Source organism: Streptomyces sp. NPDC037271 (assembly GCF_055603605.1).
In genome coordinates this window covers 638,279-695,949 of sequence record NZ_JBVJVN010000001.1, presented here as the reverse complement: position 1 = coordinate 695,949, position 57,671 = coordinate 638,279, and the positions used below count along the sequence as shown (strand labels likewise).

43 protein-coding genes (1 of these 43 cut by a window edge) are annotated in these 57,671 nt (G+C 72.3%); 22 read left to right on the top strand and 21 right to left on the bottom strand.

The genetic code is table 11. The features are described 5' to 3' along the window. Positions 1-40, bottom strand: partial view of a peptide ABC transporter substrate-binding protein gene (locus ACZ7G3_RS03220; protein ID WP_470923007.1) — the 5' end (the start) only. The gene continues 1,586 nt to the left of window position 1, outside the view; only the first 40 of its 1,626 coding nucleotides appear in the window; its start codon is at positions 38-40; the stop codon falls past the left edge of the window. A 525-nt stretch (positions 41-565) separates the two neighbouring features. On the opposite strand from ACZ7G3_RS03220, the gene ACZ7G3_RS03215 reads away from it, so the two are divergent. The 5 genes from ACZ7G3_RS03215 to ACZ7G3_RS03195 all read left to right on the top strand — a co-directional run bounded on the left by ACZ7G3_RS03215 (position 566) and on the right by ACZ7G3_RS03195 (position 6,702). Continuing rightward, entirely contained in the window at positions 566-1,594 is a 1,029-nt protein-coding gene (locus ACZ7G3_RS03215) for an ABC transporter permease (RefSeq protein ID WP_426523757.1), read from the top strand. A 77-nt stretch (positions 1,595-1,671) separates the two neighbouring features. Continuing rightward, positions 1,672-3,435 carry an ABC transporter substrate-binding protein gene (locus ACZ7G3_RS03210; protein WP_470923006.1) on the top strand — a complete coding sequence of 588 codons (1,764 nt, stop codon included), beginning with the start codon at positions 1,672-1,674 and terminating at the stop codon, positions 3,433-3,435. A 108-nt stretch (positions 3,436-3,543) separates the two neighbouring features. Then, the gene (locus ACZ7G3_RS03205; RefSeq protein WP_470923005.1) at positions 3,544-4,524 is read left to right on the top strand and encodes an ABC transporter permease; all 981 of its coding nucleotides are present in this window, start codon (positions 3,544-3,546) and stop codon (positions 4,522-4,524) included. A gap of 73 nt (positions 4,525-4,597) precedes the next feature. Beyond that, a complete protein-coding gene (locus tag ACZ7G3_RS03200) occupies positions 4,598-5,635 on the top strand; it encodes an ABC transporter ATP-binding protein (protein WP_470923004.1) in 1,038 nt (345 codons plus the stop codon). 26 nt (positions 5,636-5,661) lie between these two features. Beyond that, a complete protein-coding gene (locus tag ACZ7G3_RS03195) occupies positions 5,662-6,702 on the top strand; it encodes an ABC transporter ATP-binding protein (protein WP_470923003.1) in 1,041 nt (346 codons plus the stop codon). A 142-nt stretch (positions 6,703-6,844) separates the two neighbouring features. Here the strand turns inward: ACZ7G3_RS03195 and ACZ7G3_RS03190 are convergent, their stop codons facing one another. The 7 genes from ACZ7G3_RS03190 to ACZ7G3_RS03160 all read right to left on the bottom strand — a co-directional run bounded on the left by ACZ7G3_RS03190 (position 6,845) and on the right by ACZ7G3_RS03160 (position 18,558). Continuing rightward, the gene (locus ACZ7G3_RS03190; protein ID WP_470923002.1) at positions 6,845-7,966 is read right to left on the bottom strand and encodes an ABC transporter ATP-binding protein; all 1,122 of its coding nucleotides are present in this window, start codon (positions 7,964-7,966) and stop codon (positions 6,845-6,847) included. Positions 7,967-8,028: 62 nt separating this feature from the next. Beyond that, positions 8,029-9,090, bottom strand: coding sequence for an ABC transporter ATP-binding protein (locus ACZ7G3_RS03185; protein ID WP_426523751.1), 1,062 nt, complete (start codon positions 9,088-9,090; stop codon positions 8,029-8,031). Positions 9,091-9,104: 14 nt separating this feature from the next. After that, positions 9,105-10,082, bottom strand: a complete 978-nt coding sequence (locus tag ACZ7G3_RS03180) for an ABC transporter permease (protein WP_470923001.1) — start codon at positions 10,080-10,082, stop codon at positions 9,105-9,107. Positions 10,083-10,181: 99 nt separating this feature from the next. Then, positions 10,182-11,981: an ABC transporter substrate-binding protein gene (locus tag ACZ7G3_RS03175; RefSeq protein WP_470923000.1), complete on the bottom strand. Its 1,800-nt coding sequence runs from the start codon at positions 11,979-11,981 to the stop codon at positions 10,182-10,184. Positions 11,982-12,094: 113 nt separating this feature from the next. Continuing rightward, positions 12,095-13,138, bottom strand: a complete 1,044-nt coding sequence (locus tag ACZ7G3_RS03170; protein ID WP_426523748.1) for an ABC transporter permease — start codon at positions 13,136-13,138, stop codon at positions 12,095-12,097. 724 nt (positions 13,139-13,862) lie between these two features. Further along, complete coding sequence (gene typA, locus ACZ7G3_RS03165; RefSeq protein WP_426523747.1) at positions 13,863-15,779, bottom strand: translational GTPase TypA; 1,917 nt, start codon at positions 15,777-15,779, stop codon at positions 13,863-13,865. A 421-nt stretch (positions 15,780-16,200) separates the two neighbouring features. Beyond that, positions 16,201-18,558 (bottom strand): ABC transporter family substrate-binding protein, encoded by a 2,358-nt coding sequence (locus tag ACZ7G3_RS03160; protein ID WP_470922999.1) that lies wholly within the window; start codon positions 18,556-18,558, stop codon positions 16,201-16,203. A 326-nt stretch (positions 18,559-18,884) separates the two neighbouring features. On the opposite strand from ACZ7G3_RS03160, the gene ACZ7G3_RS03155 reads away from it, so the two are divergent. From ACZ7G3_RS03155 to ACZ7G3_RS03135, 5 genes are all read left to right on the top strand, one after another. Beyond that, a complete protein-coding gene (locus ACZ7G3_RS03155) occupies positions 18,885-19,175 on the top strand; it encodes a hypothetical protein (protein WP_470922998.1) in 291 nt (96 codons plus the stop codon). A gap of 49 nt (positions 19,176-19,224) precedes the next feature. After that, complete coding sequence (locus ACZ7G3_RS03150) at positions 19,225-20,061, top strand: hypothetical protein (protein WP_470922997.1); 837 nt, start codon at positions 19,225-19,227, stop codon at positions 20,059-20,061. Further along, positions 20,061-22,043, top strand: a complete 1,983-nt coding sequence (locus ACZ7G3_RS03145) for a fumarate reductase/succinate dehydrogenase flavoprotein subunit (protein WP_470922996.1) — start codon at positions 20,061-20,063, stop codon at positions 22,041-22,043. The genes ACZ7G3_RS03150 and ACZ7G3_RS03145 overlap by 1 nt, the downstream gene beginning before the upstream one ends. Continuing rightward, positions 22,040-22,810 (top strand): succinate dehydrogenase/fumarate reductase iron-sulfur subunit, encoded by a 771-nt coding sequence (locus ACZ7G3_RS03140; protein WP_470922995.1) that lies wholly within the window; start codon positions 22,040-22,042, stop codon positions 22,808-22,810. The genes ACZ7G3_RS03145 and ACZ7G3_RS03140 overlap by 4 nt, the downstream gene beginning before the upstream one ends. Positions 22,811-23,382: 572 nt before the next feature. Next, positions 23,383-23,508, top strand: a complete 126-nt coding sequence (locus ACZ7G3_RS03135; RefSeq protein ID WP_470922994.1) for a hypothetical protein — start codon at positions 23,383-23,385, stop codon at positions 23,506-23,508. A gap of 14 nt (positions 23,509-23,522) precedes the next feature. Here ACZ7G3_RS03135 and ACZ7G3_RS03130 read toward each other — a convergent pair whose 3' ends face one another. From ACZ7G3_RS03130 to ACZ7G3_RS03105, 6 genes are all read right to left on the bottom strand, one after another. Then, a complete protein-coding gene (locus ACZ7G3_RS03130) occupies positions 23,523-26,174 on the bottom strand; it encodes a SpoIIE family protein phosphatase (RefSeq protein WP_470922993.1) in 2,652 nt (883 codons plus the stop codon). A 272-nt stretch (positions 26,175-26,446) separates the two neighbouring features. Then, positions 26,447-26,926 carry an ATP-binding protein gene (locus ACZ7G3_RS03125; protein ID WP_470922992.1) on the bottom strand — a complete coding sequence of 160 codons (480 nt, stop codon included), beginning with the start codon at positions 26,924-26,926 and terminating at the stop codon, positions 26,447-26,449. Between the two features lie 80 nt (positions 26,927-27,006). Next, the gene (locus ACZ7G3_RS03120; protein WP_470922991.1) at positions 27,007-27,429 is read right to left on the bottom strand and encodes a (deoxy)nucleoside triphosphate pyrophosphohydrolase; all 423 of its coding nucleotides are present in this window, start codon (positions 27,427-27,429) and stop codon (positions 27,007-27,009) included. A gap of 46 nt (positions 27,430-27,475) precedes the next feature. Then, positions 27,476-27,667: an SPOR domain-containing protein gene (locus tag ACZ7G3_RS03115; RefSeq protein WP_426601397.1), complete on the bottom strand. Its 192-nt coding sequence runs from the start codon at positions 27,665-27,667 to the stop codon at positions 27,476-27,478. 373 nt (positions 27,668-28,040) lie between these two features. Then, positions 28,041-28,793, bottom strand: coding sequence for a GntR family transcriptional regulator (locus ACZ7G3_RS03110; RefSeq protein WP_426601398.1), 753 nt, complete (start codon positions 28,791-28,793; stop codon positions 28,041-28,043). Between the two features lie 146 nt (positions 28,794-28,939). Beyond that, positions 28,940-30,187, bottom strand: coding sequence for a DUF4190 domain-containing protein (locus tag ACZ7G3_RS03105; protein WP_470922990.1), 1,248 nt, complete (start codon positions 30,185-30,187; stop codon positions 28,940-28,942). Between the two features lie 463 nt (positions 30,188-30,650). Here ACZ7G3_RS03105 and ACZ7G3_RS03100 point away from each other — a divergent pair, with 463 nt between their 5' ends. Next, the gene (locus ACZ7G3_RS03100; RefSeq protein ID WP_470922989.1) at positions 30,651-31,715 is read left to right on the top strand and encodes an acyltransferase domain-containing protein; all 1,065 of its coding nucleotides are present in this window, start codon (positions 30,651-30,653) and stop codon (positions 31,713-31,715) included. 365 nt (positions 31,716-32,080) lie between these two features. Here the strand turns inward: ACZ7G3_RS03100 and ACZ7G3_RS03095 are convergent, their stop codons facing one another. From ACZ7G3_RS03095 to ACZ7G3_RS03070, 6 genes are all read right to left on the bottom strand, one after another. Next, a complete protein-coding gene (locus tag ACZ7G3_RS03095) occupies positions 32,081-32,380 on the bottom strand; it encodes an acyl-CoA carboxylase epsilon subunit (protein ID WP_470922988.1) in 300 nt (99 codons plus the stop codon). Beyond that, positions 32,377-34,044 (bottom strand): acyl-CoA carboxylase subunit beta, encoded by a 1,668-nt coding sequence (locus ACZ7G3_RS03090; protein ID WP_470922987.1) that lies wholly within the window; start codon positions 34,042-34,044, stop codon positions 32,377-32,379. The genes ACZ7G3_RS03095 and ACZ7G3_RS03090 overlap by 4 nt, the downstream gene beginning before the upstream one ends. Positions 34,045-34,364: 320 nt before the next feature. Beyond that, positions 34,365-35,147: an AfsR/SARP family transcriptional regulator gene (locus tag ACZ7G3_RS03085; RefSeq protein WP_470922986.1), complete on the bottom strand. Its 783-nt coding sequence runs from the start codon at positions 35,145-35,147 to the stop codon at positions 34,365-34,367. Positions 35,148-35,298: 151 nt separating this feature from the next. After that, the gene (locus ACZ7G3_RS03080) at positions 35,299-35,904 is read right to left on the bottom strand and encodes a response regulator transcription factor (RefSeq protein ID WP_426603940.1); all 606 of its coding nucleotides are present in this window, start codon (positions 35,902-35,904) and stop codon (positions 35,299-35,301) included. A 175-nt stretch (positions 35,905-36,079) separates the two neighbouring features. Then, positions 36,080-38,476: a TOMM precursor leader peptide-binding protein gene (locus ACZ7G3_RS03075; protein ID WP_470922985.1), complete on the bottom strand. Its 2,397-nt coding sequence runs from the start codon at positions 38,474-38,476 to the stop codon at positions 36,080-36,082. A 42-nt stretch (positions 38,477-38,518) separates the two neighbouring features. Continuing rightward, positions 38,519-38,848 carry a hypothetical protein gene (locus ACZ7G3_RS03070; protein ID WP_470922984.1) on the bottom strand — a complete coding sequence of 110 codons (330 nt, stop codon included), beginning with the start codon at positions 38,846-38,848 and terminating at the stop codon, positions 38,519-38,521. Between the two features lie 610 nt (positions 38,849-39,458). Here ACZ7G3_RS03070 and ACZ7G3_RS03065 point away from each other — a divergent pair. Then, positions 39,459-40,712, top strand: coding sequence for a sensor histidine kinase (locus ACZ7G3_RS03065; RefSeq protein ID WP_470922983.1), 1,254 nt, complete (start codon positions 39,459-39,461; stop codon positions 40,710-40,712). Positions 40,713-40,723: 11 nt separating this feature from the next. Here the strand turns inward: ACZ7G3_RS03065 and ACZ7G3_RS03060 are convergent, their stop codons facing one another. Continuing rightward, on the bottom strand, positions 40,724-41,161 hold the full coding sequence (locus ACZ7G3_RS03060) for a DUF6059 family protein (protein ID WP_470922982.1): 438 nt from the start codon (positions 41,159-41,161) through the stop codon (positions 40,724-40,726). A 301-nt stretch (positions 41,162-41,462) separates the two neighbouring features. Here ACZ7G3_RS03060 and ACZ7G3_RS03055 point away from each other — a divergent pair, with 301 nt between their 5' ends. From ACZ7G3_RS03055 to ACZ7G3_RS03010, 10 genes are all read left to right on the top strand, one after another. Continuing rightward, on the top strand, positions 41,463-42,092 hold the full coding sequence (locus ACZ7G3_RS03055; RefSeq protein WP_470922981.1) for an alpha/beta fold hydrolase: 630 nt from the start codon (positions 41,463-41,465) through the stop codon (positions 42,090-42,092). 290 nt (positions 42,093-42,382) lie between these two features. Continuing rightward, a complete protein-coding gene (locus ACZ7G3_RS03050; RefSeq protein WP_470922980.1) occupies positions 42,383-44,158 on the top strand; it encodes an acyl-CoA dehydrogenase family protein in 1,776 nt (591 codons plus the stop codon). Then, on the top strand, positions 44,155-45,066 hold the full coding sequence (locus ACZ7G3_RS03045) for a 4'-phosphopantetheinyl transferase family protein (RefSeq protein WP_470922979.1): 912 nt from the start codon (positions 44,155-44,157) through the stop codon (positions 45,064-45,066). Before ACZ7G3_RS03050 ends, ACZ7G3_RS03045 begins: the two co-directional genes overlap by 4 nt. A 690-nt stretch (positions 45,067-45,756) precedes the next feature. Continuing rightward, the gene (locus ACZ7G3_RS03040; protein ID WP_398135827.1) at positions 45,757-46,017 is read left to right on the top strand and encodes an acyl carrier protein; all 261 of its coding nucleotides are present in this window, start codon (positions 45,757-45,759) and stop codon (positions 46,015-46,017) included. After that, complete coding sequence (locus tag ACZ7G3_RS03035; RefSeq protein ID WP_398135828.1) at positions 46,014-47,069, top strand: 3-oxoacyl-[acyl-carrier-protein] synthase III C-terminal domain-containing protein; 1,056 nt, start codon at positions 46,014-46,016, stop codon at positions 47,067-47,069. Before ACZ7G3_RS03040 ends, ACZ7G3_RS03035 begins: the two co-directional genes overlap by 4 nt. Beyond that, positions 47,066-48,961, top strand: a complete 1,896-nt coding sequence (locus tag ACZ7G3_RS03030; protein WP_470922978.1) for an HAD-IIIC family phosphatase — start codon at positions 47,066-47,068, stop codon at positions 48,959-48,961. The genes ACZ7G3_RS03035 and ACZ7G3_RS03030 overlap by 4 nt, the downstream gene beginning before the upstream one ends. Continuing rightward, positions 48,951-49,223: an acyl carrier protein gene (locus tag ACZ7G3_RS03025; RefSeq protein ID WP_426556532.1), complete on the top strand. Its 273-nt coding sequence runs from the start codon at positions 48,951-48,953 to the stop codon at positions 49,221-49,223. The genes ACZ7G3_RS03030 and ACZ7G3_RS03025 overlap by 11 nt, the downstream gene beginning before the upstream one ends. Next, entirely contained in the window at positions 49,220-49,984 is a 765-nt protein-coding gene (locus ACZ7G3_RS03020) for a 2-oxo acid dehydrogenase subunit E2 (protein WP_470922977.1), read from the top strand. The genes ACZ7G3_RS03025 and ACZ7G3_RS03020 overlap by 4 nt, the downstream gene beginning before the upstream one ends. After that, positions 49,981-51,306, top strand: a complete 1,326-nt coding sequence (locus ACZ7G3_RS03015) for an FAD-dependent monooxygenase (RefSeq protein WP_470922976.1) — start codon at positions 49,981-49,983, stop codon at positions 51,304-51,306. Before ACZ7G3_RS03020 ends, ACZ7G3_RS03015 begins: the two co-directional genes overlap by 4 nt. Continuing rightward, entirely contained in the window at positions 51,299-57,529 is a 6,231-nt protein-coding gene (locus ACZ7G3_RS03010) for an SDR family NAD(P)-dependent oxidoreductase (RefSeq protein ID WP_470922975.1), read from the top strand. The genes ACZ7G3_RS03015 and ACZ7G3_RS03010 overlap by 8 nt, the downstream gene beginning before the upstream one ends. Positions 57,530-57,671: the final 142 nt, after the last annotated feature.

The following is a 57,671-nucleotide window of genomic DNA, read 5'->3' as shown; positions in this document are numbered from 1 at the left end:
CCGCGCATGCCGCCCACCTGGCGTGCCTGGCTCCGCGCATGGGGTGCCTCCTCGTGCCCTGCCGCGTCCGGCTCGTTCGCTGACTCGTCCACTGACTCGTCCACTGATCCATTACGGGTCAGCATCGGGGCAAAAGGCACACATCGCACACGCAGGCCTCCCTTTGGAGGAACCCAACATCCCGCCGTCCGCTCCTGACGGGGCGTCGGGGCGGAGGCTGCGACCCCCCGCTAAAGGATCTTGAACATCGGCGCAACGGATCTCCACGATCCGATGCCGAACCGTTCGAATCCGAACCCTGGGTGTACACATTTCGACGACCTGGAGTCCGCATAACGAACGCCTTGCCTGATTGGTCCGATTGGCCCGACCCAGGGCACAGATCGATCACAGCACGCTACACGCGTAACTACGGTTCACCCAAGGAAAGGCAAAGAAGGTAAAGAGAAAGCCAAGCCGCTCCGGTTTTTATTGACCTTGAACGAATTGCGTTGAAAAAGTCCGGCGTAGCCCGTAGGGGGACGCCCTGCGGAGTCATCAGACCCTCCCTTGGGCCAGGAGCACCATGACCCCCCCAACTCCAGCAGCGGCTGCCCCGCTCGAGGTGACCGACGACAGCGTCGCCAAGTCGCCCACGCCCACCACCCCTCAGGGCAGCGAGAGCCGCTCCCCGGGCCGCCTGGCCTGGAAGCGCTTCAAGCGCGACCGCGCGGGCGTCATATCCGCGTGCATCGTGATCTTCTTCTTCGTGATCGCGCTCGCCGCGCCGCTCATAGCCAAGCTGTACGGCAAGGACCCGTACACCACGTACGCCAGCCAGCGCCCCGAACTGCTCGACGCCTTCTCGTACCCGGCCGGCCCCAACGGCGGTATGAGCTCGGAGTTCTGGTTCGGCATCGAGCCGCAGCTCGGCCGGGACGTCTTCACCTTCCTGCTCTACGGCATCCGGACGTCGCTGGGCATCGCGGTGGCCACCACGCTGGTCACCGCCCTGCTCGGCATCGTGATCGGCACCACGGCGGGCTACCTCGGCGGCAAGACGGACTACCTCGTCGGCCGGGTGATCGACATCCTGCTGTCGTTCCCGTCCACGCTGTTCTTCATCGCCTTCATGCCGGTCATCTACGGCCTCTTCGTCGCCCCCGACGAGAACATCCCGACCTGGCTGCGAGCCGTCTCCCTGATCATCGTGCTGTCCGGCTTCGGCTGGGCCTCCCTCGCCCGGCTGCTGCGCGGTCAGGTGCTCGGCCTGCGCGAGCGGGAGTTCGTGGAGGCCGCGAAGGTCACGGGCGCCTCGCCGATGCGGATCGTCTTCAAGGAGCTGCTGCCCAACCTGTGGACGCCGATCATCATCCAGTCCACGCTGATGCTCCCGGCCTTCGTGACCGCCGAGGCGGGTCTGGCCTTCCTCGGTGTCGGCATGATCGACCCGACTCCGGACTGGGGCGTCATGATCCAGCGAGGCGCCCAGTTCTACACCGAGGACATCACCTTCATGCTCTTCCCGGGCCTCTCGATGGTGATCTTCGTCCTCGCCTTCAACCTGCTCGGCGACTCGGTGCGCGACGCGCTCGACCCGAAGTCCAAGCGCTGACCCGTCCCTCCCTCCGGTCCGTACACAGGAGTCCGGCCGGCCTTCTCCGTCCCGTATGACCACTCTTGGGGTGCATCATGGCTTTCTCCCGCAGAAACTTCCTCATAGCGACCGGTGTCGTCGCGGCCTCGTCGTCGGTCCTGACCGCCTGTGGCGGCGGTGACGACAAGGGCGGCTCGGCCAAGAACAACGGCCCCAAGGTCAGCGGCAGCAAGACCGTGGACATCCCGGTCGGTACGAAGGCCGACTCGACCGGCCCCGCCCCCGAGGTCAAGGGCGCGGTGAAGGGCGGGATCGCCTACTCGCTCGACCAGCAGGACATGGACCACCTGGACCCGGCGCAGATCTACTCCAGCACCGAGGCCGCCATCACCGTGCCGATCCTGCGCGGTCTGACCGGTTACAAGCTCGACGACAAGGGCGGCGCCATCCTGGTCGGCGACGCCGCCACCGACGCCGGCACCATGAAGGACGGCGGCAAGACCTGGTCCTTCACCCTGAAGGACGGCCTGAAGTGGGAGGACGGGTCGGAGGTCACCGCGGACGACGTCCGCCACACCTTCGAGCGCACCTTCGCGTCGTTCATCACCGAGGGCCCGATCTACGTCCAGGACTGGCTGCAGGGCGCCGACAAGTACGAGGGTCCGTACGAGGGCAAGCACCTCGACTCGATCGAGGTCGACGGCAAGACCATCACCTTCCGCCTCAAGGAGGCGCGCGGTGACTTCAACTTCACCGTCGCGATGCGTGGTTACGCCCTGGTGCCGAAGAAGCACGACACCAAGGAGAAGTACGACAAGCGTCCGTTCTCCTGCGGCCCGTACAAGATCGAGAGCCGCAGCATCGGCAAGTCGATGACGTACGTGCGCAACGAGCACTGGGACCCGAAGACGGACGCGATGCGCAACGCGTACCCGGACAAGTTCCAGTTCCAGTTCGGCTTCCAGCCGCTGGCCGCCACCGACCGCTTCATCGCGGACCAGGGCAACGACAAGCAGGCCATGGTGATCTTCAACGAGGTCGCCGCCGAGCGGGTCGCCCAGGTGCTGACCAACGCCGAGCTGAAGAAGCGCGTCCTCACCGCGGTCGACGTGGCCACCTACTACTGGCCCATCAACACCACCCGCATCACGGACGTCAAGGTCCGCCAGGCCATCAACCACGCCTGGCCCCTGCAGCAGCTGCAGACGATCCGCGGCGGCGCCTCGGTGACCGAGATGGCCACCACGATCCTCAGCCCGGTCACCCCCGGTTACGAGCAGTTCGACACCTACGGCAAGACCAAGAAGCCCGGCGGCGACCCGGAGAAGGCCAAGGCGCTGCTGAAGGAGGCCGGCAAGGTCGGCCAGAAGCTGGTCATCGCCTACCAGCAGGGGGACAACGCCGTAAAGCAGGCCGTCGCGATCAAGAACGCGCTGGAGGCGGCCGGCTTCCAGGTCGTCAACAAGCAGGTCGACAAGTCGACCTTCTACACCCAGATCGGCAAGATCGACAACGGCTACGACCTGTTCGCCGCCGGCTGGAGCCCGGACTGGCCGGGCGGCTACTCGATGTTCTACCCCTGCTGGCACGGCAAGAACATCGGCGACGGCCGCAACAACTACGCCCAGCTGAACGACGCCGGCCTCAACAAGGCGATCGACGCGGCCTCCGCGATCACGAACCCGGAGGAGGCCAAGAAGGCCTGGGGCGCCATCGACCGCCAGGTCATGGAGCTGGCCGGCGCCGTGCCCGACTACCACCCCGTCCGCAACTGGATGTACGGGTCCAAGATCGGCAACGTCGTCTACGACGCCGGCAACAACTGCGTCGCGCTCTGCAAGCTGTACGTCAAGAAGTAAGCGCGCACCATCCCCCGGGGGCGGCCACCACCCACACGGCCGCCCCCTCGGGCCGGTCCACCCCCCTCCACCCCCGGCGACGGCGCCCCGTCCGGAAAGTCACGCCCCATGCTCCGCTTCCTAGTCCGCCGAGTCTCCGGCGCGATGGTCATCCTGCTGATCATCAGCGCCATCACCTTCTGGCTCTTCTATGCCGTTCCGCGTGACCCCGCCATGATGTCCTGCGGCAAGAACTGCACACCGGAGAACCTGGCGCAGATCCGGGAGAACCTGGGCATCGACGAGTCGATCCTCATGCAGTACTGGCACTGGCTCGCCGGCATCTTCGCCGGCCGGGACTACGGCGGTTACGGCTACTGCGACGCGCCGTGCCTCGGCTACTCCTTCGCCAACCGCGAGCCCGTCTTCGGCACGATCATGGACCGACTGCCGCTGACCCTGTCGCTCGCCTTCGGCGCGGCCGTCGTCTTCGTGATCATCGGTGTCGGCGCCGGCATGCTCGCCGCGCTGAAGCAGGGCAAGTTCCTGGACAAGTTCGCCAGCTCCGTGTCACTGCTCGGCTCCTCGCTGCAGATCTACTTCGTCGGCTACATCGCCATGTTCTTCCTGGTCTCGGAGCTCGGAGTCCTCAGCCAGCCGTCGTACACGCCGCTGACCGACGACCCGGCCGCCTGGGTGTCCGGCCTGCTGCTGCCCTGGCTCGTGCTGTCGATCATCTTCACCGCCAACTACACCCGTATGACGCGCTCCCAGATGGTGGAGCAGCTCAACGAGGACTACGTACGCACCGCGCGGGCCAAGGGCCTGTCCAAGCGCAACGTCTTCTTCCGGTTCGCCTGGCGCGGTGCGATGGGACCGATCGTCACCCTCTTCGGCATCGACCTCGGTGTGCTGATCGGCGGCGCCATCATCACCGAGACGACCTTCAGCCTCCAGGGCATCGGCCGGCTCGCGATCCAGTCCGTGAACCAGAGCGACCTGCCCATGCTGCTCGGCGTCACCGTGCTGGCGGCCGGTGCGATCGTGGTCTTCAACATCGTCGTCGACGCGGTCTACGCCCTCATCGACCCGCGGATCCGGCTCGCCTGACCTCCGCCCGCCGTAGTCGCCCCTCCCACCGCCCCACCCGGCTACCCCCCGCATCACCTCCTGGAGCGTCCCCGTGACGAGCACCGAACAGCAGCCCTTCCTCTCCGTCAGGGACCTGAAGGTCCACTTCTCCACCGAGGACGGCACCGTCAAGGCCGTCGACGGGCTCTCCTTCGACCTCGCCAAGGGCAAGACGCTCGGCATCGTGGGCGAATCGGGCTCCGGCAAGTCGGTCACCAACCTGACGATCCTGGGCCTGCACGACCGGGACCGCACCGCGATCGAGGGCGAGATCGTCCTCGACGGCAAGGACCTGCTCACCGCCACCGAGCGGGAGCTGGAGCGGCTGCGCGGCAACAAGATGGCAATGATCTTCCAGGACGCGCTGGCCTCGCTGTCGCCGTACCACACCATCGGCAAGCAGATCAGCGAGACGTACCGCAAGCACACCGGCGCCTCCAAGAAGGAGGCCCGGGAGCGGGCGATCGAGATGCTGCGCCGGGTGGGCATCCCGCAGCCGGAGACCCGGGTGGACGACTACCCGCACCAGTTCTCCGGCGGTATGCGCCAGCGCGCGATGATCGCCATGGCGCTGGTCTGCGACCCCGAGCTGCTCATCGCGGACGAGCCGACCACCGCGCTCGACGTGACGGTCCAGGCGCAGATCATGGACTTGCTCAAGGACCTCCAGCAGGAGTTCGGCACGGCCATCGTCTTCATCACCCACGACCTCGGTGTCATCGCGGACATCGCGGACGACGTGCTGGTGATGTACGGCGGCCGGTGCGTGGAGCGCGGGACCAAGGAGGAGGTGCTGCGCGACCCGCAGCACCCGTACACGCTGGGCCTGATGAGTTCCATGCCCAGCCTGGACGGACCGGTCGACGTGCCGCTGGCGCCGATCCCGGGCTCGCCGCCCTCGCTGCTCAACCCGCCCTCCGGCTGCCGGTTCCACCCGCGGTGCGCCTTCGTCGAGAAGGTCGGCGGGGGGCTGTGCTCCTCGGAGCAGCCCCCGCTGGACGTGGTCGAGGGCCGGGGCTCCGCCTGCCACCTTCCCCAGGAGCAGCGCACCGAGCTGTTCGCCGACTTCGCCGGATCCCGGCTCAACTGACGTACAAGAGACAGGACTTCACCATCATGAGCAACGCGGAAACGCTCCTGGACGTCAGCGGCCTGACCAAGCACTTCCCGATCAAGGGCGGCTTCCCGATCGCGCGTACGGTCGGGGCCGTGCGGGCGGTGGACGGCCTGGACTTCCAGGTGCGCGAGGGCGAGAGCCTGGGCCTGGTCGGCGAGTCCGGGTGCGGCAAGTCGACGACCGGCCGGCTGATCACCCGCCTGCTGGAGCCGACCGGCGGCAGGATCACGTACCGGGGCCAGGACATCACGCACGCCAAGCGGAAGGCGCTCGCGCCGATCCGGTCCGAGATCCAGATGATCTTCCAGGACCCGTACGCGTCCCTGAACCCCCGCCAGACGGTCGGCAAGATCATCGCCGGTCCGATGGAGATCAACGACATCAACCCGGCGGGCGGCCGGGAGAAGCGCGTCCGGGAACTCCTGGAGATCGTGGGTCTCAACCCCGAGCACTTCAACCGCTTCCCGCACGAGTTCTCCGGCGGCCAGCGCCAGCGCATCGGTGTGGCACGGGCGCTGGCCCTGGAGCCGAAGCTGATCGTGGCCGACGAGCCGGTCTCCGCGCTCGACGTCTCCATCCAGGCCCAGGTCGTGAACCTGCTCCAGAAGGTCCAGAAGGAACTGGGCATCGCCTTCGTCTTCATCGCCCACGACCTGGCCGTGGTGCGGCACTTCTCACAGCGCGTCGCGGTCATGTACCTCGGTAAGATCATGGAGATCGCCGACCGCGACGACCTGTACGACAACCCGCGTCACCCCTACACGCGCGCCCTGTTGTCCGCCGTGCCCGAGGCCACGGTGGAGGACACGCCCCGCGAGCGCATCCGGCTCGTCGGCGACGTGCCCTCGCCCATCAACCCGCCCTCGGGCTGCCCCTTCCGTACCCGGTGCTGGAAGGCGACGGACAAGTGCGCGTCCGAGGCACCGCCGCTGGTGCAGGTGGAGGGCGACAAGGCCGGACACCTGACCGCGTGCCACTACCCCGAGACGGATGACGTACCCTCGCCCCGTCTCACCAAGAGCCCCCGGGCGGCCGCCTGACAACACCCCTTTTCTGTCGGCACCGCCCGCGGAACGGACCTCCTCGGCCCATTGACCCGAGCCCGGAACGTCCGCTCCAGGGAAACCGAGGGCCCGCGCCTCCCCAGGCACGGGCCCTCGGTCTGTTCGCCGCGGGGCCGGGTCAGTCCTCGTCCGGCTCCTCCAGCGCGGCCAGCGCCGGGTCCAGGACGATGTCCTCCCCGCGGGCGGCGATCGTCGGCTCCTCCGGGAAGTGGCAGGCCGTGAGGTGGCCGTCGCGGTTGCCGTCGATCCGGACCAGCGGCGGGGCCTCGCTCGCGCACTTGTCCTGCGCCTTCCAGCACCGGGTGCGGAAGCGGCAGCCCGACGGCGGGTTGATCGGGGACGGTACGTCGCCGGCCAGGCGGATGCGTTCGCGCCGGTCGCTGTCGCCGTCCGTCAGGTTCACCTCGGGCACGGCGGACAGCAGGGCGTGGGTGTAGGGGTGCCGGGGCCGGGTGTAGATGGAGTCCCGGTCGCCGACCTCGATCACCTTGCCGAGGTACATGACCGCGACGCGCTGCGAGAAGTGCCGTACGACGGCCAGGTCGTGGGCGATGAACAGGAACGCGATGCCCAGTTCCCTCTGCACCTTCTGGAGCAGGTTCACCACCTGGGCCTGGATGGAGACGTCGAGCGCGGAGACCGGCTCGTCGGCCACGATCAGCTTGGGTTCCAGGGCCAGCGCCCGTGCCACACCGATGCGCTGGCGCTGGCCGCCGGAGAACTCGTGCGGGAAGCGGTTGAAGTGCTCGGGGTTGAGACCCACGATCTCCAGCAGCTCGCGGACGCGCTTCTCCCGGCCGCCCGCCGGGTTGATGCCGTTGATCTCCATCGGACCGGAGATGATCTTGCCGACCGTCTGCCGGGGGTTCAGCGAGGAGTACGGGTCCTGGAAGATCATCTGGATCTCGGACCGGATCGGCGCCAGCCCCTTGCGCCCCGCGTGGGAGATGTCCCGGCCCCGGTACGTGATCTTCCCGGCGGTCGGCTCCAGCAGGCGGGTGATCAGCCGGCCGGTCGTCGACTTGCCGCACCCGGACTCCCCCACCAGGCCGAAGCTCTCGCCGGAGTGCACGGTCAGGTCGATGCCGTCGACCGCCTGGACCTGGCCGACGGTCCGCCGGACGGGGAAGCCGCCCTTGACCGGGAAGTACTTGGTCAGGCCCTCCGCCACCAGCAGCGGCTCCCCCGACCCGCCGGCCGCGGCCTCGCGCGGGGCGGGGAGGACGAGGTCTTCTTTCATGATTCCTCTTTCATGCGGCAGGTCCTCCTAGTGGGCGTCCCGGCCCGTCGGCCGGTCCTCCCCTACCCCAGCCGGGGCTTGATCTCGTCGACGAAGATGGTCTGCTTCTGCTCCGCCGTCAGATGGCACGCCGAGGAACGGTCCGCGCCCAGCAGGGGCCGTTCGGTGACGCAGCGGTTGCCGCCGACCCGGTCCTGGAAGGTGCAGCGGGGGTGGAAACGGCAGCCGGACGGCGGGGTGAGCAGCGACGGCGGAGTGCCGGGGATCGGCGCGAGCGCGGCGCTGAGATCGGAGTCCAGGCGCGGCATCGAGTTCAGCAGGCCCCAGGTGTACGGGTGCCGGGGCGCCCTGAGCACCTGGTCGGTGCTGCCCCGCTCCACCGCGCTGCCCGCGTACATCACCATGATGTCGTCGGCCACGTCGGCGATGACACCGAGGTCGTGGGTGATGAAGACGATCGCCGAGCCGAACTCCTGCTGGAGGTCCTTGAGCAGGTCGAGGATCTGCGCCTGCACCGTCACGTCCAGCGCGGTCGTCGGCTCGTCGGCGATGAGCAGGTCGGGGTCGCAGACCAGCGCCATGGCGATCATCGCGCGCTGGCGCATACCGCCGGAGAACTGGTGCGGGTAGTCCTTGGCGCGCTGGGCCGGGTTGGGGATGCCGACCTTGCCCAGCATCTCCACCGCCCGGTTCCAGGCCTCCTGCTTGGAGGAGCCGGTGTGCTTGCGGTACGGCTCGGCGATCTGCCGGCCCACCGTGTAGTACGGGGACATCGCCGTCAGCGGGTCCTGGAAGATCATGGCGATCCGGTTGCCGCGCAGCTGTTCCAGTTCCCGCTCGGTGGCGGTGACGAGTTCCTTGCCGTCGAAGACGATCTCGCCGTCGACCGTGGTCGTCCGCGGGTTGTGCAGGCCCAGGATCGTCAGGTTGGTCACGGACTTGCCGGACCCGGACTCGCCCACGATGCCCAGGGTCCGGCCCCGCTCGACGTCGAAGGAGAGACCGTCGACCGCCTTGACGACACCGTCCTCCGTGGCGAACCGCACGCTCAGGTCGCGGACCGACAGGAAGCCCTCGGGCCCCGTGGGCGGTGGCGCGCCCTCGGTCTTGGTCAGTGTGGTCACTCGATGCCCTCTTCCTAGGAAAGCCGGACGCGCGGGTCGATCCAGGCGTACGCGATGTCGACGAGGATGTTCAGCATCAGGATCATGAAGGCGCCGACCAGCATGACGCCCATGGTCAGCGGCAGGTCCTTGTTGACCGCGCCGTCCACGGCGAGCCGGCCGATGCCCTGCAGGGAGAAGGTCAGCTCGGTGACGACGGCGCCGCCGAGCAGGCTGCTGAGGTCGATGCCGAGGATGGTGACGATGGGGATGAGCGAGCCGCGCCAGGCGTAGCGGAAGAAGACGTACTTCTGCGACATGCCCTTGGCCCGGGCGGTGCGCACATGGTCCTCCGCCAGCTGCTCGACCAGCGAGGAGCGCGACATACGGGTGTACTGGGCGGTGAAGATGGTGGCCATCACGACCATCGGAATGGACAGGCCGACGAGCCAGCCGACCGGATCCTCGGTGATGGGGACGTACTTGGGGTCCTCCATCACGCCCGTGCCGTAGACGAGGATCGCCAGGGCGATCGGGCCGAGGAAGTAGATCTGGAAGGAGCTGAGGACCATGGAGGCGCCGGTGGCCACCTTGTCGATGTGCGAGCCGCGCCGGAAGGCGGCGAGCATGCCCGTGCCCAGGCCGACGATCAGGAAGACGATCGCGGCGCCGACGGTCAGCGACAGGGTGAGCGGGAAGCGGTCCATGATGGTGTCCCAGACGAGATCACCCGAGTAGAAGGACTGCCCGAGGCACGGTGCGGAGCAGTGCCCGGTGGGGAAGTCGCGCCCCATGACGATGCCGGTCATGAACTCCCAGAACTGCTGGGCGACGGGCTGGTTGAGGCCGAGTACCTCACGGATCTCCTCGAGCCGCGCGGCCGAGCAGTCCTTGCCGCAGGCGAGGGAGGCGTAGTCGGACGGGCCGGCGACGAAGAGGAAGAACGTCGCGGCACCGATCAGGAACAGGGTGACGGCGGCACCGACCGTGCGCCGGATGATGAACTGAAGCATGGCGGGTGGGCTGCTCTCTGCGGAGGCGGTCGGGAAGATTCACGGAACCCTGGGGGTGCGCTCCGCCTGGTGCGCACCCCCGCAGTCAGCCGTAGAGAGTTACGACTTGAGGAACAGGCCGTTGATGTCGATGTAGCTGGCCTCGGTGCTGTAGCGCGCGCCGCCGATGTTCGAGCCGAAGAGCTGGAGCTGCTTCGTGTACCACAGCGGAGCGGCCGGGTTGATCTTCTCGAGGATGTAGCGGTGCGCTTCCTTCCAGGTCGCCGCGGCCTCGGTCGGCTCCTGGGAGAGCGCCTTCTTGATCAGCTTCTGGACCTCGGGGTCGTTGATGTGCGAGTAGTTCGGCGAACCGTCGGCGATCTGCTCACCGTCGTAGACCGGCGTGACGACCGTGCCGGGGGACGGCCAGTCCTGGCCCCAGCCCGTGATGTACATGTCGTACGGGTTCTTGAGCTTGCCGATCTGCTCGTAGAAGCTGGCCGAGTCGATCTCCTTGGAGACGACCTCGATGCCGATCTTGGTCAGCGCGTCCTCGACGGCCACCTTGTGCTTCTGGCCCGCCTCGTTGTTGCGGTAGGCGAAGACGAGCTTCTTCTCGGCGGCCGGGATGTCCTTGAGGAGTTCCTTGGCCTTCTCGATGTTGCCGGACGGCGTCTTCAGCCGGCCGTACGGGTCGTAGTCGGCCTCGTAGCCCGGCAGGGTCGGGGCGAACAGGTTGGGCGCGACGTCGCCGCCGTACGCGCCGCCCTCGCCGGCGATGAGCGACTTGGAGTTGATCCCGTAGGTGATGGCGTCGCGGACCGTCTTGTTCTTCACCCGGTCGAGGTTGAACGTCAGGGTCATGACGTAGGGCTGGTAACCCTTGACGGTGCGCTTGTTGACGGCCGGGTCGCTGACGACGTCCTGGATCTGCGTGGCCTCCACGGCCCGGGTGAGCTGGATGGCGTTCTTGGCCTCACCCTGGTCGGCGATCAGACGCTTGGTCTGGGTCGACTCGGTCACACCGAAGTCGAAGTTGAAGCCGTCCACGTACTGGTGGCGCACGGCGTCGGTCTTCGGGTCCCAGTTCTCGTTCTTGACGAGCTTGAGGGACTTGCCGACCTTGTACTCGGAGATCTTGTACGGGCCCGTGGAGACGGGGGCCTTGTCGTACTTCTCCTTGGTGTCGGTCTCCTCCGGCACCACCGAGTATCCCGGCATGGCCAGGGTCTGCGGCAGGTCGGGGCGCGCGGTGTCGAAGTGGAAGACGACCGTCTTGTCGTCCGGCGTCTCCAGCACGGAGTCCGGCAGGTGCTTGTCGCCGTAGCCGCCGTCGGGCAGGGCGTCGCGGTACTTGGCGCCGCTCAGCCAGGTCTGGAGGTAGGTCGGGCCGTCGAAGATGAACTTCGCGTACTGGCGCTCGACGGTGTGCCGTATGTCGGCGGACGTGATCGGGTTGCCGTTCTGGTCCTTGATGCCGTCCTTGAGCGTGAACGTCCAGGTCTTGCCGCCGTCCGAGGACGTGCCGGAGTCGGTGGCGAGGTCGCCGACGACGGAGACGTTGCCCTTGCCGTCCTCCTGGAAGTTGGTCAGACCGCGGAAGATCAGGTTGCTGACCTGGCCGGCGTCGGAGACGTAGATCTGGCCCGGGTCGAGGTGGGACAGGCCCGCCTCCTCGTAGACGTTGATGATGCCGCCGGGCCTGGCACCGGGGACCTCCTTGGCCGGGCCGGTCGAGCCCGCGGCGTCGGCGTAGGTGACCGCCTTGGACTGGACCTCGGCCTCCTTTTGGTCCTTCTTGGAGTCCTTGCCGGAGCTGCCGCCGCCCCCCTTGTTCTCCGAGCATCCGGTGAGGACCAGCGAGCCCGCCGCGAGCGCGACCATGACGGCGCGCGCAGTGCGAGAGTTGAACGACTTCATGAGGTGATGCACCTGCCTGTCGGGTTGTTGTCCACTGAGCACTGCTGTGCACTGCCTGACGCGGCCGGTGGGCCGGCGCGGGGGCGGCAGTCCCCCCACCGATGGACCCCCTCCTACCGTCCTGACTTGGGGTCGAGGGCGTCCCGCACGGAGTCTCCGAGGAGGTTGAAACACAGGACGAAGACGACCAGCGCGACGCCCGGGAAGAACATGAACGCCGGGTCCTGTTCGGCGACCTTGGCGCCGGTGGCGAACATCCGCCCCCAGTCGGGGGTCGGTTCGACGAAGCCGACACCGGCGAAGGAGAGGAACGCGATGCCGAGGATCGTGCTGGGGAGCAGGTACGTGAACTGGATCAGGATCGGCGAGACCACGTTCGGCAGGATCTCCTTGCGGATGATCCGCCAGGGCGAGGCGCCGGCGACCCTGGCGGCCTCGACGAACTCCCGCTCCCGCAGGGACAGCACGGTGGACCGCACCAGCCGGGCCATGCCCATCCAGCCGAGCAGCCACAGCACGATCAGGATGGCCAGCGCCCGGAAGTAGGTGGGCGTCTCGTCCCGCGGGTCCACGAAGAACGAGGTCACCACCGGCATGAAGGCGATGAAGAAGAGCTGCTGCGGGAAGGAGAGGAAGAAGTCGGTGAACCGGCCGAGGAAGTAGTCGGTCCGGCCGCCGAAGTAGCCGCCGACCAGGCCGATGAGGACACCGGTCAGCATCAGCAGCGTGGTGACGCCCAGCGCCATGTACAGCGAGGTGCGCATGCCGTACAGCAGCATGGTGAAGACGTCGCGGCCGAACTGCGGTTCCACGCCGAACCAGTGGTCCCCGGAGACGCCGCCGAAGTAGCCGAGCGGCAGCCCGAACTCGTCGAGGACGGGAGTGTCGGTCGCGTACTCGGGATCCTGCCCGTACAGGGTGTACGGGTTCTTCCCGTACAGCTTGGCGATCACCGGCGCCAGCGCGGCGATCAGGAAGTAGCAGACCACGATCCAGGCGCAGACGACTCCGGTCCGGTCGCGCTTGAAGCGCAGCCACATCAACTGCCCGGGGGAACGGCCCTCGAGACCGCTGGTCCCGCTCTTCCGGGCCGGCTCCGGTGCGCCGTCGACGACGGCCGGTGTTCCGCCGCCCTCAATGTCGATTGGACTTGTCACAGTTCGCCCATTTCACAGGTGTGGGTGTGCCGAACCGGCGACCGGCGCAGGGTGTGCGCGATCGCGGAACGGATCATGGAGAAGCGTCGGGAAAGCCCGGGGAACGCGGGAAACCCGCAGCCGGACGCGCGTAGCCGGATGCCCGGACGTCAGCGGCCCGGTCCGCTCCTCAGAGTCGATCGCCGTCCGACGGGGCGAAGTTGGGGGCGACGGACCGTGTGACCCACCTGGTGTGCGTGACACCGCGCATGGGGCTCCTCCTCATGACTCCACGTGTTCACCGACAGGAGGGGGCGCATATCTGCCTTCCGACACCCCTGACGGAAGGTCAGACACCCCCGTGGTGCTCGTGAGTCGGGCGCTGTCCCCACAGCGCGAGACCCATTGACCCGAGCGCTACGCGGCTAACTATCTGCCATGACCAGAAGGACCGACCACCGTCTTTAAATCTCAATTCAGTCACAGCTGAAAGGAAGATCTTCCAAAATCTGGACAAACTGTTCGGGACGAGAAGGCCGCGAAACGGACGTGTTACATGGCTATCGGGCGTCGATCTCCGTGTTTCGGACACCGGAGGGCCCTCGGAGGGCTCCCGGGGGCCCGCGGAAGGCTTCGGGCGGCTGTCCGGGTCCCGGAAAACCAGTTGAAAAAAGCCCGGGTGCCCCCATGATCGGGGGCACCCGGGCTCCGTTGTGCGCCGGACCGCGCGCAGGCGGCCGGTGGATCAGCCGTGCTTGGCGCGGCTCGCGGCGCGGGCGCGCTCGCGGGCGTCCAGGTTCACCTTGCGGATGCGAACGGCCTCCGGGGTCACCTCGACGCACTCGTCGTCGCGGCAGAACTCCAGCGACTGCTCCAGCGAGAGCTTGCGCGGCGGGACGATCGCCTCGAACGAGTCGGCCGACGACGACCGCATGTTGGTGAGCTTCTTCTCCTTGGTGATGTTCACGTCCATGTCGTCGGCGCGGGAGTTCTCACCGACGATCATGCCCTCGTACACCTCGGTGCCGGGCTCCGTGAAGAGCACGCCGCGCTCCTGGAGGTTCGTCATCGCGAACGCGGTGACGGCACCGGAGCGGTCGGCGACCAGCGAGCCGTTGTTACGGGTCGTGAGGGTGCCGAACCAGGGCTCGTGGCCCTCGTGGATGGAGTGGGCGATGCCGGTGCCGCGGGTCTGGGTCAGGAACTCCGTGCGGAAGCCGATCAGACCGCGGGACGGAACCACGAACTCCATGCGGACCCAGCCCGAGCCGTGGTTGGACATGTTGTCCATCCGGCCCTTGCGCACGCCCATGAGCTGCGTGACCGCGCCCATGTGCTCCTCGGGCACGTCGATCGTCATGCGCTCGACGGGCTCGTACGTCTTGCCCTCGACCTGCTTGGTGACGACCTGCGGCTTGCCGATGGTCAGCTCGAAGCCCTCGCGGCGCATCTGCTCGACCAGGATGGCCAGCGCCAGCTCACCGCGGCCCTGCACCTCCCAGGCGTCCGGACGCTCGGTGTCCAGGACGCGGAGCGAGACGTTGCCGATCAGCTCGCGGTCCAGGCGGTCCTTGACCTGGCGGGCGGTGACCTTGCGGTCCTTGACGACCGCCTTGTTGTCCGCGCCCTTGCCGGTGGCGCCGCGGCCGACCAGCGGAGAGGTGTTGGTGCCGATGGTCATGGAGATCGCGGGCTCGTCCACCGTGATCAGCGGCAGCGGTACCGGGTTCTCCTGGTCGGCCAGGGTCTCGCCGATCATGATGTCCGGGATACCGGCGACGGCGCAGATGTCACCGGGGCCGGCCTTCTCCGCGGGCTTGCGGGTGAGCGCCTCGGTCATCATCAGCTCGGAGATCCGCACGTTCTGCACGGACCCGTCGCGCTTCATCCAGGCGACCGTCTGCCCCTTCTTCAGCTCGCCCTGGTGGACGCGGAGCAGGGCGATACGGCCGAGGAAGTTGTCGGCGTCCAGGTTGGTCACGTGCGCCTGGAGCGGGGCGTCCTCGTCGTAGGTCGGGGCCGGGATGTAGTCCAGGATCGTCGAGAAGAACGGCTCCAGGCTGGTGGAGTCGGACGGGACCGTGCCGTCGTCGGGCTTGGTGAGGGAGGCGACGCCGTCCCGGCCGCACGCGTAGACGATCGGGAACTCGATCTGCTCCTCGTCGGCGTCCAGGTCGAGGAAGAGGTCGTACGTCTCGTTGACGACCTCGTCGATCCGGGCGTCCGGACGGTCCGTCTTGTTGATGCAGAGGATGATCGGCAGCCGCTGGCTGAGCGCCTTGCGCAGCACGAAGCGGGTCTGCGGCAGCGGGCCCTCGGAGGCGTCCACGAGCAGGACGACGCCGTCGACCATCGACAGACCGCGCTCGACCTCGCCACCGAAGTCGGCGTGGCCGGGGGTGTCGATGATGTTGATCGTGATCGGGTCCCCGCCGGCCTTCGGGTGGTACTTCACCGCGGTGTTCTTGGCGAGGATCGTGATGCCCTTCTCACGCTCCAGGTCGTTCGAGTCCATCATGCGGTCGTCGACGCCTTCGAGCTGGTGGGCGGCGAAGGCACCGGCCTGCTTCAGCATTCCGTCGACGATGGTGGTCTTGCCGTGGTCGACGTGGGCGACGATGGCGACGTTGCGGATGTCGTGACGCGTTGTAGACGCAGCCATATGAGGCGTACTCCCGGAGGGTGTGAGGTCGGCCCTCGCGTACGTCCTTGTCACGCGGGCCCGCCGGGCGGTACATGCCACGGCCTCACCCAATGGTACGGGGCCCCGGGGGCTGGGGCTTGCCAGGTGCTGTGCGCGCGGACCGGGGACACCGGGGCAGGACGGGTCCGGGCGGAGGTCAGGAGGGTGCGGGACGGCCGGTCAGGACGGTCCAGGTCAGCGCTCAGGACGGCCGGGACACCGGCCACGACGGCCCCGGACAGCCGCCCAGAACCACCGGGACACCGGCCACGACAGCCCCGGACAGCCGCCCAGAACCACCGGGACACCGGCCACGACAGCCCCGGACAGCCGCCCAGAACCACCGGGACACCGCTCAGGACGGCCCCGGACACCGCTCAGGACGGCGCCGGGACACCGGTCAGGGCGAGGGCGCCGTCGACGGGCGCGAGCCCCGGGCGCCCTTCTCCAGGAAGCCCATGTCCTCGTGCACCGGGGTCTCGAAACCGAAGGCGCCCGCGTTGGCGAGGTTCTTCCGGGCCGCCATGAGCTGGGGGCGCTGGTAGAGGGGGACGGAGCCGGCCGCCGCCCAGATCCGCGAGTCCGCCTTGCGCAGCAGGCCCCGGGCCTCCTTCCGGTCCAGCGTGGCCACGGCCTGGTCGAAGAGCTGGTCGACCTGGTCGGTGCCGACCCGGGTGTAGTTCTGCGCGACGTTCAGGGAGCCGTCGGCGGCCGGGACGGGCTTGGCGTAGATGGGGCGGGCGTCGGTGGCGGGGAAGGCGGTGGCGGGCCAGGAGTAGAGCGCGAGGTCGTACTCGCCGGAGGCGATGTGGTCCTTGAAGTAGCTCTTGTCCGGGACCTTGGTGATGTCGGTGCCGATACCGATCTCCTCCAGCATGTCCGAGATGCGGTCGGCCACGGTGCGCAGGGCCTCGGAGCCGGGGCCCGAGGGGAGCACGAAGTTCAGGGTGAGCGCCTTGCCGTCCTTCGCCAGCGGGGCCACCGCCGGGCCGGCCGGGGCGGCGGTGCCCTTGGGGGCGTAGGCGCCGGAGGCACCGCTCCGGGCGGTGTTCTTGCCGCTGCTGTGCTTCTCGCCGCGCTCCCGGCCCGTGCCGCCGTCCTTCTCGTCCTCCTCGTCGTCCGCGTTCTTGCCGTCCCCGCCGCCCTCCGCGCCGTTCTCCTTGTTGTCCTTGTCGTTGTCCTTGTCGTTCTCGTTGTCCTTGTCGTTCTCGTTGTCCTTGTCGTTCTCGTTGTCCTCGCCGACGATGTACGTCCCCTCGTCGCCGCCCTCGGACTGCTGCTCGTCCTCGCCGCCCTCGCCGTCCTCGGACTTCTGGGCCCCGGCCGCCTCCTCGCCGTCCTCGGGCTTCCTCACCGGCCCGCCGGGCACCCACCCGGCGTCCGCGAGGAGGGCCCGCGCCTCCTTGACGTCCTGGTCGCCGAGCGCGCCGCTGCCGTCCGCGTAGACGGCCTGACCGGGCAGCGCCAGGTGGCTGCCCACGGGCTCGGCGGGCAGGCCCAGGGGCTTCAGCACCGCCTCCGCCAGCTTCTCGCGGTCCAGGGCGCGGGCCACGGCACGGCGGACGCGTTCGTCGGCGAGGGGCCCGTCGGAGCCGTTCAGGGCGAGCTGGGTGTAGGCGGGCTCCAGCGACTTGCGGACCTCGTAGCCGCTGAGGGCCTTCCGCCGGCGTTCGAACTTCGCCAGGGCCTCGCGCCGCTTCTCCCGGGCGAGGATCTCCTCCTCGGCGGCCTCCTCGTCGGAGCCGTGGGCGACCGCCCAGGACCGCAGCGCCTGAGCGGCGGACCCGGCCCGCGGGGCCCGGAACGGCGAGCCGCCCGACCCGGCGGCCGAAGTGCCCTCCGGCCCCATGAGCGGGGTGCCGGTGCCGGCGTCGCGGGGCGCGGCGGCCAGGGCGACCTGCTCGGCCGTGTCCGGGTCGATCTCGGCCAGGTCGAGCTTGCCGGCGACCAGCTCGGCGATCCGCTTGTCACGCGGCACGGCGCGCAGGACGATCCGGTTCAGTTTGGGCGGGTCGCCCCACCAGCGCGGATTGCGGGTGAGGACGATCTCGTCGTCCTGCGTGTCGACCTCGGCCGGGACGAAGGGGCCGGCGGTGATCTCCAGCTTGCGCCGCGCACCGTCGTTGAAGGCGTCGGGGGTGCCCGTGACGCTCTTCGGGTACAGCGGCGTGAACAGGGACTGCCAGTCGGCGTAGGGCCGGCTGAAGGTGACCTGGACCTCCAGGTCCCCGGCACCGCGCTCGATCTTCTCGATGCGGTCGTAGCCGGCGTTGCGGGCGGTCCAGTAGGCGCTGTCCTTGCCCGACAGGGCGCGCCACTGGGCGGCGAAGTCGGCGGCGCCGATCTCCCGGCCGTCGCTCCAGACGGCCTGCTGGTTGAGCTTGTAGACGACGACCTGCTTGGGCTCGGTCTCGACGACCTCCGCCGACTCCAGGTAGTCCGGGTCGCGCACCGGGCGGCCGGTCCCGTCCATCCGGTACATCGAGGGCAGCACGGCCTGCGCGACGCGGGCCGTGGTGGCGTCGGCGTCGGACTGGAAGGTGTTCAGCGTGTCCGGTACGGAGTCCACGGCCCAGCGCAGGGTGCCGCCGTCGGAGATCCGGGCGCGGGCCGCGGAGGCGATGTCCTGCTCGGCGAGCGGCTTGCCCGACGGGTCCTCGGAGCTGCAGCCGGCCAGCGCGGGGACCGCGAGCACGCCCGCGGTGAGGAAGGCGACCGAGCGCATGACCGCGCGCGGTCCGACGCCGACGTGGGACATCTCTGCTACCTCCGGAAGGCCGCGGGCGTGATGGTCACTTTGGGCGGCTTATGCCTTATATGCGGTATTGGAGTTGATCATTTGTATCCGGACGGGGATGCGGCCCACTGAAGGGGAAACGGTTCGGCGACGCCGGGAGACACGGCGGCGACGGTCCGCAAGCCCACCCGTGCGGCCCAACGACCCTCGTGATGCGCCGACACGCCCCGGCCAATCGCCGCACATCCCTTCCCAGCGGCAGGTGTGACGCGCGACACTCTCAGGCGCATGAACGTCGCCACCCAAGGCCGGTCGCGTCCCGTGTCCGGCGGAAGTGAGGTCACGTCATGTCCGTGCACGACGACCTGGCATCGATCCAACGCAGTCTCGACGACCTGTCCCGGTCGGTGGCCCGGCTGGAGCAGCGACTGGGCGGCGGCGGCCTGGACGTCCGTCGGATCCGCACCGACGCCGACCATCTGCGCGAGAGCGTCGCGCTGCTGCGGGCGGCGGCGACCATACCCGACGCGCCCGCGCGTCCGGACCTCGTCACGATCCCCGACACGCCGTACGACGGCTCCCTGTGGACGGACTCGGACGACGAGGGACTCGGCGCCCGCGACCGCCGCGCCCCCTGAGGCCTCGGAACAGGCCCTCCACCCCGACCCGACCGACCGGAGTCGCCCAGTGGCCACTGGTACGGAACGACCAGCCACCGAACCCCACCCCCGAGGCGCCGGTGTCCACACCCCGACGCGCGCCGCCATCCGCGCCCCGCACCTGCGCACCGACCGCTGGTGGCTGGCGCCGGCCGCCACCGCCGCCGGCCTGCTGGCCTTCGTCGTCTACTCGACCTGGCGGGCCTTCGCCAACACGGACTACTACGCGGCGCCCTACGTCTCGCCCTTCTACTCCCCCTGTCTGGCGGAGAACTGCGAGCCGATGCGCGGCGGGCCGAACTGGGAGCTGTTCGGCAGCTGGTGGGGCATCTCCCCCGCGATCATCATCCTGATCTTCCCACTCGGCTTCCGCCTGACCTGCTACTACTACCGCAAGGCCTACTACCGGGCCTTCTGGGCGTCCCCGCCGGCCTGCGCGGTGGCCGAGCCGCACAAGAAGTACACCGGCGAGACCCGCTTCCCGCTCATCCTGCAGAACCTCCACCGGTACTTCTTCTACGCCGCGCTCCTGGTCGCGCTCATCCTCACCTACGACACCGTGCTCGCCTTCCGCGACGAGGACTACGGCTGGGGCCACATGGGGCTGGGCACCCTGGTCTTCCTCGCCAACATCGCGCTGATCTGGGCGTACACCCTCTCCTGCCACTCCTGTCGGCACATCGTCGGCGGCAAGCTCAAGCACTTCTCCCGGCACCCCGTGCGCTACCGGGCGTGGCAGCTGGTCGGCAGGCTCAACGCCCGGCACATGCAGCTCGCCTGGGCGTCGCTGGTGAGCGTGGCGCTCGCCGACTTCTACGTCTATCTCGTCGCTTCCGGTGCCTTCGACGATCCGAGGTTCTTCTGATGTCCGTGGTCGACCGGCAGGAATGGGACGTCGTCGTGGTGGGCGCGGGCGGCGCCGGGCTGCGCGCCGCGATCGAGGCCCGCGAGCGGGGCGCCCGTACGGCCGTGATCTGCAAGTCGCTGTTCGGCAAGGCGCACACCGTGATGGCCGAGGGCGGCATCGCGGCCGCCATGGGCAACGCCAACTCCGGCGACAACTGGCAGGTCCACTTCCGCGACACCATGCGCGGCGGGAAGTTCCTCAACCAGTGGCGGATGGCCGAACTGCACGCCCAGGAGGCCCCGCAGCGGGTGTGGGAGCTGGAAACGTGGGGCGCGCTGTTCGACCGTACGCAGGACGGCCGGATCTCCCAGCGCAACTTCGGCGGCCACGAGTACCCGCGCCTCGCGCACGTCGGCGACCGCACGGGCCTGGAGCTGATCCGCACCCTCCAGCAGAAGATCGTCTCGCTCCAGCAGGAGGACTTCGCGGAGACCGGCGACTACGAGTCCCGCCTCAGGGTCTTCCAGGAGTGCACGGTCACCCGGGTGCTCAAGGAGGGCGAGCGCAGCGAGGCGGGGGTCCCCCCGGCCGAAGGCCGGGGGAAGGTCTCCGGTGTCTTCGGCTACGAGCGGGAGACCGGCCGGTTCTTCGTCCTGGAGGCGCCCTCGGTGGTGATCGCCACCGGCGGCATCGGCAAGTCCTTCAAGGTGACGTCGAACTCGTGGGAGTACACCGGGGACGGCCACGCCCTGGCGCTGCTGGCCGGGGCGCCGCTGCTGAACATGGAGTTCGTGCAGTTCCACCCGACGGGCATGGTCTGGCCCCCGTCGGTGAAGGGCATCCTCGTCACCGAGTCGGTGCGCGGCGACGGCGGGGTGCTCAGGAACTCGGACGGCAAGCGGTTCATGTTCGACTACGTGCCCGACGTCTTCAAGGACAAGTACGCGGTGACGGAGGAGGAGGCCGACCGCTGGTACGACGACCCGGACCACAACCGGCGGCCGCCCGAACTCCTCCCCCGGGACGAGGTCGCGCGCGCGATCAACGCCGAGGTGAAGGAGGGCCGGGGCTCCCCGCACGGCGGTGTCTTCCTCGACGTCTCGACCCGGATGCCCGCCGAGGCGATCAAGCGCCGGCTGCCGTCCATGTACCACCAGTTCAAGGAGCTGGCCGACGTCGACATCACGGCCGAGCCGATGGAGGTCGGGCCCACCTGCCACTACGTGATGGGCGGCATCGCCGTCGACTCCGACACGGCCGCCGCGCGGCGGGTACCGGGGCTGTTCGCGGCCGGTGAGGTGGCCGGGGGCATGCACGGCTCCAACCGGCTCGGCGGCAACTCGCTGTCCGACCTGCTGGTGTTCGGCCGGCGGGCGGGCTGGCACGCCGCCGAGTACGCGGCGGAGCGGGGGTCCGGAGCGCGGCCCCGGGTGGACGACGCGCAGGTCGACGCCGCCGCCGCGGAGGCGCTGCGGCCGTTCTCCGCCGAGGCGGAGGACGGGCAGCCCGCCGACGGCCCGCCGGAGAACCCGTACACCCTCCACCAGGAGCTCCAGCAGACGATGAACGACCTGGTCGGCATCATCCGCCGCGAACCGGAGATGAAACAGGCCCTGGAGAAGCTCGCGGAGCTGCGGCTACGGGCCCGCCGGGCCGGCGTGGAGGGGCACCGGCAGTTCAACCCGGGCTGGCACCTCGCCCTGGACCTGCGCAACATGCTGCTGGTCAGCGAGTGCGTGGCGCGGTCGGCTCTGGAGCGCACCGAATCGCGCGGCGGACACACCCGCGAGGACCACGCGGCGATGGACCGCGCCTGGCGCGGCGTCAACCTGCTGTGCGCCCTGACCGATCCCACGGGGAGCCTCGCGGCCACCGACCCGGCGCGCGGCCGGATCGCGCTCACCCGCGAGCGGACCGAGCCCGTCCGTCCCGACCTGCTCGCCCTCTTCGAGAAGGACGAGCTGGCCAAGTACCTCGCGGAAGAGGAGCTTTCCGAATGAGCGGCTACGAGGCCTGCTTCAGGGTGTGGCGGGGCGACGTGGAGGGCGGTGGGCTGGAGGACTTCCGTGTCGAGGTGAACGACGGCGAGGTGGTCCTCGACATCATCCACCGCCTCCAGGCCACCCAGGCGCCCGATCTCGCCGTGCGCTGGAACTGCAAGGCGGGCAAGTGCGGTTCGTGCTCGGCGGAGATCAACGGGCGTCCGCGGCTGCTGTGCATGACCCGGATGTCCGTCTTCACCCGCGAGGAGACGATCACCGTCACGCCCCTGCGGGCCTTCCCGGTCATCCGCGACCTGGTGACGGACGTCGGCTTCAACTACACCAAGGCGCGCGAGATCCCGGCCTTCGTCCCGCCCTCCGACCTCGGCCCCGGCGAGTACCGGATGACGCAGGAGGACGTGGACCGCTCGCAGGAGTTCCGCAAGTGCATCGAGTGCTTCCTGTGCCAGGACACCTGCCATGTCGTCCGTGACCACGAGGAGAACAAGCAGGCCTTCGCGGGCCCGCGGTTCCTGATGCGCGTCGCCGAACTGGACATGCACCCGCTGGACGCGGCCGGCGACACCGGCCTGGACCGCGGTCGCACGGCCCAGGACGAGCACGGCCTCGGCTACTGCAACATCACCAAGTGCTGCACCGAGGTCTGCCCCGAAGGCATCAGGATCACCGACAACGCGCTGATCCCGTTGAAGGAACGGGCCGTGGACCGCAAGTACGACCCGCTGGTGTGGCTGGGGTCGAAGATCAGGCGCCGGTCGTCCTAGCGGACCCAGCCCTCCCGGTACTCCTTCCGGTTCGTCTCCGTCGCCCCGAAGTCGATGTACGGGGCGACACCGAAGAGCTCCCGGTCGGCGTCCGTCCGGGAGAGGCCGAGGCGGACGCCGCGGACGGCGGCGGTGACGGCGACGGCGACGGCGACGGCGACGGCGACGGACGGTCCTGCCCGCCCTGCGACCGCCTCTTCCGGCGGCCGGGACCTCCACGAAGACGTGGCCGGTCCGGTACAGGTGCAGGATGTTCCGGGCCTCGTTCCAGTCGGCGTTTCCCGTCCATCCGCCGTCCCGGTGGGGTGTCCCCGCCGTCGGCGGCCGGCGGGCCGGTGGTCGTCGTGTCCGTGGATGTCGGGTCCGTGTCCGGGTCCGTGTGCGGCTCCGTGTGGTCCACGGCGTTCCCCTCCCTGTCGACCGTCCCCGGTCGCGGTGGCTCGTTCGTGCTCGTAGGCTCCGAAGGTGATGCCATGCGTCAGCCGGGACCGGGCGTGGCCGGTGTTGCCGGTGTTGCCGGCGCGGACGACTCGAACCGGTGTTCCGGTTGCGGTCGGGAGCGCGGCGCCGTGATGTCCGCCGATCTGGTGCCGCCCCTGGTCACCGCGGGGGCGGCCCTGCTGCTGGCCGGATACGGCCGGATGCGCCGGGTCCGGCGGGCCCGGACCCGTACGACACCGGCCCGCCCCGGAAGGTGACGCCGGGGCGCCCGTCAGAACAGGCTGAGCAGGGCCTCCGCGGGGTCCGTCAGCTGGGTGTCGGCGCCCGGCAGGGGCAGTTCGAACCAGACCGTCTTGCCGCGCGGCGTACGGCGCGAGCCCCAGGCGGCGCTGAGCAGGCCCACCAGTTGCAGGCCGCGGCCGCCCTCGTCGGTGTCGCGGGCGCGGCGCCGGCGGGGCTGGACCAGACCGGAGTCCCAGACCTCGCAGACCAGGGTGCGGTCGAGCAGGAGGCGGAGTCTGATCTCGCCCTCGCCGTACCTCAGGGCGTTGGTGACCAGTTCGCTGACGAGGAGTTCCGTCGTGTCGACCAGCGGTTCCAGGTCCCAGTCGAGCAGCCGGGCGCGGGCCAGCTCGCGGGCCCGGCCGACGCTGCGCGGCTCGCGCGGCAGGGTCCAGTCGCCGACGGACTCGCTGGGCAGGCCCTGGACGCGGGCCATCAGCAGGGCGATGTCGTCCTCGGCGTGGTGGCTGTCGAGGGTGCTGAGGACCTGGTCGCAGACGTCCTCCAGGTCCCGGTCGGTGCCGGCGCGCGGCGCGGTCGTCGCGGAGGGGCGGCCGGGCGACGGGGCGGGCGGGTCGGTGAGCGCCCCCACGAAGGCGTGGAGGCCCTCGTCGAGGGGGTGGTCGCGGCTTTCGACCAGGCCGTCCGTGTAGAGGGCGAGCAGGGAGCCTTCGGGCAGCTCGACCTCCACCTCCTCGAAGGGCTCCCCGCCGACGCCGAGCGGCAGGCCCGGCGGCACGTCCAGCATCAGCGCGGGCTCGCCGGGCTCGACCAGTACGGGGGGCAGGTGGCCCGCGTTGGCGAAGGTGCAGCGCCTGGTCACCGCGTCGTAGACGGCGTAGACGCAGGTCGCCAGGTAGACCTCGGAGAGGTCCGCCTCGCGGGGGCGGCGGGCGGCCCGGGTCGCCTGCTGGACGCCTCCGGGGGCGCCGAGGCCGCGGGCGATCTCGTCCAGCTGGGAGAGCACCTCGGCCGGTTCGATGTCGAGCCCGGCCAGGGTGCGGACGGCCGTGCGGAGCTCGCCCATCGCGACGGCGGCGCGCAGGCCGCGGCCCATGACGTCGCCGACGACCAACGCGGTGCGGTGTCCGGGCAACTGGATGACGTCGAACCAGTCGCCGCCGACCTCGCTGGGCCGGCCGGTGGCCGCGTTGCCGGGCAGGTAGCGGCAGGCGATGTCGAGGCCGGATGCCTCGGGGTCGCCGGGCGGGAGCAGGGAGCGCTGCAGTATCAGCGCGCGCTCGTGCTCGCGCCGGTAGAGGCGGGCGTTGTCGATGCAGACGGCGGCCCGCGCGGCCAGTTCCACGGCGAGGTCGCGGTCGCGGTCCCCGAACGGTTCGCTGCCCTTGGTCCGGGCGAACTGCGCGAGTCCGACGACCGTGTCGTGGGCGACCATCGGCACGGCGAGCGTGGACTGCACGAGGCCGCCGTCCTCGGCGGGGACGGTGCGTGGGCGGGCGGTGCGCAGGGCGTCGGCGCAGGGCGAGTTGAACGGGTAGTGGTGGACGGCGCCGAGCTTGACCCGCTCGCCGGTGCCGTGGAACGGCACGTCGGAGACGGCGCTGGAGAAGGCGACGCGGCGCAGCTCCGCGCTGCCGTCGGCGAGGCCCGGCGGGGTCTCGTCGCCCACCAGCAGGCCCTGGTAGAGGTCGACGGTGGCCAGGTCGCAGAAGCCGGGGACGACGACGTCGAGGAGTTCGCGGGCGGTGGTCTCCAGGTCGAGGGAGTTGCCGATGCGGGCGCCCGCCTCGTTGAGGAGGGCGAGGTTGCGCCGGGCGGCGGCGGCCTCGCGGGCGGCCTCGCGGCGGGCGGTGATGTCGGTGCCGAGCCAGGCGACGCCGATGGGGCGGCCGGAACCGCTGTGCACGCGGTAGAGGTTGACGGACCAGTGGCGGCGTTCCTCGGTGCCCGGTGCGAAGCCGGTGACGTGCATGTCGGTGATGGATTCGCCGGTCTCCAGCACCCGGCGCAGGGTCGCGGAGACCCGGTCGCCCTCGGCGCGCGGCAGGTAGTCGTGGACGCCCTTGCCGCGGTGGTCGTCGGGCGTGCCGCCGAAGACGGAGGCGAACCGCTGGTTGGCGCGGCGCACCCGCAGCTCGGGGTCGATGAGCAGGAAACCGAACGGAGACTGGCCGAATATGGCCTGCGAGGCGGCGAGGTCGGTCTCGATGCTGCGCAGGACGCGGACGTCGACGACGATGCAGACGGCGGCCTTCTCCCCGTCCTCCGTGCGGGTCGGCATGACGTAGACCTCGGCGAGCCCGCGCTGTCCGCGCCGGTGGTGCCCGCCTTCGGCGCCGTCGTCCGGCACGCGGAAGGGGACCACGCCGGTCCATTCCCGTCCGTCGAGGATCTCGGCCATCTTGCGCTGGCCCCGCTCGCGCAGGTCCGGGTCGACGAAGGCCTCGATGGGGTCGGTGCCCACGGCGTGTTCGGCCCGGATGCCGAGCAGCTGCTCCGCGCGCAGGCTCCACTGGTCGACGAGCCCGTCGGGGCCGATGGAGAAGGACGCGACCTTGATGTAGTCGTAGATGGAGCCGGGCGGGCTGCTCTGCCACACCGCGTCACCGAACGGCGCGCCGTCGGACGCGCCGTCCGACGGGCCCTCGGGCCCCGAGGCCCTCGCTGGTATCTCGCTCACGCGAACCGTCCCCTCCAGCTCACCGCGTCCGGCACCGGTCACCGGGAGCGGCTGCCCGCAGTATCCAGCACTACGGCGCCGCACGACACGGTGTTCACGATCACAGCACGGTCCCGATGGTTTTCGGTCCGGACCGTGACAACACTTCCAGTCTTCTAACCAGCGGACACGGCATCGAATCACGTAGTTCGACAACTGCCACTGGCCTGAACCGGTTGACCGGCGGGACGGGGCCCGATGTCAGGACATTTCAGCACGGCGGGAACGCCGTGTCACCAGCCGCCCGGTCCTTCCGGTACCGCGAGTTCGAACCACACCGTCTTGCCCACCTCTCCGGGCCGGGTCCCCCACCGGCTCGCGGAGGAGGCCACCAGTTGCAGGCCCCGGCCGCCCTCGTCGCCGGGGCGGGCGACGCGCTCGCGCGGCGGGTCCGGGAGCGGATCGGAGACCTCCACCAGCAGGACGCCGTCCGGCCCGGCGGGGCGGCGCACCATGCGGACGCCGATGGGGCCGGTCGCGTGCCGGAGGGCGTTGGTGACCAACTCGCTGACCAGCAGGGCGGCGATGTCGCCGAGGCTGTCGAGGCCCCACCCGCGCAGCGTGCGGCGGACCAGGGAGCGGGCGGTCCGCACGGCGTCCGGCGCCGCGGGGAAGACCCATTCGGCACAGCCGCCTTCGCTGTCGATCACGCCGATCACTTCCCCGGCCGACACTCCCACCCATGTCCGATTTCGTGGGGTTAATGGGCCCATACCCGATATGGGGGGCCGGGTATCGCGAGGGAGGGCTCACTGTGGCACCAACGGCGTACAGGGCGCTCGCGCCGTCCGGCTCACGCGCCGCGCGCGTCCGTCGCCTCCAGTCCCAGGTGGGCGAGCGCCCGCTCGACGGCCGGCACGTCCTGGTCGAGCCAGGGCACGTCCCAGATCTCGTCGGGAGCGAGCCAGCGCAGGGCGTCGTGGTCCTCGAGGGGTTCGGGGGCGGCGGAGCCGGGGAGCAGACGTGCGGTCCACACGTGCAGGACGAACGGGGCCCTCAGCGGCCACTGCCCCGGGACGCGCCCACCGGGTTCGGCCGTCACGCCCAGCTCCTCGCGCAGTTCGCGCACGAGGGCCGCCTCGGGCGTCTCGCCCGCCTCCACCTTGCCGCCGGGCAGCTCCCACCGTCCGGCCAGTTCGGCCGGTGCGCTGCGGCGCGCGGCGAGCAGGCGCCCGCCGTCGACCAGTGCGGCACCCACCACGATCCGTTCCGTCATGCGCCGGAGCCTACGCGGGTGGCGCCGGCCGGCCCCGCCGGTGCGGTCAGTCCGCCGCGCCGGTTCCGTTCGCGCCGAGCTTCTCGATCCAGTAGAGCTGCTTGTGGCCGCGCCCGTCGAGGGTGTCCGCGATCCGCTGGGCCTCGGCCCGGGTCGCGTACCTGCCCACTCGGTAGCGATTGCCGTTGTCGTCCTGCCGGAAGACCAGCCAGGGAAGAGTGACCGTGCCGTCGTTCATCGCGCCCCTCCACTTCCCGTCCACGGCCCGCGCCGTGCCCCGCCCGCCAAGGAAACCCCAGTCCGCATATGCCGGAGCCTACGCCTAACCTTTACGCAGCGAACACGGCTTTGCACAAAGAGGTACGCAACCAGCCAGAACGGCAGGGGCGCACGATGCGGAACGCGCCGCCTCCGCAGGCCGGTGCTTCTGGTCGGAGGCATGCCGGGAGCATGGGGGCGACCTGCGGGAACGACCGGATTCCGATGCCCGCGCGCACGACGGCGCGGGGAGCGGGCACCAGTGCGAGCACGGGAAAGGGGCGCGAGAGGCGCACTGAGGGCGTGCGCCATCTCACACCACCGGGGAGGCATGAACTCCCGTAGCGGCGCCGCTACTTGACGGGCAGGTGGTACGCCGCCCGGTACCGGTCGGCGGGGACGACCACGTCGGCGGTCTCGACCGCCCGCCCCGAGGCGTAGAACGTGCGCTGGATGTCCAGGACCACGTGCCCCGGGACGCCGCCCAGGGCGAGCAGTTCCTCGGCGAGGCCGGGGCGGGCGCCGACCTCCTCGGTGACGTTGTCGACGACGACGTCGATGGCGGCCATCCGCTCCACGACACCCATGCCGCCGAGCGGCCCCTCCTCCGGCAGCATCACCGGTGTGCGGCCGGTGAGGTCCAGCGGCTCCCAGGAGGTGGAGAGCATCATGGCCTCGCCGCCCTCCCGGAAGACGTACCGCGTGCACATCACACGGTCCCCGGGCTTGATCCCGAGCCGCTCGGCGACGGCGCCGCTCGCCTCGGCCTGCTCACTGCGCGACTCCCACGTGCCGCGCACCTCGCCGTCGGCCTGCTCCTGCCGGAAGGGGGTGGCGCCGCCGGCCGGCCGGAAGCCGGAGCGGGCGATGCGCCGGGGCACGGGCCGTTCGCGGACGTACGTCCCGGAGCCGGAGCGGCCCTCGACCAGCCCCTCGGCCATCAGCACCTTGCGCGCCTCCAGGGCGACGGTGTCCGAGACGCCGTACTCCTCGCGGATCCGCGCCTGGGACGGGAGGCGGGTGTGGGGCGGCAGCAGGCCGTCGGTGATCTTCTTGCGGAGATCGCCCGCGACACGCAGATAAGCCGGCTGCTCACCGAAAGTCACTGGCCGCTCCCATCAGGTTGTACAGACAGCGACAGCGTGGCAACCGCAGGTTGTGCCAGGCAAGCAAAGGCCAGAGAATCACTCAATGTGATGACTTATGTGTGGGAAGGCTTTACGCAGGCGTTTTCTCCCCTCCACGGCCGTCGTCACACCTCCCGGCCGGGCGCCTCCCCGGCACCGCCGCCGTCCTCCTCGTACACCGGCGGGGTCGTGTCCAGCCCCAGAGCCTTGCGGGCGGTGACCGTCGACTCGGCCTCGACGAGTCCGAAGCCGTTGTCGAGGTGCTCGTAGTACGTGTCGGCGTCGGCGGCCTCGGCCGCCCGGTCCCATTCCCGCTGTGCCGCCTCCAGATCCGCGACCAGGCCGGCGACCGGCCGCTCGGCGGCGGCGGGCCAGCTGTGCCCGCGCAGCATCCCGGTCTCCCGGTCGAGCGCCGTCGACATCCGCGCCGCCCAGGACCGGTATGCCGCGAGGTCCTCCTCGACGGTCTCCGCCACGGGCATCTCGTCCATGGCGAGGTTGAGCTGGAGCTCCGCCGCCAGGTAGGCGTGCTGGTCCGGGTCGAGCCGCGTGGCGTCGTTGCGCAGCGAACCGGTCAGCGTGCCCCGCTCGTCCGTGTTCCCGAACAGGCAGGTGATCTCCCGGTCGCCCGTGCGCCAGCTCTGCGAGGTCGGTGTCAGGTGGTACACGTCCACGTCGGTCGGCAGGGCCCACCGGTCCATGGCGTAGGTGTCCTGGAGGGCGTAGCACCGCTCGTCGGCGGCGCGGGCGACCTCCCCCTCGCCGGGGAAGGCTCCGCGCGGCAGCTCGAAGGAGGCGAACACCTCGCCGTCGTGCTCCTCCTCGCAGGGCACCTCGTCGATGTCGTACGTCACCCCCTGCAGGGAACCGCTGGGGGTGGTGAAGCACTGGCCCGTCGAGAGCGCGTGCGCCGTGCCCCCGCCCCTCGCGGCGTCCCGCAAGCCGTCCCAGAAGTCGCCGGCGGCGCCCGTGGAGAGGAACATCACCCACAGGGCCAGCCCCACGGAGGACAGCACGGAACCGGCCACGGCGAACCCCTTGCCCCGCTCGCCCCGCTTCCTGATCCGGGCCAGCGCGATCAGCCCCAGCACGAGCCCGACCGCCGGCACCAAGCAGAACACGCCCAGCACGAACGCGGCTATGGCGACACCGTTGACGGGTGGCTGCCGGGGGTGGGTCCCGAAGGGCTGCCCCCAGGCGCCCGGGTAGGGCTGGTGCGGCGGGTACGGCCCCTGGTGCGGGTACGGCCCGTGGTACGGCCCTTGCGGCTGGTACGGCCCTTGCGGCTGGTACGACCCCTGCGGGTGCCGACCCGGCGAGAACTGGCCCTGGGGATGGGGCCCTTGGGAGTCGGGCGGCGGCGGTGTGGACACGTGTACCGTGCTCCTGTTTCGGGCGATGACGCGAACGCGCCGCGGGACTGGGGGTTCGGGGCCGGGCCCGACGGGCGGCCGGCCGGTCACAGAGCGCATGCTAAGCGCGCGTCGGACGGGGGCGGTATGCGGGTGACGGACGCTTTCTCGCCGTGCACCGGCACTCGCGCCTGGTCCTCGCGGCGGGCCGGGTCACCGACCCGGAGCCGTACCGCGAGCCCGGCAGCGGTTGCTGAACGGGACGGGCAACGGGACGGGCAACGGACAGCAGCCCGCCGCCGGGGCCGGTTCTCCAGGGCTTCTCCACCTCAGCGCTATCCGCTGCCGCGACCCTCCTGGGCGGAGCGCTCCGTCATCGGCGCGCTCCGCACCGCGCACTCCGCAGAGAGAAGGGACCTATGGCGATGACAGCCACCGACGCAGCGACCCCGGCGACCGTGGAGACCCGCGGGGGCGAGGTCCGGTGAGCGCCGACACGGAACGGGAGTCCGCCGGCCCCCCGGTGGTCGTGCTGCTGCCGGGCCAGGGCTCGCAGTACCCGGGCATGCTGCGCGGGCTGTATGGAACCGAGCCGGTGTTCACCCGGGTGCTGGACGAGGTCCTCGGGCGGCTCGGCGAGGAGGGTGCCCGGGTCAGGGCGGACTGGCTCGGCGACAATCCGGCCGTCCCGCTGGACGACGTGCGGCGCGCGCAGCCCCTGCTGTTCGGCCTGGACGTGGCACTGGGCACGCTGCTCGCCTCGTGGGGGGTGCGGCCGGCCGCGTACCTGGGGCACAGCGCCGGTGAGTACGCGGCCGCCGTGCTCGCCGGGATCATGAGCCTGGACGACGCCGTGGACGTACTCGCCGCGCGAGTGGAGTCCCTGGCCGGGGCGCCGCCCGGCGGCATGGTCGCGGTGGCGGCGAGCGCTGCCCAGGTCGCCGGGCGGCTCACCCCCCGGGTCGTGGTGGCCGCCGTGAACGCGCCCACCCAGGTCATGCTGGCCGGCCCCGACCCGGACCTGGGCGAGGTCACCGACCGGCTCACCGAGGACGGCACGCCCTGGATGCCGGCCAAGGCCACCACCGGGTTCCACAGCCCCTCGGTGGCGGACGCCTGCGCGGCGACCGTACCCGCCTACCGGCGGATCTCCCTGCGCCTGCCGCACACCCCGGTGGTGTCCGGGTACACCGGGCGGGAGCTGGGCGAACCCCTCGTGCGCGACCCGCGGTTCTGGGCCATGCAGCCCTCCCGGCCGGTGCACTTCGGCGCGGCGCTCGGTCATCTCCTCGGTACGGGCGGCCCGCTGGGACCCGGACCGTTCCTGCTGGTGGAGGCCGGACCCGGCCAGGGGCTGTCGGCGATCGCCCGCCGCCACCCCGCCGTCACCCGGGGCGGTGCCGCGGTCGTGCCGCTCTCCGCGGCGCGGGCGGGTGCGGAACACGACCGCGCCCAGCTGGCCGAGGCCGCCCGCCGGCTCCTGCCGGCCGCCGACCCCGCCCGGGTCCCCGCCGCCGCCCGTGCCGGGGCCGGCCACGCCGCGCGCTGACCCGGGGCCGCCCGGGTGCCGCCGTGAGCGCGGTCCGCCCGGCACAGGTGCGACGCGTCCGGGCGAGGCCGCCGGGCCGGCCGCCTCGCCCGGACGCGCGGGCACCGGCACGGCGGGCTCGCGCGGGGGGCGTGATCGTGCCCCGGTCGCGGGGGATGTCGACCGGGGCACGGGTTCTGGGGGCCTTACGGCCCGGGGAACGGGTTCTGAGGGGGCCGTACGGCCCGGGGAACGGGTACTGAGGTGGCCGTACGGCCCGGAGCACGGTTACCGAGGTGGCCGTACGGCCCGGAGCACGGTTACCGAGGTGGCCGTACGGCCCGGAGCACGGTTACCGAGGTGGCCGTACGGGCCGGGGCCGGCTTCTAGCCCGCCCGTTGCCAGGACGCCGTCGGTGCCTCGGACGGGGTCCAGCGGGCCCGGCGGGGGCGGGGGGCCGCACCCGTGGGCGTGGGGGCGCGGCGGGGCAGGACCGCCAGGATGGCGGTGGTGACCGCGGCGATCTCGTCCGGGGTCGGATCCCCCCGGAAGACCAGCAGCGGCGTCGGGAGCTGCGCGGCGGCCGAGGCGTCGGCGGCCTCGACGGCCGGGGGGAGCGGGAAGGGCATCAGGGCGGCCCGTGGGGCCGTCGGCGCGGGCGTGGAAGTGGTCGTCCGTGAGGTCATTGTGGCTGGTTCCCATGCTTGCGGGCCGGGCCCGCACGGTGCTTCGCGCGCAGCATGACGAGCGCGTCGATGAGCACCCTGCGGGTGTCGGCGGGGTCGATGACGTCGTCCACGAGGCCGCGTTCGGCGGCGTAGTAGGGGTGCATGAGTTCGGCGCGGTACTCCTCGATGAGGCGCGCCCGGGTCGCCTCCGGATCGTCGGCGGCGGCTATCCGCTTGCGGAAGACCACGCCCGCGGCGCCTTCGGCGCCCATGACGGCGATCTCGTTGCCGGGCCAGGCGAAGGACAGGTCGCAGCCGATGGAGCGGGAGTCGAGCACGATGTACGCGCCGCCGTACGCCTTGCGCAGGATCACCTGGAGGCGGGGCACGGTGGCGTTGCAGTAGGCGTACAGCAGCTTCGCGCCGTGCCGGATGATGCCGTCGTGCTCCTGGCCCACGCCCGGCAGGAACCCGGGGACGTCGACGAGGGTGACCAGCGGGATGCTGAACGCGTCGCAGAACTGCACGAACCGGGCGGCCTTCTGGGAGGCGTCGATGTCGAGCACGCCGGCGGACACCGACGGCTGGTTCGCCACGACGCCCACGGTCTGGCCGCCGAGGCGGGCCAGTGCGCAGACCACGTTGGGCGCCCACAGCTCGTGCACCTCGGTGAAGTCGCCGTCGTCGACGATCTCCGCGACGACCGGACGGATGTCGTAGCTGCGGCGGGGCTCCGCGGGCACCAGGTCGAGCAGTGCCTCGCAGCGCCGGTCCACGGGGTCGCCGGGCTCCGTCTCCGGGGGGAGTTCGCGGTTGTTGGACGGCAGCAGCGACAGCAGGTGGCGTACCTCGGCGAGGCAGCTCTCCTCGTCGTCGTGGACGAACGCGGCGACGCCGGAGCGGGCCGCGTGCACCTCGGCGCCGCCCAGTTCCTCGTGGGTCACCTCCTCCCCGGTCACGGCCCGCACCACGTCCGGGCCGGTCACGAACATCTGCGAGGTGGCACGCACCATGAACACGAAGTCGGTGAGCGAGGGCGAGTACGCGGCTCCGCCGGCGCACGGGCCGAGCATGACGCTGATCTGCGGGACGACGCCGGAGGAGCGGACGTTGCGCTGGAAGATCCCGCCGTACCCGGCGAGGGCGGAGATGCCCTCCTGGATGCGGGCGCCGGCACCGTCGTTGAGGCTCACCAGGGGTGCGCCCGCCGTCTCGGCCAGGTCCATCACCTTGTGGATCTTCTGCGCGTGGGCCTCGCCGAGGGCGCCGCCGAAGATCCGGAAGTCATGGGCGTACGCGAAGACCCGCCGTCCCTCCACCAGGCCCCAGCCGGTCACCACGCCGTCGGTGTGGGGCCTGCGGTCCTCCAGTCCGAACCCCGTGGCCCGGTGCCGGCGCAGGGCCTCGATCTCGCGGAACGTTCCCTCGTCGAAGAGCAGTTCCAGTCGCTCCCTGACGGTCAGTCTGCCGCGCCGGTGCTGGGCCTGCGTGGCCGCCTCCCCCGGCCCGGCGGCGGCGAGTGCCTTCAACGCGGCCAGCCTGTCGGTCAGTTCACGCAGGCCGGGCGGTCCCTGCCCGACGCCGGCGCCGGCGCCGGCGGCTGCCGCTGGGGCCGGACCGGGCGCGGACACCGGCACCGGGGCCGGAACGGTCGTGGGCCGGTCCACCTCGTAGACGCTCATGTCCCCGCTCACCTTCCTGTCGGCGGTTCTCCGCGGGTCGTCCGCGGTCCTGCACCGGCCGGTCTCCCGGTGGGTGTGTCGCGTGCACGGGGCCGAGCGCTCCCACCGCGCGGGACCGGCAGCACTCAGCACACAGGGGGCCGCTGGAGGGACGTTAGGGGCGGGCTGGAGACACGCCCCGGGGCGCCCGGGGGACCCGGGGGACCCGGGGGACCCGGGGGACCCGGGGGACCCGGGGGACCCGGGGGACCCGGGGGACCCGGGGGACCCGGGGGGACCCAGGGGGACCCGGGGGGACCCGGGGGGACCCAGGGGGCGCCCTATACGCGGGCGGCCGTCGCGGACGCCGTCGCCCGGGCGCGTACGTCGTCCGCCAGGCGGCGCAGTTCCAGCGAGGGCAGCAGGCCGAACCGTTCGTCGAGGCGGTGGCACAGGACGTCGTAGACGGCGAGGGCGCCCCCCGGGCGGCCGGAGCGGTCCAGCGCCGTCATGTACAGCGCCTGCAGGGCCTCGTGGTGCGGGTGGCCGGTGGTGAGGGAGGCCAGTTCGGGCAGCAGCCGCTCGTGGGCGCCGAGCCGCAGCTCCGCGGCGATGCGGCGTTCCAGTACGCCGGTCCGGCTCTGTTCCAGCCGCATGGCCTCCAGGCCCAGCACGGCGCCCGTGCGGACGCCGGCGAAGGCCTCGCCGTGCCACAGCTCCAGAGCCGTCCGGAACAGCCGGGCCCCGCGGGCGTCGTCGCCCCGCTCCACCGCGGTCTGCGCCTCGGCGCACAGCCGGTCGTACACGTGCGCGTCCACGGTGTCGGGCCCGGTCAGCAGCGCGTAACCGCCCGGCCGGGTCACCAGCACCTCCCGGGCCGCGGCCGGGTCGCCCAGGGCGCGGCCGATGAACGTACGCAGCCGCAGGACGTACGTCTGCACGCTGACGTGGGCCTTCGGGGAGGCGGCGGCGCCCCAGACCTCCTCGATGACGGAGGGGACGGTGACGACCTGACCGGCCTGCACCGCCAGCAGGGCGAGTATCTGGCGCGGCTTGGCCGCCGTGGGGACGATCGGAACACCGTCGATGGCGGCGGAGAACGGGCCCAGCACGGTGAGCTTCAAGGGTGTCCCTCCCTGGACGGTCGCCCCGTGGACCGGTGGTCCCCTGGCGTACCGACCGTCGCACGCGGCGCGCGCGGCGGACCAGTGAGCGGAACCCGGATCACGGGTGAATCCGTCACGGCCGCACCGTGAGGGATTCACCCGGCGGTGCTCACAGCCAGCCCGACGAGCGGGCGATGCGGATCGCGTCGACGCGGTTGCGGGCGCCGAGCTTGTAGACGACCGTCGTCAGGTAGTTGCGCACCGTGCCCACGGACAGGTGCAGGTTCTTGGCGATGTCGCCGACGTCGTCACCGGACGCGGCGAGCCGCAGCACGTCCGACTCGCGCGGTGTGAGCGGGCACTCCACGTGGTCGAGGGCGGCGAGCGTCAGCTGCGGGTCGAAGACCCGGTCCCCTCTGGCGACGGCACGGATGGCGTCGGCCAGCCGGTCCGGTCCGGCGTCCTTGAGCATGAACCCCCGGACGTTCGCGTCCAGGGCCCGGCGCAGGTGGTTGGGCCGGCCGAGACTGGTGAGGATCAGCACCTGGGTACCCAGGCCGCGTTCGTGCATCTCCTGGGCCGCGGACAGGCCGTCCAGGACCGGGAGTTCGATGTCCAGGACGGCCACGTCCGGCTTGCGGGCCTCCGCCTCGCGGACGATGTCCGCGCCCGACTCCAGTTCGGCGACGACCTCGATGTCGGGCTGCATGGAGATGAGTTCCACCAGTGCCCGCCGCAGCATGCGCATGTCTTCCGCAATCAGGATCCTGATCACGAGCTCGCGTCCCCCTCCCGACCGCCCGCACCCCCGCACGAGTTGGCCGGAAGACACAGTACGTGCCGGAGCCGACGACGAGAGGGGCTCGTGGACAGTCGGGTTCCCGGTATTGCCGCGATTTTGAACAAGTGGCGGGACATACCGGGCGGCATGGGTCATTTGCCCGGCGCGTCTACAAGAACATGGGCACCGGATTGAGCCGCTCGTACGGTGTCGGCTCGGCGAGCCGGCCGAGCGCGACGGGGACGTCGTACAGCCGGCCGGGCGCGAACCTGGCCCAGAAGTGCCGCATGCCGGGCACGATCGTCTTGACCACCGGGAGGCCGATGTCCGGCCGGGTCTGGTCGAGTACGAGCAGTTCCATGCCCCGCTCGGCGACGGCCGCGCGGATGGCCGTGACGTCGTCCAGCAGATCGGCGCGGGGCGTGTAGCGGTAGCCGGCCCGGGTGCGGGGCGGGGTGGCGGGGTCCGGCAGCAGATAGGGGTGCCCTGCCACGGTCGCGGTGCGCCACCATGCGGTCAGCCGCTCGTCCGGGCACCCGTAGCCGGTTCCCCCGGGCCCGGCGCCGACGACGGCCGGCATCATCTGGTTCATCTCCGCCAGCGCGCGGCACAGCGCCACGGACGGGTCGAAGTGGGCGCCGAAGCCGAACAGGACGTCCTCGGTGGCACCGCCGACGCGCCGGGTGACCGCCGCGAAGGCGGGGATCCCGAAGTCGGAGGTGACGTCGAGCGCCCACACCTCACGCCCCAGCGCGGCGTGCACGGTACGGATCCGGTCGATCCAGGGCTCCTCGAAGGAGTCGAGGTCGACGCCTGGCTGCCGGGTGCGGTTGTACCACCACAGGGCGACCGCGTCGCGCTCCACGAGTTCCAGGAAGCCCTGGACGACGGCGTCCTCCAGGCTGGCGCCTGCCGCGTTGCCGTTGGAGTCCGCCCGCACACAGCCGAGCCCGGGGGTGCGCGGCGCGTCGTAGTACAGCAGGGCCGTGGGCAGCAGGCGCTGCTCGCCGCGGGTCAGGGACCACACGGGCGTCCAGTCCGCGGGGGCGTCCTCGTCGAAGGGGGCGACCCCCTGGCGCGGGTGGTGGAGCAGGCAGTCGGAGGGGTGCACGGCGCGGTCCGCCACCTGGTGCCAGCTCGCCCGTACGACGGGTTCCCCGCCCTGGAAGGTGCCCGAGTGCCGCTCCAGGGACTCGCACAGCGCGCTGACCCGGGCGTCGAGTTCGGTCATCCCCTTGCCGCCGCTCTCGCCGCGCAGCCGGGAGGCGGCGCCGGTCAGCCCGTGGGCGCCGCGTGCGTGGTTGTGTCCGGCGCGGAAGGAGTTGAACTCGGCGGGACCGCGCGGATCGCGTTCGACCGCCTTGACCACTCCGGTGATCGGGCTGATCAGGTGCTCGTAGGTGCGCAGGGTCTGTTCCGCGGTGACGGCCCGGTGCCCGTTGCCGGTGCGCTCGGCCTTCGGCCGGGGGACCGGCGTCACCGGGCGGAGTACCCGGCGGGCCACCAGCGTGGGGTCGCCGCAGCCCGGGCACTGCGGTCGTGCGCGCAGCGGGTGCAGCCGGCTGGTGAAGTCGATGGTGTCGAAGGTCAGCACGCCGTCCTGGCCCGGGTAGCGGTGGCCGGCCAGCCACTTCAGGCCCTCGGCGACGGCCAGCTGGTGGCCGATCATGAGGCTCGCGGAGGTCTCGGCCGGCGGGTGCGGCACGGAGCGGCCGAGGCGGGCCCGCAGATGGGCCTCGGTGGCGCGGTGTCCGGCCATCCGGTGGGCCAGGCACTGCCAGCAGGCCGACGTGCCGGGCCGGAAGACGGGGCCGACCCAGGGGGTGGTCCCGTGCGGCTTGGCCAGCAGCCAGGGGCGGCCTGCCGCACGCTGCCGCTCGTCCAGCGCACGCAGCGCCGGATCGAGGTAGTCGTCGCAGACGACCAGGGTCAGAGCGGCGTCCGCGACGTCGTCGGTCACGGTCAGGCCGGAGGCGGCGCACGCCCGGGCGACGGCCCGCGCGTCGGCGTCGCCCAGCACCTCGACCCGTACCGCGAGAGAGCTCGACGGTCCGGGCGCTCCCGCCAGTTCCCAGTAGGCCTCGGCGGCACCCTCGGCCGGGGCCGGCTCGGCGGGATACGGCAGGCGGGGCGCGGCGGGGGGTGGGGACGGGTTCGGGATCGGGCTTGGACTCGGGGCCGTGCCGGGTCTCAGGCCCGTGCTCGTGCTCGTACTGGGTTTCACGCTCGGACTCGAACTCGGGCCGGTGTCCGCCGCGGCCGGTTCCCCGCCGGACCCGCCGGCCGGTCCGGAGGCCGGTCCGGAGGCCGGTCCGCCCCTCGGTGGCCCGGGGACGCCGCTGATCAGTTCTGCCTCGCTCAGCCTGCCGATGGCCATCGCCACGTCCAGCGCGGAACACCGGGGTGCCGCGTCGGCGACCAGCGTGCGGAAGTCCCTCGTGCCGTCCAGCAGCGGAGCGATCACCTCCACCCGATCGTCCTCGAAGGCGACGATGCCCCGTTCGGACACGACGTACGTCCCCTCGCCCGGGACGACCTCGGCGCGTACGTGTCTTCTGAACCCCACTCGCAATGCTCTCTCCCCCTGTCGTCGTGTGGTTCAGCGGGTTCAGCGGGTCGCGGCGGCCGTTCCGGCGACCGTGCCGTACTCCGTGTCGGCGATGCACAGCGTCAGCAGGCACACGCCCGCGTCCCCCAGTCCGGAGTAGTCCTCGCGCACGACGCCCTCCCCGGCGGGCCGCGGCAGGGCCGGCGTCCGGGTGTCGGCACCGACCGCGAGTCCGAACTCGGCCAGGACCGCGGACGGGGCGTCGGCGTAGCGGCCGGCGGTCTCCGGGTCGAGGAACGCGTGGGTCATCAGCTCGGCGAACCGGAGCTCGTCGTCAGGGGTGCCGAGGAACGAGTCGAACTGCCGGTCGGCGAAAACGGACTGGTTCATGGTGACTCCCTTGGGTTCGCACGGCGCGCACGGGCGCCGGATGTCGTCAGTACTGCAGAGGACGTGCTGTGCGCTGCGTCCCGGCTGTTGCGCGCCGGCGCGGTCGTACCGCGGGCCGGTGAGCCAGGCGTCGTACGGAGTGCCGACGACCGCATGGGCGGCGCCGCGGAGCGGGGGCCCTGGACGCGGTGGCCGGAACTGCTGCCTCCGCGCCGGGCCGTGCGGGGCGCCGGACTGTCCTTGCGATCGGTGCTGCGATCAGTGCTGCGCGATCGGTGCTGTACGACCGGTCTGGTGCGACCGGTGCTGTGCGACCGGTCTGTGCGACCGGTCTGTGCGATCGGTGCTGTGAAGGTGCTGCGCCTCTGTGCTGGGCATGAGTTAACGCAATCCCGCTGGCCCCGAGCCAGTTAGCGGCTCATGTGTGGGGATGTGAATTCCTCACTGGTCGCCATATTCCCGCGTCAACCGGACCGGCGAGCGGGACCTTTTGCCGGAAAGCAGGCATCTTCCCGGAAGCCCTGTGTGAATCCTCCACAGGATGCACACCTCCGTTATGATTCGGACGCCGGTTCGGGGATCCAGGACGACTGGAGGTCTGGTGTCGCAGATGGCCGAACGCAGACGCAGAGTTCCGCCGAAGCGAACCAGTCCCGCCGCGCCGGACCTGTCCACGGTCAGTTCCGCGGCCCCGAGTCCGGCCATCGCCTCGGTCCTGGTCGTCGTGGTCTTCGCGGGTTACCTGCTCATGCAGTTGGTGAACGTGCTGGACTCCGCTCCCGGAGGCGCGGAACTCATGACGTGCGTGGGAGTACCTCCGGTACTCGCCGCCCTGCAGTACCTCCACTCCGCCCCGCACATGGCGGCCCTGCGCACCCGCGTGCTGCCGTGGAGCCTCGTGCTGCAGGCGGTGCTGACCTTCACCCCGCTCGTCGCCTTCGGCTGGCAGTGGGGCGGCATGGCCGGCTTCCTCGCCGGATCGTTGCTGCTCCTGCTGCCGCGGGGCACCGGCTGGGCCCTGTTCGGCCTGACCACGGCCGCCGTCGTGGTGATCTCGGCACTCCAGTCGCTCGGCGCCGTGAACGTCGCGTACATGGGTGTGTCGACGGCGCTCACCGGGCTGGTCCTGTTCGCGGTGGCCCGGCTCGCCTCACTGGCGGCCGCCATCCACGCGTCCCGTGACGAGCTGGCCCGCATGGCGGTCGCCCGGGAACGGCTGAGGTTCGCCCGCGACCTGCACGACCTGCTCGGCTACAGCCTCTCCTCCATCACGCTGAAGAACGAGCTGATCGCCCGGCTGATCGACACCAACCCGCAGCGGGCCCGGGACGAGGTCGCCGAGGTGCTCACCATCGCCCGGCAGGCGCTGGCCGACGTGCGCGAAGTGGCGCGCGGCTACCGGGACATGTCGCTGCTGGTGGAGGCGGAGTCGGCCCGCTCGGTCCTGAAGGCGGCCGGCATAGACGCCCGTATCGACGTGTCCGTCACCGGCCTGTCGTCCACCGCCAACACCATCCTGGCCACGGTGCTGCGCGAGGGCGTGACCAACATGCTGCGGCACAGCCAGTCCAGCACCTGCTCGATCACCACGTCGATGGACGAGAAGGACACGCTCGTCGAGCTGGAGATGGTCAACGACGGTGTCGGCGCGGGCAGTTCGATGCCGGCGAGCACCGCGTCCAGCGGCACGGGGCTCGGCAACCTGGCCGCCCGGGTCGCCTCCGTCGGGGGCGGACTGCGAGTGGGGCCCGGCCGGGACGACGAGGCGGGGGTCTTCCGGCTGGTCGTCCAGGTGCCGGCGGACGCGGTGCCGGTCGCGGACGCGGCGGACCCCCGGGAGGCCTACCCCCGGCTGACCGTCTGACCGGTCCCCGCTCAACGCGCGTCCAGCTCCCGCCGCAGCCGCCGCTCCAGGGCGGTGAGCGGGATGTCCCGCCGCAACCGTTCCGGATGCCCGGGTCCGGGTCCCGTCAACCGCACGCCGCGCGCGGACCGCCCGGCCCGGTGCGGGTTCGGCTGCGAGGGCGGGTACGAGTTCGGGTCCGGGTGCGAGTCCGGGTCCGGGTGCGGGTGCCCGTCGGACGGTACGCCGTCGTCGCCGGCCTGTCCGGCATCCGCGTACCGGCCGCGGTGTCCGGCACCCGCGTCCTGGCCGTCCATCCCGGCACCCGCGTACCCGCCGTCCAGGAACCGCCGCAACTCCTCCGCCGGGAGCGGCACCCAGCACGCTCCGTGGACGACCAGCGCCCGGTAGACCGCCGTCACGGCGCTCACCGCCCGGCGCACCACCACACCGCCTCGTCTGCGTCCCACACCCGTCTCCTTCTGCCGGCCGCCCCCTCCCGTGAGCGTTCCCCGGTGCGCTCACGTCCGGCTCGAACCGGGCTCGACGCGGAGGCCGCCCTCCCCCCGCCTCCGGCTTCAGCGGCCCTCGAGCCGCCGCGGGGACACTCGTGCCGTTTTTCCGGGATCCGCGGGCCGTCGTGCCGCCGTGGGAGGAGTAAGTGATGACCAGCCCTGTTACCGGTCACGTGGCCGGGGTCTGATGGCAGGCGAGAGGCCGGTGTGGTGGAGCGGGGGGCTGGACCGCCGGCGACCGAGGCCCTTGGCCGTCGTGATCACGGGAAGCCTCGGCGGACCGCACCGGTACGTACCGTTGCTGACCCGGCTGGTGCGCCGCGGACACGCCGTGGTCGCCACCGTGCCGGCCCCGGCGCCGTTGCGCCCGGGCCACTTCGAGGCGTCGCTCTCCCGGCTCATCGACGACCGCGCCCGGGACGCGGTGACCGAGCACGTCCATGTGATCGGCTTCGGCCTCGGCGGGCGGCTCGCGCTGGACAGCGCCGCCCGGGACGACCGGATCCGGGTCGTCCAGCTCGTCGGCGCGCCGGTGGCCCGGCTGTTCGACGAACCGGAGCTGCTGCTGTCCCTTCCGAAGGACGATCTGGACTCCCTCGTACGGATGACCGGGGCCGGTCGCCGCGACCTGCTGCCCGAGGCGCTCGGCGCTCTGGCGCTGCGCCCGGAGACGCTCTACGCGCTGAACGGGCTGGTGCGCGTCGCCTACGCGGCCGATGACCCGCTCACCCCGCCGCAGGACCTGGCCCTGCTGAGACTCGCCCTGGCGCACAGCGAGTTCCGCGCCTTCCCGGCCGGGGGCGGCACCGCGCCGTCGGGCCGCGCGGTACGGCGCTGGCTGGTGGACGGGGTGACGCCGCCACGGCGGCGGCCCTGGCACCGCTGACCGCCCCGGTCGAACCCGCCTCCGGCAGCGGACAGCGCGTCCGTCACCTGCGATTCCGTCACCTGCCCGCCCGGCTCCCCCAGCCCCTCCTGCCCACCGAGGTCCCTCCGGCTCCGCCCCTGCCCTGCCCTCCCCGCGGGCCCGTCCGCCACCGTCGCCGTCCCCGGCCCCACCGATGCCTCCGATGCCCGTCGGCAACCGGCCCGGAACGCCGCCTCGACTCCCGGTCGAGGGCGTCTCCAGCCCATGGGGTCACCGTGCGAAGGACTGTCCTACGCGACCGCCCTGGGGTGACCATGCAGGAACACGACGACATCATCGCCGCCGTCACCGGCGGCGACTCACAATGGCGGCCCGACCGGCTGACCCGGCTCCGTGCGCGCCTCGACGAGATCGAGGACGGCCTGGGCGATCCGTGGCACCCCGACAACCCGATGGGGTTCGACGCGGTCCTGGAGGCGGACCGGTCGGGACAGACCTCGGCGGTCGGCGTCCGGCGGTTCCAGAGCCTCGGTCTGCCCGCCGAACTGGTACCCGAGTCGCTCGGCGGGCGGATGGCCGGCGCCGACCTGCTCGGCCTGGTGATGCGGCCGGTCTTCCGCCGCGACCCGGCCCTGGCCTTCAGCCACGGCTTCACCCCGTTCCTGGGCGCCCAGATGGTCTGGCTGAACGGCGACGCGCGCCAGTGCGGCCGGATGGCCTCGGTGATCCTGCGGGGCGGCACGGTGGGAGTGGCCTGCCAGCGCTTCGAGCACGAGAGCGCGTTCCACTCCCAGGAGTACACCGCCGCCTGGAGCGACGACGGCATGCTGCGGCTCAACGGCCGCAAGAACGCCATCAACAACGCGCACACGGCGGAGCTCGTCATCGGCTTCGTGCGCACCGGCGACGGGGACACCGACTACTCGATCCTGATGTTCGACCCGGCCATGGTGCCGCCCTCGCGCGTGCGCGCCCTCGGCCGGCACCGGACGACCGGGGTACGGGGCGTGCAGGCGGCCGGCCTGGAGTTCGTCGACTGCCCGTTGCCGGGCGAGTCGCTGGTCGGCACCTGGGGCGACGGTGTCGCGCTGAGCCTGCGCGCCTACCCCGCCGTGCACGCCGTCTTCCCGTCCATGACCGTCGGGCTCGCCGACACCGCGCTGCGGGCCGCCGTACGCGCCGCGCAGGAGCGGGAGTTCGGCGGGCCGGCCGGGGACGCGTCGACCCGTTCGGCGATCGCCGGGACCTTCGTCGACCTGCTGGTCGCCGACTGCCTCTCGCTGACGGCGAGCCGTTCGGTGCATCTGCTGCCCGACCAGTGCGACGTGCTCACGGCGGTCACCAAGTACATCGTGCCCAAGATCGTCAGCGAGGCCCTGTACGACCTGTCGGCCGTGATGGGCGACGCGTTCCACGCCGACCAGGGCCACAACGCCGTCTTCCGCAAGCACCTGCGGGACCTGTCCACGATCACGTTCGGGCACGTCAGCAGCGCCATCTGCCAGTCGGTGATCGCGCCCTACCTGCCGGCGCTGGCGCCCGGCGCGCCCGCCGCGGCCCCGACCCCCGCCGATCTGTTCCGGCTCGAGGTGCCGCTGCCGCCCATGGACGGCGAGCGGCTCGCCGTGTTCGGCGGCGGCGACGGACTGATCGACTACCTCGCCCACGCCGCGCTCCGGCTGCCCGACGCGCTCACCGGGCAGGACCACGCGGACCTGATGCGGGAGCTGGTCGCCGGGCTGTGCGCCGAGGCGGCCGAGATCCGGGAGGAGGCGGGCAGGCTCACCGGCTCCGCGGGCGGTTTACTGCTGGACACGCACAGCTTCCCGCTCAGCGAGCGGTACGCGCTGGTGCTGGCCGCGGCGGCCTGCGTCGGCGTGTGGCTGAACGCGGGCGCGGGCGGCTCCGCCTTCCTCACCGACCCGGCGTGGGCGGCGCTCGCCCTGCACCGGCTGCTGCGCCGGGTGGGCAGGTCCGTGCCGGCGCTGCCCCGCTCGATCGAGGGCCAGTTGTGCGACGAGGTGCTGGAGCGGGTCCGTGTCCCGCACAGCCTGGACCTGCTGCGCTCCGGGTGCGCGGGATGAGCCCGCTGCGTGGCGGCCGCCGGCCGCCCCTGCCCCCGCCGAGCCGGGTCGACGGGCCCTCCGGGCCCTGGGCCCGGCTCCTGCACGACCTGGACACCTCGGGCGTGGGCCTGGTGTACGCCTCGCTCGCCGACTGGCGCCCACTGCTGCCGCCGGAGGCGGAACGCCGTTTCCTGCTCGGGCGGGACTGGGCGCGCTACAGCAAGCTGAACGGCGAGCAGCTGCGTGACCGGTTCCTGGCCACCCGGCTGCTGATCCGGCACAGCGCGGCGGTGGCGCTGGGCACGGAGGCGAACTCCCTGGAGCTGAGCTACGGGCTCAACGGGCGGGTGCACCTGCGCGGTCACGACCAGATCGACGTGAGCCTGAGCCACACCGGCGACCTGCTGATGTGCGGGATCACCTCGCTGGGGCTGATCGGGATCGACGCCGAGCCGCTCAAGCGGCGGTTGAGCGGACGGGACGTGGAGACCCTGATGTGCACGGCCCCGGAACGGCTGCGGCTGGCCGCGACGGCGGACGAGGAGCGCAACGGGATGCTGCTGTCGTTGTGGACGCTGAAGGAGGCGTACAGCAAGGCCCTGGGGCAGGGACTGAGGTTCCCGTTCACCGAGTTCGGGTTCCGCACGGGCGGGGACGCGGGGGAGGGAACGGGACCGGTGGCGGGATCGGTGGCGGGACCGGCGGGGACCGACGGGACCACGGCCGCCGAAACGATCCTGCTCGAACGGTCCGACGGTACGCCCGTCACCGACGACACCTGGCGGTTCGCCACGTTCGACCTGCCCACGGGCCATCTCGCGGCCCTCGCCCTGCAGGACACCCGGCGCTCGGACCAGCCGGACACCCGCGCCGGCACTGCCCTGAACCGTCAGATCCTGGCGGCCATCGGCTCCCTGGACCGCTGAGCCGCACCACGCGCCCGGACGGCCCCGTGACGCCCGCCAGGGCAGCACGGGGCCGGTTCCGTGCACGGTGGCCCCGCCGAGGCCCGAGCCGTACGGCGTCGGCCCCGGCGCGGAACCGGGCGAAGCCGGCAGCGGTGCCGGCGAGGGTGCCGGCGAGGGTGCCGGCGAGGGTGCCGGCGAGGGTGCCGGCGAGGGCAGCCTCCCGTACGGCAACGGCTGCCCGGGACACCGTCGGCGTGCCCCTTCCCCCCGCCCCGGCGGCTCCCGCGCGCGCCGTCCGCGGCAGGGAAGCCGCTCCGTCGGGCCGGACCGCCCGACGGCCCCGCCCCTTCCACCCCGGCTCGAGGTCGTGTCAAGCCCCCACCGCCACTGTGGACTCGCCGATGAGACCGCTTCGGGACCTGGGGCGGCGTCCATCGGAGGCGCCCGGGCCGGGACAGAGGCCACAAGCCCGCTGTCCCGGCCCCTGGACCGTGTCCGGACCGCACTCGTCACTTCCCACCGCGCGCGCAGGTGCTCCGCGAGAAGCATCCCGGCATCCGGCGCTCGCCCCGCACCACGCGCCGCCGGGCCCACCGGGCCACCAGGCCCACCGGACCGCCGTAGGAGCGGTACGGACGACAGGGCCTCGCCGGCACGACCCGACCACGCCGAACGGACGAACCGCCGCCTGCGAAGGGGTAACCGACCATGGCACAACTCACCCTCCGGGAACTCGGCGCGATCATGCTCGAGTTCCAGGACCACGGGTCCGCGAGCGTCATCGACACCCGGGCCCTCGACGTCGTCTTCGAGGACCTGGAGTGCGACTCGTTGATGCTGCTCCAGACCACCGGCCGCATCCAGCGGGAGTACGGCGTGGAGCTGGACCGGGACCGGATCGCCGCCGCGGACACACCGCGCGCCCTGCTCGACCTGGTCAACACCGTCCTCGCGGAGGTGGCGGCATGAGGCTCAGCGGATTCAGCGAGGTCCTCCCCGGCGAGCCGGTCACCAACCGCGACATGGCCGAGCGCTTCGGCCTGCACGAGAAGTGGCTGGACATGATGACCGGGAACCGCTCCCGGTACTTCTGCCGGACGGACTCCCCGCCCTCCGTCCCCAAGAGCACCTCCGACCTCGCGGTGGCCGCGGCCACCGCCGCGCTCGCCGACGCCGGCACCGACGTGGCGTCCCTCGACTTCCTGGTGCTCACCACCGCCTCCCCCGACCACCTGATGCCGGCCACCGTGAACCTGGTCGCCGACCGCATCGGCCTCAACGACGTGCCCACCTTCCAGCTGATGTCGGGTTGCGCCGGTGCCCTCACCGGCCTCTACACCGCCCGCGCGCTGCTGGCCTCCGGACTGCGCCGGGGGCTGGTCATCGGCGCCGACACCTGTCTGAAGCTGTTCCCCTCCAGCGGCGAGATCGCCGGCATGTCACCGGCCGAGCTGATCAACTTCGCCCTGTTCGGGGACGGCGCCGGCGCGGTCGTGGTCGACGCCGACCCGGACGGGCCGGGGCTGCTGGTCGAGCACCTCTTCCTGCGCACCACCGGCATGGGCCGCTCGCCCGCGCAGGTCGCCCGCTGGTTCGGCACCGAGGGCGCGCCGGTGACGGACGGGCCCGACGGCCCGGTGCGCGAACCGTGGGGCGAGGAGGACTACAAGGCCATCGAGCACCACGTGCCGGAGCACGCCGAGACCATCTTCAAGGAGCTGGCGGCCGAGACCGGCTGGCGGCTGGACGAGGTCGAGCACGTGCTGCTGCCCCAGCTCAACGGCGTGATGACCGACGGCATCCGCAAGCGCCTGGGCGTGCGGCCCGAACAGGCCGTCAACTGCGTGGCGGACACCGGCAACAACGGCAACGCCGTGCCCTTCGTCCAGCTCAACCGGGCCATGCAGCGCATCCGCTCCGGCCTCGGGACCGGCGGCCGGCTGCTGGTGGCGAACGTCGAGTCCTCCAAGTGGATCCTGTCGGGCCTGGCCCTGCGCCACCGGAACGGAGCCGTGCGATGACCACGGCCCCCGCCCGGCCGGCCACCGGCGGCCTGACCGAACTGCGGGCCCTGAAGCGCGCCGGGGAACTCGGCGGCTCGGCCCCCCGGGTGCGCGCGGTCCTCGCCGCCCTCGGCGACCCCCTCGACCGGGAGGCGGCCGGCGCGCTGCTCGACGGCCGGGCGGCCCGCACCGCGCTCGCGGAGTCCGGCGCGTTCACCCCCGTACCGCTGGCGCTGCTCGGCTCCTCCACCGCCGACCCCGTACCGCCGCTGCTGACGGCCGCGCTGCTGGCCGAGGGCGTCCAGCCCGACACGGCGGCCACCGGCTTCAACCAGTGGCGGATGGAGATCCTGGCCGGGGCTCCGACGCTGCGGGAGCACCGGCCGGCCGTCACCGCCTGCCTCCTGGACGACACCGCCGTCTTCGAGAAGGTCACCGACCCGCTGGACGCCGACGAGGTGGTGGCGCGCTGTGCCGCGTTCCCCGCCGAACTGGCGTCCTGGCTCCAGGCGTACGAGCGTCATCTCGGCACCCTCGCGGTGCTGAACACCGTGCCGTTGGGCGCCGCCCGGCGCGACCGGTTCGTCGACTACGCCACCCGGGCGCGCGTCGAGGCGGCCTGGCAGCGCATGAACGCGGCCGTGCTCGACCTCGCCGGACGCCCGGGCACCGTGGTGCTGTCCGCGGACGCGCTCGCCGAACGGGCCGGCGCCCGGTGGGCGGCCACCGACCGCATGCGGCACATCGCCTCGCACGCCTACGGCCCGGAATTCCTGGACGCCTACGCCCGCGAGGTCGCCCGCGTGGTGCTGGCCCGGCTGGGCCGGGCCGCCAAGTGCCTCGTGCTCGACCTGGACCACACCCTGTGGGGTGGCGTCGTCGGTGACGACGGCGTGGGCGCGCTGAAGATCGGCGGGGCGTTCCCCGGGTCGGCCCACAGCGAGCTGCAGCGCCTGGCCAAGGACCTGTCGCGGCAGGGCGTGCTGCTCGCCGTGTGCTCCAAGAACGACGACGCCGTGGCCCGCGAGGCGATCGGCACGCACCCCGAGATGGTGCTGCGCACCGGGGACTTCGCCGCGTTCCGCGCCAACTGGGACCCCAAGCCGGGCAACGTCGCGGACATCGCCGCCGAGCTGAACATCGGGACCGACGCGATGGTCTTCGTCGACGACAACCCGGCCGAGCGCGGCCTGATGGCCCGGCAGCGGCCCGAGGTGACCGTGGTGGACCTGCCGGCCGACCCGGCCGGTTACGCCTCCGCGCTCGCCGCCTCCGGCCGGTTCAACCAGCTGCGGCTGACCGAGGAGGACCGCGACCGCGGGGCGATGTACCGGGCCCGCGCCGAGCGGGAGCGGCTGCGCGAGACGGTCACCGACGTCGAGGACTACCTGCGCGAGCTGGACACCGCGATCACGGTGGAGGCCCACGGCCCGCTCAACGCCGCGCGGATCGCCCAGCTCTTCGGCAAGACCAACCAGTTCAACCTGACCGGCATCCGCTACGGCGCGGACGAGCTGGCCCGGGCGGTGGCGGACGGCTCGGCCGGCTGCTACGGCGTCCGGGTCACCGACGCGTTCGGCGACAACGGCCTGGCCGCCGCGCTGACCCTGGTCCGCGAACCGGACGGCGCCTGGCTGATCGAGAACTTCGTGCTCTCCTGCCGGGTGTTCTCCCGGTCCGTGGAGGACGCGGTCGTCGGGCTCGTCCTGCGGGCCGCGCGGGAGGCGGGCGCCCCCGCCGTGCGCGGGCGGCACGTACCGACGGCGAAGAACGCGCGGTTCGCGGAGTTCTACCCCTCGCTCGGCTTCACCGGCCAGGGCGGCGACTTCCGGCACGACCTCACCCAACTCGCCGAGCTGCCCGCATGGGTGCGCATCGGCCCCGGCGAAGGGACCTTCCATGCCCCCTGAGGGAACAGCATCCGCCCTGGACACGGCCGAGCGGACGGTCGTCGAGACCATCGCCCGGCTGCTGGACGCCGACGAGGACGCGCTCGGCCCGGACACCCCGCTGTCCGCCGTCGAGGGCTGGGACTCCGTCAACGCGCTGCGCGTCCTGGTCGCCCTGGAGCGCGAGACCGGTGCCCCGCTCGACTACGAGCGGTTCGCCGCGGCCGAGACCGCGGGCGACATCGGCGCGGTGGTGGCCGCCGCCGGGGGGCAGGCGCCGTGAGCACCCCGATGGCCACCGTCCCGCTGCCCGCGGCGCGGCGGGGGACGTACATCTTCCTGGAGGAGGCGCGCCGCACCGCGCACGTGTACCTCATGGCGGACGTGGACGCCACCGCGCTGCGGGCCGCGCGGGCCGCGGCCGAGCGGCCCGCCTCCTACGTCAGTTACGTCGTGAAGGCCGCCGCCGACGTTCTCGACAAGTACCCCGAGGCCCGCGCCGTGTTCCGCGGCGGCCGTGCGCCGCGGCTCAGCGTGTCGCCGTCGGTGCACGCCAAGGTGCTGTTCGACAAGACCGTCGACGGGCAGCGCTGCGTGGTCTCCGGCACGGTGCCGGACGTCCAGGACAAGGACGTGCACGGGGTGCAGAGCACCATCGACGTCTACAAGAAGGCCCGGGTGGAGGATCCGGACGGGCCCTTCGCGCGGGTGCGCCGGCTCCAGCGGCTGCCGCTGCCGGTGTTCCGGCTGCTGTACCGGGTCATGTCCCGCGACCCGGGGCGGCGGGCCCTGCTGCAGGGCACCTTCGCGGTCACCTCGATCGGCCACGAGCCGGTCGGGGCGATCCTGCCGCTGATCTCCGGGACGCTCGGGTTCGGCGTCGGCCACATCGCCGACGCCGCCACCGTACGTGCGGGCAGCGTGGTCGTCGCGCCCGTCCTGACCCTCTCGCTCGTCTTCGACCACCGCGTCATCGACGGCGCGATGGCCGCCGAAATCCTCGCCGGCGTGAAGCGCCGGCTGGAGAACTGGGAGCCGGCATGACCGATCACACCAACCCGTCCGTGGCCGGCCGCGCGCCGGCCGAGACCGACGTCCTCGTCATCGGGGGCGGCCCGGCCGGCTCCCTGCTCGCCACCCTGCTGGCCCGCCGCGGCATCCGTACCGTCCTGGTGGAGAAGCAGACCGACCTGGAGCGCAGCTTCCGCGGGGAGACCATCGCCGCGCCGTCGGTGACCTCGCTGAACCGGCTGGGCTTCGGCCCGGCCCTGCGCGCGCACGGCTTCCTGGAGACCACCTCGGTCACCACGGTCGCCGAGGGCCGCCCGGTGCTGCACGTCGACTACCGCCGGTTCAAGGACCAGCCGCTGCCCATCGACATTCCGCAGCCCTCCCTGATCCGCATCTTCAACCGGGCCGCGGAGGACCTCCAGGGCTACGTCTACCTGAAGGGCTGGAGCTTCTCCTCGCTCATCGAGGAGGGCGGTGAGATACGCGGTGCGGTCCTGGGCCGGGGCCGCGAGGAGCGGGTGCCGGTGCGCGCCCGGATCGTGATCGGCGCCGACGGACGCTTCTCCAAGGTCCGCAAGGCGTCCAAACTGGCCGCCCACATCCAGCCGATGGCCCGCGACTTCCTGTCGTTCAAGCTGCCCCGGCCGCCGGAGTGGGGCAGCGCCGCCCAGCTCGTCGTCGAGCGGGACAAGCACCTGGTGATCCTGCCGACCTTCCCGGACACGCTGCGCGTCGGCCACAACCTGCCCAAGCGGGGGCTGGGCGAGCTGCGCGCCGCCGGCTTCGACGCCTTCAAGCAGGGCATCATGCGGATCTCCCCGCAGCTCGCGCCGCTCGTCGACGAGCACCTGCGGTCCTGGGACGACACCGGCTTCCTGGAGATCTTCACCGCGGAGATGGAGCAGTGGGCGCGCGACGGCCTGCTGCTGATCGGGGACGCCTCGCACACCGCGACGCCGATCCTCGGCCAGGGGGTCAACCTCGCCATGCAGGACTCGATCACGCTGGTCCCGGTGCTGTCCCGCGCCCTCGCCCGCGGCGGCCCGGAGCGTGTCGTCACCCGGGCCGAGCTGGCCGACTTCGTGGCGGCGCGGCGCGCGCACAAGACGCACGTCACCCGCTTCCAGCGGATGCAGGAGGCCGCGCTCGCGGTCGGCGACCCGCGCGGGGTGCGGCTGCGCCGGCTCCGCTTCCGCCTGCTCAACGCGTTCCCCGGCAAGTACCGGGTCTTCAACAAGGTCATCAACGCCCAGCACGCCATCGACGACGCCGACCTGGCCCTCGCCCGCACCGGCGGGCCGCGCGCGGTCGACGCCGCCGACCCGAGCCCCTTCGAGGTGAGCACGCATGACTGACGAGTCCCCGTCCGCCGCAGGCCGGCCGGTGCCGATCGCGGTGATCGGCATGGCGGGCCGTTTCCCGGGCGCACCGGACATCGACGCGTACTGGCGGCTGCTGACCGACGGCGCGGAGGCGGTGCGTCCGGTGCCGCCGGAGCGCTGGGACACCTCCGCGCAGCTCGACCCGGCCCGGAAGATCCCCTCGGTGGCCGCGCTCCTGGACGACGTCGACCAGTTCGACCCGGGGTTCTTCGGCATCTCGCCGCGCGAGGCGGAGGACCTCGATCCGCAGCAGCGGCTGATGCTGGAGATCGGCTGGCTGACCCTGGAGCACGCCGGCGTGCCGGCCGCCGCCGTCCGCGGCAGCCGCACCGGCGTGTACGTGGGCGCGCTGTGGCACGACTACCAGACCAACCGCAAGGAGCGGGGGGTCCCGACCACCCAGCACACCGCCGTCGGCAGCGCCCTGGACATCATCGCGGCCCGCATCTCGTACTTCCTCGGGCTGCGGGGCCCCAGCATGGTCGTGGAGACGGGCTGCTCCTCGGGCCTGGTCGCGCTGGACCTGGCCGCGGGCGCGCTGCGCTCCGGCGACCTCGACGGCGCCTTCGTCGGCGGCGTCAACCTGATCCTGGCGCCCGACAACTCCATCGGGCTGACCCACTTCGGCGGCCTGTCGCCCGACGGCCACTGCCGGGCGTTCTCCGCCCGGGCCAACGGGTTCGTGCGCGGCGAGGGCGCGGTCGGGGTCTGGCTCAAGCGGCTGGACCGGGCGATCGCCGACGGCGACCGCGTCCACGGCGTCATCGTGGACAGCGCCGTCAACAACGACGGCGGCGGGCACAGCCTGGTCTCCCCCAACATCGAGGCGCAGGCGGACCTCCTGCGCGGGGTGTACGAGCGGGCGGGCGTCCCCCTGGACCGGCTCGCCTACGTCGAGGCGCACGGCACCGGCACCCTGCGCGGCGACCCGATCGAGACCGAGGCGCTGGGCAGCGCCCTGGGCCGGGCCCGCCCCGCCGGCTCCGGACCGCTGCTCATCGGCTCCGCCAAGAGCAACATCGGTCACCTGGAGGCGGCCGCCGGACTGGCCGGGCTGGTCAAGACCGTGCTGGCGCTGCGGCACCGGCACATCCCGCGCAGCCTGCACGCCGAGGAACCCAACCCGAAGATCCCGTTCGCCGAGCACAACCTGAAGGTCGCCACCGAGCCGGTCGACCTGCCGGCCGACGGCACCCTGTACGCGGGCGTCAACTCCTTCGGCTGGGGCGGCACCAACGCCCACGTGGTGCTGCGCACCCCGCCCGTGCACGAGCCCCCCTCGGTGCCCGCGCCCGGCGCGCTGCTGCTGCCGCTGACCGCGCACAACGACGCCGCGCTGCGCCGCCGCGCCGAGGACGTGCTCGCCGCGCTGCCCGAGGACGCCGACGGTGTCGTACGCCTGGCCGGGACGCTCGGCAACGAGCGCGACCACTTCCCGGCGCGCGCCGCCGTCACCGCCTCGGACGTGGCCGGACTGCGGGACCGGCTGGGCCTGTTCGCCGCCGACCCCGGCGCGGAGATCCCGGGGGTGGTCACCGGCCGGGCCAGGGAGCGCGGCCGGGTCGCCTTCGTGCTGCCCGGGCAGGGCTCGCAGTGGGCCGGCATGGGCCGGCGGCTGTACGCCGAGTCCCCGCTGTTCGCGCAGGTGATCCGGCGCTGCGCCCGGGCGCTGGACCCGCACTTCCCGTGGGACCTGGAGGCCATCGTCTCCGGCACGGCGGGCGACGACTGGCTGGAGCACGTCGAGATGCTCCAGCCGACCCTGTGGGCGATGTCCCTGGGCATCGCCGAGCTGTGGCGGGCGGCCGGCGTCGCACCGGACGTCGTGGTCGGGCACAGCCAGGGCGAGGTGACGGCCGCGACCATCGCCGGGCACCTGTCCTACGAGGACGGGGCGCGGATCATCGCGCTGCGCAGCCGGCTCGCCAAGCGCACCGCGGGCCGGGGGCGGATGCTCGCCGTCGACCTCGGGGTGGCGGAGGCCGAGAAGGCCCTGGAGGGCTTCGAGGACAGCGTGTCCCTGGCCGTGAACAACGGCCCGTCCTCCTGCGTGCTGTCGGGCGACACGGACGCGGTGCTGATGCTGCGGGAACTGCTGGAGGCGGACGGCACGTTCTGCCGTCTGGTCAACGTCGACTACGCCTCGCACTGCCACCACATGGACGAGCTCACCGACGAGCTGGTCGAGGTGCTGGCGCCCGTGCGGCCCCGCCGCGGCGCCGTGCCGATGATGTCCACGGTGGTCGGCCGGGAGGTCGGCGGCGAGGAACTGGACGCCGCCTACTGGGCCGCCAACCTGCGCCGGCCGGTGATGTTCGCGGACGCCCTGTCCGCTCTGCTGGACGCCGGCGTCACCCACGTCGTGGAGATCAGCCCGCACCCCGTGCTGACGCCGGCCGTGGAGCAGCTGGCGGCCGCCCGTGAGACACCCGTGGCGGTGCTGCCCAGTCTGCGCCGCGAGGAGGGCGCGCTCACCGACTTCACCCGCGCGCTGGGCCGCGCCTACACGGAGGGCCTGGCTCCGTTCGGTGCGCTGCCCGCCCGGCCGGGGGCGGCCGTGCCGCCGTACCCGTGGCAGCGGTCCCGTTTCTGGCTGCCCGACGTGCCCCGGCGCAGCACGGCGCCGGGCGGTGGCCTGGCCTTCGCGTTCACCCCGTCCGCCACCGAGCAGGACGTCCACGAGGGCCGTACCGAACTGTCCTTGCACGACCTGCCCTGGCTGCGCGACCACCGGGTGTACGACGCCGTGGTGCTGCCCGGCGCGGCGATGCTGGCGCTGGCGGTGGCCGCCGCCCGGGCCCGCACCGGACAGAACCCCGAGGCCCTGCACTCCGTCCGGTTCCGCAGCGATCTGACGCTCACCGACGAGCCGGTGCGCGTCGGCGCCCTGTGGCGCGAGGACGGCGCCGACTCGGCGGGCTTCACCCTCACCTCGCTGCCCGAGGGCGCGGACACCTGGACCCGGCACGCCACCGCCCGCGTGGGCGCCGGCGGCCAGGACCTGCCGGTCCCGCCCGGACTGCCGGAGGACGCCCGGGAACTGGAGGCCGAGGCCTTCTACGCCGACTGCGCCGCCCGCGGACTGAACTACGGGCCCGCCTTCCGCGGCGTGACCGCACTGCGCGTGGCCGGCGACCGGGCCGCCGGGACCGTACGGCTGCCCGACTCCTGCCTGGCCGGGGTGCGCCCCGGCGAACTGCACCCCGCGCTGTGGGACGCCGCGCTCCAGGTCACCCTCGCCCTGGTGCCGGGCGGCGCCACCGTCGTGCCGACCGCCGTGGCCCGCGTCGACCTCGCGCTCGGCCGGGACGCGGTCGTCACGGCCGTCTCGGCGCACGCGCACCGCACCGGCGACGACACCTTCGACCTGGTCTGCCACGACGACGAGGGCCGGCCCGTACTGGGCATGACGGGCCTGCGGTTCCAGACCATCGAGGCGGGCGACGAGCGGCGGGTGGACCCGGCGCGGCTGCACCGGCTGGAGTTCCGGGCCGCCGACGACACACCGGCGGCGCCGGCCGTGCGCACCGGCCACTGGGTGCTGTACGACGCCGCCGGCACCGGCGCGGAGCTGGCCGCCGCGCTCACCGCCCGGGGCGCCACCGCCACCGTGCTGCCGGCCGGGCCGGACGCGGCGGACCGGCTGCGCGAGGGCGACGCCCCGGACGGGCTGGTCTTCCTCGCGCCCGGCGCGGAGCGTGGCCTCGCGGACCAGCGGGCCGGACTGCTCCGGCTCGCCGACGTGGTCCGGGCGGCCACCGCGCTGCCGGTGCCGCCGCGGACCGTGGTGGTCACCGACGGGGCGCAGAGCGTGTCCGCCGACGAGTCACCCGACCCGGGGGCGGCGCTGTACTGGGGCTTCGGCCGGGTGCTGCGCCGCGAACACCCCGAGCTCGCCGCGTCGCTGGTCGACGTGCGCGCCGCGGCCGGCGACTGGACCGGGCCGCTCACCGCGCTGCTGCTGTCCGCGGACACCGAGGACCAGACCGTGCTGCGCGGCGACCGGCGCCTGGTGGGCCGGCTGGTGCGCGGCGAGGAGGAGGACCCGGTCACGGCACGGCTGCCGTGGACGGGGGCGGCCCAGCCGTTCCGGCTGCGCCCGGACGCGTCGGGACTGTGGGAGGGGCTGGCGTTCCGTCCGCTGGCCCGCAGCGCGCCCGCCGCCGGCCAGGTCGAGGTGGCGGTCGAGGCGGCCGCCGTCAACTTCATCGACGTCATGAAGGCCATGGGCACCTACCCGGACGACTCGGCCGGTGCCGGGCTGCTGGGCGGCGAGTGCGCCGGCACGGTCACCGCGGTGGGCCCCGAAGTGACCGGGGTCGCCGTCGGCGACCGGGTGGTGGCCTGCGGCTTCGGCGCCCTCGCCTCCCACCTGACGGCGCGCGCCGAGCACGTCAGGCCGCTTCCGGAGCAGCTGACGCCCGCCCAGGCCGCCGCCCTGCCGCTGGTCACCGCCACCGCCTGGTACTCCCTGGCGGAGAAGGCGGCGCTGGAGGCCGGGGAGACCGTGCTGATCCACTCCGCGGCCGGCGGACTGGGGCTGGCCGCGGTCGGCGTGGCCCGCGCCCTGGGCGCCCACGTCGTCGCCACGGCCGGCACCGAGGCCAAGCGGGCGGCGCTGCGGGAGATGGGCATCGAGCACGTCCTGAACTCCCGCGACCTGTCCTGGGCCGACGAGGTACGGCGGATCACCGGCGGGCGGGGCGTGGACGTGGTCCTCAACTCGCTGGCGGGTGCGGCGATCGAGCAGGGCCTGGCCGTGCTCGCCGAGGACGGCCGGTTCATCGAGGTCGGCAAGCGGGACATCTACGCCTCGCGCACCCTCGGCCTGCGCAGCTTCGCCAAGGGCACCAGCTTCGCGGCCGTCGACGTGGCCGGTCTGATCACCCGCCGCCCGGCCCGCTTCGCGCGGATCCTGGACGCGGTCTGGCAGCGCGTGACCGACGGCACCCTGCCGCCGCTGCCGGTCACCGAGCACCCGTTCGCCGACGCCGCCGAGGTGCTGCGTTCCATGGCCCGCGGCGAGCACACCGGCAAGCTCGTGCTCACCGGGCCCGGACAGGTCGCCTCCGTCGCTCCGGAACCGCTGCCCGCGGGCCGGCTGCGGCCCGACGCCACCTATCTCGTCACCGGCGGACTGGGCGCGCTCGGTCTGTCCCTCACGGAGTTCCTCGCGGACCGCGGCGCCCGCTCCGTCGTCCTGCTCGGCCGCTCCCGGCCCGGTGCCGCCGCCGAACGCCGTATCGAGGAACTCAGGACGCGGGGCACCGAGGTCACCACGCTCGCCGTCGACGTCGCCGACCGTGCGGCGCTGGCCACGGCACTGGACGCCGTACGCGGCCAGCTGCCGCCGCTGCGCGGCGTGTTCCACGCGGCGGGCGTGCTCGACGACGCCGTCATCGGCAACCTGACCGCCGATCAGCTGGTGAGGGTCCTGGGGCCGAAGGTCGACGGGTCACACCACCTGGACGAGCTCACCCGGGACGACCCGCTCGACCTGTTCGTGCTGTTCTCCTCGGTGGCCGGCCTGGTCGGCAACCCCGGCCAGGCCGGGTACGCGGCGGGCAACGTCTTCATGGACGCGCTGGCCGAGGCCAGGCGGCGGCGGGGGCGGCCCGCGCTCGCCGTCCAGTGGGGTCCGTTCGCCGACATCGGCCTCGCCGCCGACGACGCGATCCGCGGTGACCGGCTCGCCGACCACGGCATGTCCGGGTTCACCGCCGCGGAGGCCTGGCAGGCCCTCGCGCACCTGCTGGACGGACCCGGCCGGGTGGTGTCGTACGTCCCGCTGGACGCCCGGCACTGGTTCGACGCCTACCCGGAGACCGCGGCCCAGCCCAGCTGGGGCGTCATGGCCCTGCTCGCCCGGGACGGCGGCGGGCCCGGCGGCGCCGAGGAGTTCCTGGGCCGGGTGCGCCGGGCGGACGACGCCGAACGCCCGACCCTGGTCGAGGGCAAGGTCCGCGAACTCGCCGGCCGGGTCCTGCGGCTCGAGGCCGGCTCCATCGACCGTGAAGCGCCCTTCAAGTCCCTTGGGCTTGACTCGCTGATGAGCCTGGAGCTGCGCAACCGACTGGAATCGGCGTTCGGCATGAAGCTGTCGCCCACGCTCCTGTGGACCTACGGGAGCACCGCGGCGCTCGCCGCGATGCTCGCCGGGCGCCTGACGGACCCGGCCGAACCCGCCCGGAAATGATGCCGGCCGGGGGGGGGGGGGGGGGGGGGGGGGGGGGGGGCGGGGGTGGGGGGGGGGGGGGGGGGGGGGGGGGGGTGGTTTCGCGGGGGGCCCCTTCCCGCCTCCCCACCCCACCGGGGAGGTGTTTTTGGTGGGTGCGCTC

What these genes read in the sequence shown, in the direction of transcription:
- ACZ7G3_RS03120 (WP_470922991.1), bottom strand. Translation starts at nt 27,429, where the DNA reads ATGACGGAACGGATCGTGGTGGGTGCCGCACTGGTCGACGGCGGGCGC.
- typA (WP_426523747.1), bottom strand. Translation starts at nt 15,779, where the DNA reads ATGGCTGCGTCTACAACGCGTCACGACATCCGCAACGTCGCCATCGTC.
- ACZ7G3_RS03070 (WP_470922984.1), bottom strand. Translation starts at nt 38,848, where the DNA reads ATGAACCAGTCCGTTTTCGCCGACCGGCAGTTCGACTCGTTCCTCGGC.
- ACZ7G3_RS03090 (WP_470922987.1), bottom strand. Translation starts at nt 34,044, where the DNA reads ATGAGCGTCTACGAGGTGGACCGGCCCACGACCGTTCCGGCCCCGGTG.
- ACZ7G3_RS03035 (WP_398135828.1), top strand. Translation starts at nt 46,014, where the DNA reads ATGAGGCTCAGCGGATTCAGCGAGGTCCTCCCCGGCGAGCCGGTCACC.
- ACZ7G3_RS03095 (WP_470922988.1), bottom strand. Translation starts at nt 32,380, where the DNA reads ATGACCTCACGGACGACCACTTCCACGCCCGCGCCGACGGCCCCACGG.
- ACZ7G3_RS03065 (WP_470922983.1), top strand. Translation starts at nt 39,459, where the DNA reads ATGGCCGAACGCAGACGCAGAGTTCCGCCGAAGCGAACCAGTCCCGCC.
- ACZ7G3_RS03205 (WP_470923005.1), top strand. Translation starts at nt 3,544, where the DNA reads ATGCTCCGCTTCCTAGTCCGCCGAGTCTCCGGCGCGATGGTCATCCTG.
- ACZ7G3_RS03030 (WP_470922978.1), top strand. Translation starts at nt 47,066, where the DNA reads ATGACCACGGCCCCCGCCCGGCCGGCCACCGGCGGCCTGACCGAACTG.
- ACZ7G3_RS03045 (WP_470922979.1), top strand. Translation starts at nt 44,155, where the DNA reads ATGAGCCCGCTGCGTGGCGGCCGCCGGCCGCCCCTGCCCCCGCCGAGC.
- ACZ7G3_RS03195 (WP_470923003.1), top strand. Translation starts at nt 5,662, where the DNA reads ATGAGCAACGCGGAAACGCTCCTGGACGTCAGCGGCCTGACCAAGCAC.
- ACZ7G3_RS03210 (WP_470923006.1), top strand. Translation starts at nt 1,672, where the DNA reads ATGGCTTTCTCCCGCAGAAACTTCCTCATAGCGACCGGTGTCGTCGCG.
- ACZ7G3_RS03135 (WP_470922994.1), top strand. Translation starts at nt 23,383, where the DNA reads ATGTCCGCCGATCTGGTGCCGCCCCTGGTCACCGCGGGGGCGGCCCTG.
- ACZ7G3_RS03160 (WP_470922999.1), bottom strand. Translation starts at nt 18,558, where the DNA reads ATGTCCCACGTCGGCGTCGGACCGCGCGCGGTCATGCGCTCGGTCGCC.
- ACZ7G3_RS03215 (WP_426523757.1), top strand. Translation starts at nt 566, where the DNA reads ATGACCCCCCCAACTCCAGCAGCGGCTGCCCCGCTCGAGGTGACCGAC.
- ACZ7G3_RS03175 (WP_470923000.1), bottom strand. Translation starts at nt 11,981, where the DNA reads ATGAAGTCGTTCAACTCTCGCACTGCGCGCGCCGTCATGGTCGCGCTC.
- ACZ7G3_RS03125 (WP_470922992.1), bottom strand. Translation starts at nt 26,926, where the DNA reads ATGGGCCCATTAACCCCACGAAATCGGACATGGGTGGGAGTGTCGGCC.
- ACZ7G3_RS03145 (WP_470922996.1), top strand. Translation starts at nt 20,061, where the DNA reads ATGTCCGTGGTCGACCGGCAGGAATGGGACGTCGTCGTGGTGGGCGCG.
- ACZ7G3_RS03155 (WP_470922998.1), top strand. Translation starts at nt 18,885, where the DNA reads ATGTCCGTGCACGACGACCTGGCATCGATCCAACGCAGTCTCGACGAC.
- ACZ7G3_RS03140 (WP_470922995.1), top strand. Translation starts at nt 22,040, where the DNA reads ATGAGCGGCTACGAGGCCTGCTTCAGGGTGTGGCGGGGCGACGTGGAG.
- ACZ7G3_RS03115 (WP_426601397.1), bottom strand. Translation starts at nt 27,667, where the DNA reads ATGAACGACGGCACGGTCACTCTTCCCTGGCTGGTCTTCCGGCAGGAC.
- ACZ7G3_RS03015 (WP_470922976.1), top strand. Translation starts at nt 49,981, where the DNA reads ATGACCGATCACACCAACCCGTCCGTGGCCGGCCGCGCGCCGGCCGAG.
- ACZ7G3_RS03190 (WP_470923002.1), bottom strand. Translation starts at nt 7,966, where the DNA reads ATGAAAGAAGACCTCGTCCTCCCCGCCCCGCGCGAGGCCGCGGCCGGC.
- ACZ7G3_RS03010 (WP_470922975.1), top strand. Translation starts at nt 51,299, where the DNA reads ATGACTGACGAGTCCCCGTCCGCCGCAGGCCGGCCGGTGCCGATCGCG.
- ACZ7G3_RS03025 (WP_426556532.1), top strand. Translation starts at nt 48,951, where the DNA reads ATGCCCCCTGAGGGAACAGCATCCGCCCTGGACACGGCCGAGCGGACG.
- ACZ7G3_RS03040 (WP_398135827.1), top strand. Translation starts at nt 45,757, where the DNA reads ATGGCACAACTCACCCTCCGGGAACTCGGCGCGATCATGCTCGAGTTC.
- ACZ7G3_RS03180 (WP_470923001.1), bottom strand. Translation starts at nt 10,082, where the DNA reads ATGCTTCAGTTCATCATCCGGCGCACGGTCGGTGCCGCCGTCACCCTG.